General features: G+C 61.7%; 48 protein-coding genes, 2 tRNA genes, 1 pseudogene and 1 riboswitch (1 of these 52 running past the window's edge). Of the genes and pseudogenes, 29 read left to right on the top strand and 22 right to left on the bottom strand.

Annotated features, from left to right (window positions below; genetic code table 11):
• The 3 genes and pseudogenes from ABFC66_RS05745 to puuE all read left to right on the top strand — a co-directional run.
• Positions 1–152, top strand: the final stretch of a protein-coding gene (locus ABFC66_RS05745) for an allantoate amidohydrolase (protein WP_346740017.1). It extends 1,117 nt beyond the left edge of the window; only the last 152 of its 1,269 coding nucleotides appear in the window; its start codon lies beyond the left edge, outside the window; the stop codon is at positions 150–152.
• The gene (locus tag ABFC66_RS05740) at positions 149–1,393 is read left to right on the top strand and encodes an alanine--glyoxylate aminotransferase family protein (RefSeq protein ID WP_346740016.1); all 1,245 of its coding nucleotides are present in this window, start codon (positions 149–151) and stop codon (positions 1,391–1,393) included. Before ABFC66_RS05745 ends, ABFC66_RS05740 begins: the two co-directional genes overlap by 4 nt.
• 11 nt (positions 1,394–1,404) lie before the next feature.
• Positions 1,405–2,298, top strand: a pseudogene (puuE, locus tag ABFC66_RS05735) (allantoinase PuuE); the annotation flags it as partial.
• A 15-nt stretch (positions 2,299–2,313) separates the two neighbouring features.
• On the opposite strand, the gene ABFC66_RS05730 reads toward puuE, so the two are convergent.
• On the bottom strand, positions 2,314–3,906 hold the full coding sequence (locus ABFC66_RS05730) for a gamma-glutamyltransferase family protein (RefSeq protein ID WP_346740015.1): 1,593 nt from the start codon (positions 3,904–3,906) through the stop codon (positions 2,314–2,316).
• A gap of 415 nt (positions 3,907–4,321) precedes the next feature.
• Here ABFC66_RS05730 and ABFC66_RS05725 point away from each other — a divergent pair, with 415 nt between their 5' ends.
• Positions 4,322–5,791 (top strand): class I adenylate-forming enzyme family protein, encoded by a 1,470-nt coding sequence (locus ABFC66_RS05725; protein WP_346740014.1) that lies wholly within the window; start codon positions 4,322–4,324, stop codon positions 5,789–5,791.
• A gap of 164 nt (positions 5,792–5,955) precedes the next feature.
• Positions 5,956–6,900: a glyoxylate/hydroxypyruvate reductase A gene (locus ABFC66_RS05720; protein ID WP_346740013.1), complete on the top strand. Its 945-nt coding sequence runs from the start codon at positions 5,956–5,958 to the stop codon at positions 6,898–6,900.
• 9 nt (positions 6,901–6,909) lie between these two features.
• Here ABFC66_RS05720 and ABFC66_RS05715 read toward each other — a convergent pair whose 3' ends face one another.
• From ABFC66_RS05715 to ABFC66_RS05685, 7 genes are all read right to left on the bottom strand, one after another.
• Positions 6,910–7,725, bottom strand: a complete 816-nt coding sequence (locus tag ABFC66_RS05715) for an enoyl-CoA hydratase-related protein (protein WP_346740012.1) — start codon at positions 7,723–7,725, stop codon at positions 6,910–6,912.
• Between the two features lie 79 nt (positions 7,726–7,804).
• Complete coding sequence (locus tag ABFC66_RS05710) at positions 7,805–8,968, bottom strand: acyl-CoA dehydrogenase family protein (RefSeq protein WP_346740011.1); 1,164 nt, start codon at positions 8,966–8,968, stop codon at positions 7,805–7,807.
• A gap of 6 nt (positions 8,969–8,974) precedes the next feature.
• Positions 8,975–9,805, bottom strand: a complete 831-nt coding sequence (locus ABFC66_RS05705) for an SDR family NAD(P)-dependent oxidoreductase (RefSeq protein ID WP_346740010.1) — start codon at positions 9,803–9,805, stop codon at positions 8,975–8,977.
• Positions 9,806–9,815: 10 nt separating this feature from the next.
• A complete protein-coding gene (locus tag ABFC66_RS05700; protein ID WP_346740009.1) occupies positions 9,816–10,232 on the bottom strand; it encodes a MaoC family dehydratase in 417 nt (138 codons plus the stop codon).
• Between the two features lie 9 nt (positions 10,233–10,241).
• Positions 10,242–10,685 (bottom strand): MaoC family dehydratase N-terminal domain-containing protein, encoded by a 444-nt coding sequence (locus ABFC66_RS05695; protein WP_346740008.1) that lies wholly within the window; start codon positions 10,683–10,685, stop codon positions 10,242–10,244.
• Between the two features lie 5 nt (positions 10,686–10,690).
• Complete coding sequence (locus ABFC66_RS05690; RefSeq protein WP_346740007.1) at positions 10,691–11,878, bottom strand: lipid-transfer protein; 1,188 nt, start codon at positions 11,876–11,878, stop codon at positions 10,691–10,693.
• Between the two features lie 15 nt (positions 11,879–11,893).
• Positions 11,894–13,453, bottom strand: coding sequence for a long-chain-fatty-acid--CoA ligase (locus ABFC66_RS05685; RefSeq protein ID WP_346740006.1), 1,560 nt, complete (start codon positions 13,451–13,453; stop codon positions 11,894–11,896).
• Positions 13,454–13,585: 132 nt separating this feature from the next.
• Here ABFC66_RS05685 and ABFC66_RS05680 point away from each other — a divergent pair, with 132 nt between their 5' ends.
• On the top strand, positions 13,586–14,218 hold the full coding sequence (locus tag ABFC66_RS05680) for a TetR/AcrR family transcriptional regulator (RefSeq protein WP_346740005.1): 633 nt from the start codon (positions 13,586–13,588) through the stop codon (positions 14,216–14,218).
• A 22-nt stretch (positions 14,219–14,240) separates the two neighbouring features.
• On the opposite strand, the gene ABFC66_RS05675 is transcribed toward ABFC66_RS05680, so the two are convergent.
• On the bottom strand, positions 14,241–15,905 hold the full coding sequence (locus tag ABFC66_RS05675; protein ID WP_346740004.1) for an amidohydrolase family protein: 1,665 nt from the start codon (positions 15,903–15,905) through the stop codon (positions 14,241–14,243).
• Between the two features lie 248 nt (positions 15,906–16,153).
• Here ABFC66_RS05675 and ABFC66_RS05670 point away from each other — a divergent pair, with 248 nt between their 5' ends.
• The gene (locus ABFC66_RS05670) at positions 16,154–17,692 is read left to right on the top strand and encodes an acetyl-CoA acetyltransferase (protein WP_346740003.1); all 1,539 of its coding nucleotides are present in this window, start codon (positions 16,154–16,156) and stop codon (positions 17,690–17,692) included.
• A 126-nt stretch (positions 17,693–17,818) separates the two neighbouring features.
• On the opposite strand, the gene ABFC66_RS05665 is transcribed toward ABFC66_RS05670, so the two are convergent.
• Positions 17,819–17,893 (bottom strand) — tRNA-Gln (locus tag ABFC66_RS05665).
• A 166-nt stretch (positions 17,894–18,059) separates the two neighbouring features.
• Between ABFC66_RS05665 and ABFC66_RS05660 the strand changes: the two genes are divergently transcribed.
• Positions 18,060–18,136, top strand: a tRNA-Pro gene (locus ABFC66_RS05660).
• 186 nt (positions 18,137–18,322) lie between these two features.
• On the opposite strand, the gene ABFC66_RS05655 is transcribed toward ABFC66_RS05660, so the two are convergent.
• Positions 18,323–18,679, bottom strand: coding sequence for a hypothetical protein (locus ABFC66_RS05655; protein ID WP_346740002.1), 357 nt, complete (start codon positions 18,677–18,679; stop codon positions 18,323–18,325).
• A gap of 104 nt (positions 18,680–18,783) precedes the next feature.
• Positions 18,784–19,023: riboswitch (cobalamin riboswitch) on the top strand.
• A 185-nt stretch (positions 19,024–19,208) separates the two neighbouring features.
• On the opposite strand from ABFC66_RS05655, the gene ABFC66_RS05650 reads away from it, so the two are divergent.
• Positions 19,209–21,194 carry a TonB-dependent receptor gene (locus ABFC66_RS05650; protein ID WP_346740001.1) on the top strand — a complete coding sequence of 662 codons (1,986 nt, stop codon included), beginning with the start codon at positions 19,209–19,211 and terminating at the stop codon, positions 21,192–21,194.
• A gap of 55 nt (positions 21,195–21,249) precedes the next feature.
• On the opposite strand, the gene ABFC66_RS05645 is transcribed toward ABFC66_RS05650, so the two are convergent.
• On the bottom strand, positions 21,250–22,095 hold the full coding sequence (locus ABFC66_RS05645; RefSeq protein ID WP_346740000.1) for an enoyl-CoA hydratase: 846 nt from the start codon (positions 22,093–22,095) through the stop codon (positions 21,250–21,252).
• A gap of 142 nt (positions 22,096–22,237) precedes the next feature.
• Between ABFC66_RS05645 and ABFC66_RS05640 the strand changes: the two genes are divergently transcribed.
• From ABFC66_RS05640 to tolR, 6 genes are all read left to right on the top strand, one after another.
• Entirely contained in the window at positions 22,238–23,473 is a 1,236-nt protein-coding gene (locus tag ABFC66_RS05640; protein ID WP_346739999.1) for an aspartate aminotransferase family protein, read from the top strand.
• A gap of 146 nt (positions 23,474–23,619) precedes the next feature.
• The gene (locus ABFC66_RS05635) at positions 23,620–25,167 is read left to right on the top strand and encodes an acyl-CoA synthetase (protein WP_346739998.1); all 1,548 of its coding nucleotides are present in this window, start codon (positions 23,620–23,622) and stop codon (positions 25,165–25,167) included.
• Positions 25,168–25,417: 250 nt separating this feature from the next.
• Positions 25,418–25,627 carry a hypothetical protein gene (locus ABFC66_RS05630; protein WP_346739997.1) on the top strand — a complete coding sequence of 70 codons (210 nt, stop codon included), beginning with the start codon at positions 25,418–25,420 and terminating at the stop codon, positions 25,625–25,627.
• Positions 25,628–25,859: 232 nt separating this feature from the next.
• On the top strand, positions 25,860–26,675 hold the full coding sequence (locus ABFC66_RS05625; RefSeq protein ID WP_346739996.1) for a TonB family protein: 816 nt from the start codon (positions 25,860–25,862) through the stop codon (positions 26,673–26,675).
• A 23-nt stretch (positions 26,676–26,698) separates the two neighbouring features.
• On the top strand, positions 26,699–27,517 hold the full coding sequence (locus ABFC66_RS05620) for a MotA/TolQ/ExbB proton channel family protein (RefSeq protein ID WP_346739994.1): 819 nt from the start codon (positions 26,699–26,701) through the stop codon (positions 27,515–27,517).
• The gene (tolR, locus tag ABFC66_RS05615; protein WP_346739993.1) at positions 27,495–27,929 is read left to right on the top strand and encodes a protein TolR; all 435 of its coding nucleotides are present in this window, start codon (positions 27,495–27,497) and stop codon (positions 27,927–27,929) included. The genes ABFC66_RS05620 and tolR overlap by 23 nt, the downstream gene beginning before the upstream one ends.
• Before the next feature lie 150 nt (positions 27,930–28,079).
• Here the strand turns inward: tolR and ABFC66_RS05610 are convergent, their stop codons facing one another.
• Positions 28,080–29,132 carry an alpha/beta hydrolase gene (locus ABFC66_RS05610; RefSeq protein WP_346739992.1) on the bottom strand — a complete coding sequence of 351 codons (1,053 nt, stop codon included), beginning with the start codon at positions 29,130–29,132 and terminating at the stop codon, positions 28,080–28,082.
• Positions 29,133–29,692: 560 nt separating this feature from the next.
• Between ABFC66_RS05610 and ABFC66_RS05605 the strand changes: the two genes are divergently transcribed.
• The gene (locus ABFC66_RS05605) at positions 29,693–32,188 is read left to right on the top strand and encodes a TonB-dependent receptor (protein ID WP_346739991.1); all 2,496 of its coding nucleotides are present in this window, start codon (positions 29,693–29,695) and stop codon (positions 32,186–32,188) included.
• Positions 32,189–32,345: 157 nt separating this feature from the next.
• Here the strand turns inward: ABFC66_RS05605 and ABFC66_RS05600 are convergent, their stop codons facing one another.
• The 3 genes from ABFC66_RS05600 to ABFC66_RS05590 form a co-directional block, all read right to left on the bottom strand.
• A complete protein-coding gene (locus ABFC66_RS05600) occupies positions 32,346–33,383 on the bottom strand; it encodes an alcohol dehydrogenase catalytic domain-containing protein (RefSeq protein WP_346739990.1) in 1,038 nt (345 codons plus the stop codon).
• Between the two features lie 136 nt (positions 33,384–33,519).
• Entirely contained in the window at positions 33,520–35,331 is a 1,812-nt protein-coding gene (locus ABFC66_RS05595) for an NAD(P)/FAD-dependent oxidoreductase (protein WP_346739989.1), read from the bottom strand.
• 30 nt (positions 35,332–35,361) lie between these two features.
• A complete protein-coding gene (locus tag ABFC66_RS05590; protein ID WP_346739988.1) occupies positions 35,362–37,896 on the bottom strand; it encodes an AMP-binding protein in 2,535 nt (844 codons plus the stop codon).
• Positions 37,897–37,985: 89 nt separating this feature from the next.
• Here ABFC66_RS05590 and ABFC66_RS05585 point away from each other — a divergent pair, with 89 nt between their 5' ends.
• The 5 genes from ABFC66_RS05585 to ABFC66_RS05565 all read left to right on the top strand — a co-directional run bounded on the left by ABFC66_RS05585 (position 37,986) and on the right by ABFC66_RS05565 (position 43,375).
• Entirely contained in the window at positions 37,986–39,083 is a 1,098-nt protein-coding gene (locus ABFC66_RS05585; RefSeq protein WP_346739987.1) for an AraC family transcriptional regulator ligand-binding domain-containing protein, read from the top strand.
• A gap of 166 nt (positions 39,084–39,249) precedes the next feature.
• Positions 39,250–39,738 carry a MarR family winged helix-turn-helix transcriptional regulator gene (locus ABFC66_RS05580; RefSeq protein ID WP_346739986.1) on the top strand — a complete coding sequence of 163 codons (489 nt, stop codon included), beginning with the start codon at positions 39,250–39,252 and terminating at the stop codon, positions 39,736–39,738.
• 103 nt (positions 39,739–39,841) lie between these two features.
• Positions 39,842–40,882: an HlyD family secretion protein gene (locus ABFC66_RS05575; RefSeq protein WP_346739985.1), complete on the top strand. Its 1,041-nt coding sequence runs from the start codon at positions 39,842–39,844 to the stop codon at positions 40,880–40,882.
• Positions 40,879–42,411 (top strand): DHA2 family efflux MFS transporter permease subunit, encoded by a 1,533-nt coding sequence (locus ABFC66_RS05570; RefSeq protein WP_346739984.1) that lies wholly within the window; start codon positions 40,879–40,881, stop codon positions 42,409–42,411. The genes ABFC66_RS05575 and ABFC66_RS05570 overlap by 4 nt, the downstream gene beginning before the upstream one ends.
• Positions 42,412–42,490: 79 nt before the next feature.
• Positions 42,491–43,375 carry an MBL fold metallo-hydrolase gene (locus ABFC66_RS05565; RefSeq protein ID WP_346739983.1) on the top strand — a complete coding sequence of 295 codons (885 nt, stop codon included), beginning with the start codon at positions 42,491–42,493 and terminating at the stop codon, positions 43,373–43,375.
• Here ABFC66_RS05565 and ABFC66_RS05560 read toward each other — a convergent pair whose 3' ends face one another.
• Both ABFC66_RS05560 and ABFC66_RS05555 read right to left on the bottom strand, forming a co-directional pair.
• Positions 43,376–44,122, bottom strand: coding sequence for a DUF1499 domain-containing protein (locus tag ABFC66_RS05560; RefSeq protein ID WP_346739982.1), 747 nt, complete (start codon positions 44,120–44,122; stop codon positions 43,376–43,378).
• A 29-nt stretch (positions 44,123–44,151) separates the two neighbouring features.
• Entirely contained in the window at positions 44,152–45,792 is a 1,641-nt protein-coding gene (locus ABFC66_RS05555) for a 3-(methylthio)propionyl-CoA ligase (RefSeq protein WP_346739981.1), read from the bottom strand.
• Positions 45,793–46,005: 213 nt separating this feature from the next.
• Here ABFC66_RS05555 and ABFC66_RS05550 point away from each other — a divergent pair, with 213 nt between their 5' ends.
• The 3 genes from ABFC66_RS05550 to ABFC66_RS05540 all read left to right on the top strand — a co-directional run bounded on the left by ABFC66_RS05550 (position 46,006) and on the right by ABFC66_RS05540 (position 49,353).
• Positions 46,006–47,472 (top strand): amidase, encoded by a 1,467-nt coding sequence (locus ABFC66_RS05550; protein WP_346739980.1) that lies wholly within the window; start codon positions 46,006–46,008, stop codon positions 47,470–47,472.
• Positions 47,473–47,542: 70 nt separating this feature from the next.
• Entirely contained in the window at positions 47,543–48,934 is a 1,392-nt protein-coding gene (locus ABFC66_RS05545; protein WP_346739979.1) for an aminotransferase, read from the top strand.
• Positions 48,935–48,936: 2 nt separating this feature from the next.
• Entirely contained in the window at positions 48,937–49,353 is a 417-nt protein-coding gene (locus ABFC66_RS05540) for a hypothetical protein (protein ID WP_346739978.1), read from the top strand.
• Positions 49,354–49,364: 11 nt separating this feature from the next.
• On the opposite strand, the gene ABFC66_RS05535 is transcribed toward ABFC66_RS05540, so the two are convergent.
• From ABFC66_RS05535 to pdxH, 4 genes are read right to left on the bottom strand one after another with little or no spacing between them, the layout of a single operon-like run.
• Positions 49,365–50,120, bottom strand: coding sequence for an SDR family oxidoreductase (locus ABFC66_RS05535; protein ID WP_346739977.1), 756 nt, complete (start codon positions 50,118–50,120; stop codon positions 49,365–49,367).
• Between the two features lie 48 nt (positions 50,121–50,168).
• Positions 50,169–51,743 carry an AAA family ATPase gene (locus tag ABFC66_RS05530; RefSeq protein ID WP_346739976.1) on the bottom strand — a complete coding sequence of 525 codons (1,575 nt, stop codon included), beginning with the start codon at positions 51,741–51,743 and terminating at the stop codon, positions 50,169–50,171.
• 5 nt (positions 51,744–51,748) lie between these two features.
• Positions 51,749–52,624 carry a cation diffusion facilitator family transporter gene (locus ABFC66_RS05525; protein WP_346739975.1) on the bottom strand — a complete coding sequence of 292 codons (876 nt, stop codon included), beginning with the start codon at positions 52,622–52,624 and terminating at the stop codon, positions 51,749–51,751.
• A gap of 38 nt (positions 52,625–52,662) precedes the next feature.
• On the bottom strand, positions 52,663–53,298 hold the full coding sequence (gene pdxH, locus ABFC66_RS05520) for a pyridoxamine 5'-phosphate oxidase (RefSeq protein ID WP_346739974.1): 636 nt from the start codon (positions 53,296–53,298) through the stop codon (positions 52,663–52,665).
• A 162-nt stretch (positions 53,299–53,460) separates the two neighbouring features.
• Between pdxH and ABFC66_RS05515 the strand changes: the two genes are divergently transcribed.
• From ABFC66_RS05515 to aroC, 5 genes are all read left to right on the top strand, one after another.
• Complete coding sequence (locus tag ABFC66_RS05515) at positions 53,461–53,934, top strand: RT0821/Lpp0805 family surface protein (protein ID WP_346739973.1); 474 nt, start codon at positions 53,461–53,463, stop codon at positions 53,932–53,934.
• 21 nt (positions 53,935–53,955) lie between these two features.
• Positions 53,956–54,651, top strand: coding sequence for a tetratricopeptide repeat protein (locus ABFC66_RS05510; protein WP_346739972.1), 696 nt, complete (start codon positions 53,956–53,958; stop codon positions 54,649–54,651).
• Positions 54,652–54,739: 88 nt separating this feature from the next.
• Entirely contained in the window at positions 54,740–55,699 is a 960-nt protein-coding gene (locus tag ABFC66_RS05505; protein WP_346739971.1) for a DnaJ C-terminal domain-containing protein, read from the top strand.
• A 141-nt stretch (positions 55,700–55,840) separates the two neighbouring features.
• The gene (gene fabI / locus ABFC66_RS05500) at positions 55,841–56,680 is read left to right on the top strand and encodes an enoyl-ACP reductase FabI (protein ID WP_346739970.1); all 840 of its coding nucleotides are present in this window, start codon (positions 55,841–55,843) and stop codon (positions 56,678–56,680) included.
• Positions 56,681–56,685: 5 nt separating this feature from the next.
• The coding region (aroC, locus tag ABFC66_RS05495) for a chorismate synthase (RefSeq protein ID WP_346739969.1) at positions 56,686–57,671 on the top strand (986 nt) is incomplete at its 3' end.

The raw sequence follows: 57,671 nt of genomic DNA, 5'->3' as shown, positions 1-57,671 counted from the left end.
CGGCCATCACACCAATGGCCATGCTTTTCATTCGGTGTGCAGGCGGCATCAGCCACAATCCGGCGGAATCGGTCGATCCCGCCGATGCCGACCTCGCCGCCGAAGCCATGCTGAGATTTATCGATCGCCTTGAAGCGAGCTACAAAAAATGACCAACGAAATTTTCGACGAAATAGATCCGCCGCAGCGCCTGCTTATGGGCCCCGGCCCCGTCAACGCGCATCCGCGTGTGCTGCGGGCCATGTCGGCGCAGCTTCTCGGTCAGTTCGATCCGGAATTCACGGCCTATATGAACGAGACGATGGCGCTTTACCGCCGCGTCTTCGAAACCGAAAATCGCTGGACCTTCCTCATCGATGGCACGTCGCGGGCAGGCATTGAAGCGGCGCTGATCTCGGTGCTCGAACCTGGCGATCGTGTCGTCATCCCGAATTTCGGCCGCTTCGGCCTTCTCCTCACGGAAATCGCGCAGCGCTGCGGCGCGGAAGTCACGACGGTCGATGCCGAATGGGGCACCGTCGTTGAAGTGACCGCGATCGAGGAGGCAGTCGCCCGCGTCAAGCCGCGCCTCGTCGCCTGCGTCCATGGCGACACCTCCACCACCATGGCCCAGCCGCTCGAAGGCATTGGCGATATCTGCCGTCGCCACGGAGCGCTCCTTTACGTCGATGCGACGGCCACACTTGGCGGCATGTCGCTGCCGGTGGACGAGCTCGGCATCGATATCGTGACAGCCGGCCTGCAGAAGTGCCTCGGCGGCCCGTCGGGTAGCGCACCCATCACCATTTCGGATCGCGCGGCGGAGCGCATCTTCTCGCGCCGCCATGTCGAAAAGGGTATCGCGCCCGCAGGGCTTGCGGCAGGCAGTGCGTCGCGCATTGCCTCCAACTATTTCGACCTCGCCATGATCATGGACTACTGGTCCGAAAAGCGCCTCAACCACCACACCGAGGCGACGACAATGCTTTACGGCGCACGCGAATGCGCACGCATCGTTCTGCAGGAAGGGCTCGAAGCGCGCTATGCCCGCCATGCGCTTGCAAGCTGCGCCATGGTTGCAGGTCTCGAAGCGATGGGCCTTACGCTCTTTGGCAATCTCTCCAACAAGATGAGCAACGTCACCGGCATCGAGATTCCGGCCGGCATCGACGGCGAGCGTGTGCGCACACGCATGCGTCAGGATTTTGAAATCGAAATCGGCAGCTCCTTCGGTCCCTTGCAGGGCAGGATCTGGCGCATCGGCGCCATGGGCTACAACTGCCGCAAGCACAATGTCCTCATCACGCTGAATGCGCTCGAATGCGTGCTGCGTGGACAGGGCTTCAAGCTCCCCTCGGGCGCTGCCGCCGACGCAGCTCTCGCCATCTACTCCGCATCCGAAATTCCCGCCTGAAAAGTCGTACCATGACCTATCCCCGCGATCTCATCGGCTATGGCCAGACCCCACCCCAGGCGCAATGGCCCGGCGGCGCGCGCATCGCCGTGCAATTCGTCATCAACTACGAGGAGGGTGCGGAAAATTGCATCCTCCACGGCGACGATGCGTCGGAGGCGTTTCTATCGGAAATGGTCGGTACGCCGCCCATTCCCGCCATGCGTCACATGTCGATGGAGAGCCTTTACGAATACGGTTCCCGCGCAGGGTTCTGGCGGCTTCACCGGCTTTTCACCGAACGCGGCCTTCCGCTCACCGTCTATGGCGTCGCGATGGCGATGGAGCGCAACCCCGCTGCGGTCGAGGCCATGCTGAACGCTGGCTGGGAAATCGCGAGCCACGGGCTTCGCTGGATCAACTACCAGCACATTCCCGAAGAGATCGAGCGCGACCATATCGCCCGCGCGGTCGAACTTCACACCAAGGTCACAGGCTCACGCCCGCTCGGCTGGTATCAGGGGCGCACGAGCCCGAACACCGCGCGTCTCGTCGTCGAGGAAGGCGGCTTCGTCTATGATGCCGATTCCTATGCGGATGACCTGCCCTATTACGATACGACACATGGCAGGCCGCAATTGATCGTGCCTTACACGCTCGACACCAACGACATGCGCTTTGTCGCGCCGCAGGGCTTCAACTCGGGCGATCAGTTCTTCACCTATCTGAAGGACAATTTCGACATGCTCTATGCGGAAGGTGCAATGGCACCGAAGATGATGTCGGTCGGCCTTCACTGCCGCGTTGTCGGAAAGCCCGCGCGCGCTGCGGCTCTCGCCCGTTTCCTCGATTACGTCATGTCGCATGACAAGGTCTGGGTGGCGAAGCGCATCGACATTGCGCGGCACTGGCTCACCACCCATCCCTATCAAGGCTGAAAATCAGAAGCCGATGGCGTCGCCGTCGGAGCGCGGGTCCGACGCCCCTTCGAAGCGCCCGTCGGGCGACAGCGTAATCGCGCCCGCATGGCCCATCATGTCGTTCCTGGGCGCCACGAGTTCGACATCGTGCCCAGCCGCTTTCAACTGCGCGACGACGCCCGCATCGAGATCGCTTTCGATCTTGAGTGTGATCGACTGCGCGCCCCATGTGCGACCGAGCAGCCAGCGCGGCGCGGCCACCGCATCGCCGAGATCGCGGCCGAAAAGCACATGGCGCGAGAAGACCGCCGCCTGCGTCTGCGGCTGGCCTTCGCCGCCCATCGTGCCATAGACCATGAGCCGCCCATCATCGAGGCGCGCCATGGCAGGGTTGAGCGTGTGGAAGGGCTTCTTGCCGGGCTTCAACGCGTTGATATGCTTCTCATCGAGCGCAAAGCTGATGCCGCGGTTCTGAAACAACACACCCGTCGAGGGCGATACGACGCCCGCGCCGAATTCCCAATAGATCGACTGAATGTAGCTCGCCGAGCGGCCCTCCGCGTCGATCACGCCCATCCAGATCGTGTCGCCCTGCCTGGCGACATGTGGCCAAGGCGCCGCGCGGACCATATCCACCTCGCTCGCCATGCGCTCAAGTTCCGCATCGGTGATGAGCGACGCAGGTTCGCAAGCCATATAGGCCGGATCGCAGACATTCGCATCGCGCATGCGGAAGGCCTGCTTCGTCGACTCGATAAGGCCGTGAATATGATCGAAGCCCTCGCCTTGCCTGACGCCGAGCCGATCGAAAACACCGAGAATGGCGAGCGACGCAATGCCCTGCGTGGGTGGCGGCATATTGTAGATCGTGCCGCATGAGAGCCTGGTCGAAAGGGGCGCAACAATCCGCGCGTTGAAGCCTGCGAGATCGCTCGTCGATAGCGGCGATCCAGCCTTCTTCAGATCGTCCGCCAGAACGGTGCCAATTTCGCCTTCATAGAAATCGCGAAGCCCCACGCGGCCAAGCCTTTCCAGCGTATCGGCCATCGCGGACTGCCGAAGCCGCACGCCACGCTGCGGCACCTGCCCGTCGACGAGAAATGCGCCGACAAATCCCGGTACGTCTTTCAGCTCGTCGAACTTTTCCCGCGTCAGCCGTTCCTGACTTTCGCTCACGGCAACGCCGTCCCGCGCGAAAAATGCCGCTGGTTCAAGCAGCCGCGAGAGCGGCAGCTTGCCGCCCCATTCCGTCGCCATCCGATGCGCCTGATCCCACCCGGAAACGGCGCCGGGCACGGTGAGTGCCGCCAGGCCGCCGCGTGGCGGTATCGTCTGCGTAACGCCGCGCTCCCGATAGAAGTCGAGCGTTGCTGCTACCGCCGCAGGACCGCATGCCTCGATACCAACCGGCGTCTCCCCCGGACGCGACAGAATCCAGAATCCATCGCCGCCCAGATGATTCATATGCGGGTAGACCGCGGCGATGGCGGCAGCAGCGGCGATCATCGCTTCCGCTGCATTGCCGCCCTCGGCGAGGACGTCGCGCGCAGCACTCGCCGCAAGATGGTGAGGCGCGACCGCCATTCCGCGGTAGCTCATACGTGTTGCTGGCATTGGATTTTACGCTTTTGACAAACTGAAGGAGGAGGACTTGAAGGCGGCGTGCCTACGCGCGCCGTCCTGCATTCAATCTAGCAAGATACGGGCCTGTGCAACGACACCAACCCAACAAAGGCGGCAGAGCCTAGCAAGCCGTTCGCTTGTTTCGCAGCATCCAGCGCACAGCACCGCTTCATGCATAAAAACAAGGCTTCGTCTGAAGAAACATGCATAGCGAATGGGCGACGTATGAACTCCCGCCGTCCGGTTGAACAGAAGTCGAGATCATCTGGCACAATGACATTTTATCACTGACCGCTCAATAAGCGCCAAATCGCCCTTGTGACGACTATGCATCTTTGCCTGAGCTCGCTTCGGGATAGACTGAACGCATATTCTTGGTCATGAGCTCAATATTGGAGCACGCATCATGATTACAAATCGTATTTACGAGTTGGCGCATAAGCAACCAGACAAGGTCGCGCTCGTTTACAATGGCCTCTCGATCAACTACGCGGATTTTGCCCGAACCATCGAAGCCACTCGCCGCTTCCTCGCACAGCAGGAGTTGCCTGCCGGGCGCAATGCCGTCGTGCTGGCGTCTGGCCTGGCCGATGCGTGGGTCAATGTTCTCGCGCTTCGCGCACTCGGCCTCACAACCATATCGGTCCATTCAATAGCTCAATTAAATGATCTGCACTTCAAGGACGTCGCCTGCATCGTGACGGTCCAAGTGGAGGAAGCCGCGCACAATTTCAATCGCAACGCGCCAAGCGGCGCAAAGATGATCGTCGTGCCCTCATCTATATATGCGGGCATGCATGATGCGGACCTCCCTCGTCCACTTCCGCTGGCGTCACCTTATGGGGGGCACGTCATTTACACGTCGGGCACCACAGGCACCTATAAGAAGGTCCTTTGGGACGGCGCAAATGAAGACAGCAGAATTGAGCGGCTTAACAGATTTCGAAAAAATGATGCCGATACCGTGCATCACTCCCTTTGGTTTCCCCTCTGGACCGCAATTGGCCTCGATCGCTCCATTTGCGTTTGGCACGCCGGCGGAACGGCAATCATCGCGCAGCAGGTGGATGCCTTACGAGCCTCATTCAAGCAGAGGATCAGCAAGATATCCCTCACTCCAGGCATCCTGAAACAGCTGATCGCGGACGACATGCTGCCGAAGCGCCCGCAAAAAGACTGCGAGTTGATATGCTCTGGAGGCTTCCTGAGTTTCGCCATGGCCCAAAAGCTGGCGCGCGAGTCCTATCCCCGCATTTCGATTCATTATGGTTCAACAGAATGCCAATCCATCGCCCAATCACATTTCAAGTCGTCCGACGACCTTCTCTGGCTGACCGTCGCCAAAGACAGAACCGTCGAAATCGTCGATGACGATGGGCATCAATGCGAGCCCGGTGCCGAAGGAGAATTGCGCGTCAAGGTGCTTGAGTCGGATATGAAATCCTATCTGGACGATGAAGACGCGACTTCACGCTTTTTCCGGGGCGGCTATTTCTATCCCGGTGACATTGCCATCCGGCGAGAGGATGGCCGCATTCGCATTCTCGGCCGCATCGCCGACGTGCTGAACATTCAGGGCTTCAAGGTCGCCTCGGCGCCACTCGAGGAAAAAGTTCAGAAGTTGCTGGACGTCGACGCCGTATGTCTGTTCTCGGGCTTGAGCGCTTCCGGCAAGGACGAGCTTTTCGTGGCAATCGAAGCAGATCGAATGCCGCCTCAAGCGAAGCTGGACACCGTGGTTCAACATTTTCCGCAGTTTGAAGGCGTCCGATTCGAAGTCTTGTCGAAATTTCCTCGAACCATCGCTGGAACGCAGAAGATAAAGCGAACCGAACTCAGAAAATTACTTGCTGAAAATGCGATCACCACCGGATAGGTGGAATCCTGCGGCATCCCATTTGCCATTGCACCGGCCCTGCGTTTCGCGCGAGAACCGGGTGAACGAGACACAATGTTCTTCCGCGACCACGTCGCTAATCCGCTCGATGTAGAGGCGTTCAAGAGCGTCCCGCACACCGAACACAGAAAGATATCTACCGCATGCGCAAGCCCATTGCCCTCGTCACGCGCATCGACGAGGCCTCCGAACAGGAATGGCGAGCGCTTCTCGCCGATCAGTTGCCCGACGAAAACATTCTATGCTTCCGTGACATGAACGGGGGCCAGCGCAAATCCGCGGAGATCGCCATTGTTGCCGACCCCAACCCTGCTCAGGTCGCCGAACTTCCCGGCCTTGCATGGATACAGAGCCTCTGGGCGGGCGTCGAACGGCTGGTCGCGGAACTGGGTGCGGGCGCACCGCCAATCGTGCGATTGGTGGACCCTGAACTCTCACGCGTCATGGCTGAGGCGGTACTCGCCTGGACCCTCTACCTGCATCGCGACATGCCGATCTATCGGCGGCAGCAGCAGGATCGCGTCTGGGAACAACAGCCTTATCGCCACCCTTCCCGCTACACGGTCGGTATACTCGGTCTCGGCGCATTGGGCATGGCCTCGGCACACCGTCTCAAGCAGGCAGGCTTCGTCGTCAAGGGATGGAGCCGGTCGCCGAAGGAAACAAGCGGCGTCGAAAGTTTTACCGGCGATGATGGGCTCAACGCCGTACTCGGGGGAAGCGACCTCGTCGTTTGCCTCATGCCGCTGACCGACGAAACACGCGGCCTTCTCGACAGCAGGCGTTTCGCAGCGATGATGGAAGGAGCGGCACTCATCAACTTTGCGCGCGGCGCTATCGTCGTTGACGCCGACCTCATCGCGTCGCTCGACGCCGGGCATCTTTCACATGCCGTTCTTGATGTCTTTCACGAAGAGCCGTTGCCCGCCGCATCACCCTTCTGGCACCATCCGAAGGTGACGGTGCTACCGCATATTTCGGCTCCGACAGACCAGCATACGGCCGCTGCAATTGTCGCCGCCAACATCCGGGCCTACCGCACCACTGGCGAACTCCCGCAGACGGTCGACATCGAGCGAGGTTATTGAAAAACCTGCCTACTCTGATTGACGAGGGTCTGGTCGCAGCTTTTCGATCACGGCCGATACTTTCTCGAACGCATGATCGCCGGAGAAAAGCTGAGCCTGCAGCGCGCGCTCGCGGTCGAGAAAGGCGGGTAACGTATCTTCCTGCGCATGTGCGGACATCTGCTTGAGCGCCACGACCGCCGAAACGGGCAGCAGGGTGAGCCGCCTCACAAGCGTCGTGGCAACATCTGCGAGGCGATGGTCGTCCACGCACTGCCAGATCAGCCCCCAATTCGCGGCCGTCTCCGCATCCAGGCGCTCGCCGAGCAAGGCGCACCCCATTGCGCGCGCCAATCCTATCCGCTTCTGCATGAAGGCAAATCCGCCGAGGTCGGGGACGAGGCCGAGATTCGGCACGAAAGGAAAGCCGAAATAAGCAGATTTCGCCGCCACCACCATGTCTGCCGCCAAGGCGAGGCCAACCCCTCCGCCCACGGCAGGGCCGTTCACCACCGAGACGACCGGCCCGGGAAAGGCGCGCAATTCCCTGATGAGCGCGTGGCCCTCGAGCAGGACGTCATCCATGTCACGACGGCGCGCCTCCCGGTCGAGCGTGTCCCTGTGAAGAGCGCCATCCAGCCATTTCATATCGGCGCCTGCACAAAAGGCGCGCCCGGCGCCGGTCAGGACCACAACCCGGACATCGCCGCTGTCGCGAAATGCCTGAAGCGCCTCGCGGTATTGAACGAAGGTCTCGGTGCAGAGCGGGTTCAGAATCTCGGGCCGATTGAGAACGATCCGGCCGACGCCGTCGTCTCGCTCGACGAGAATATTCGAGTAGGTCATGCAAACACTTCTCTCAACCTCAAGCGCGCTAAAGCGGCGGCTAGGAATGCGGAAGGAACAAGAAAAGGAGCCGCCAGAACTAGAACGAACGCGAGATGAGCAGCTTCATGATTTCATTTGTCCCGCCATAGATCCGCTGTATCCGGGCATCCGTATACATGCGTGCAATCGGATATTCCGACATATAGCCATACCCTCCGAAGAACTGGAGGCATGTGTCGACGATCTCGCCCTGTTTTTGCGAACACCACCACTTGGCCATCGACGCGGTGGCCGGGTCGAGCTCGCCCGCGATATGACGTTCGACGCAGTTGTCGACGAAGACGCGGGCGATCGTCGCCTCTGTCTTGCATTCGGCCAGACGGAACTGCGTATTCTGGAAGTCCAGAATGGCGCGACCGAAGGCCTTGCGCTCCTTCACATAATCGGTCGTGAGGGCAATCGCCCTTTCCATCGCTGCGGCGGCGCTCACCGCCAGCAAGAGCCGCTCCTGGACGAGTTTCTCCATGAGCTGATAGAAGCCGCGCCCTTCGATGCCACCCAGCAGATTGTCGGCTGGCACATCGACGTCATCGTAGAAAAGTTCCGATGTGTCCGATGCATGAAGCCCGATCTTTTCGAGATTGCGACCGCGGCGAAACCCCTGCCGGTCCGTCTCGACGGCGAGCAGCGAAATGCCCTTCGCGCCCTGCGCAGGGTCCGTCTTGCACACGGTCAAGACAAGGTCGGCCAATTGACCGTTTGTGATGAAGACCTTCTGGCCGCTTACCCTATAGCCGCCCTCCGTCTTACGCGCCGTGGTACGCACGTTCTGGAGGTCGGAGCCCGTGCCCGGCTCCGTCATCGCGATTGCGCCGACATATTCGCCACTCGCGAGCTTCGGCAGCCAGCGGCGGCGCTGGTCCTCGGTGCCATAGGCCAGGTAATAGGGCGCGACAATCGCGTTATGCAGGCTAACGCTGAAAGCAATGCCAATACCCGAATATTCCAGTTCCTCGGCAATCACAGCCTCATGGGCGAAAGTTCCACCGCCGCCGCCATATTCCTCGGGCATCGACACACAAAGAAGCCCCGCATCGCCGGCGACGCGCCAAGCCTCTCTGTCAACAATGCCCTGTTCGATCCAGCGATCGTAATGCGGCGCGAACTCGCGCTCGATGATCTTCCGAACCGAAGAGCGAAAGATGTTGAGGTCTTCCGTCAACCAACGAGACGCAGGCCGATTGATCGCGGTCATGCCCATTCCTCCCTAGAGCGACACGCCGCCACCGACGACGATGACCTGACCGCTGATGTAGTTCGACTCGGGCGTGCAGAAGAGATAGACGCCATCCGCCGCTTCCTCCGGGGTTCCGGCGCGGCCGATCGGAATCATCTGCTTTTCCATGGCGTCGATGAAGGCAGGCTGCACGCCGACGGCGATCTTGCGGCCCTCGACATCGATGCTGGCGCCCGCTTCGGTCAGCGGTTGCGTGAGGCGCGTCTTGATGAAGCCGAAGGCGACGCAATTGACGTTCACCTTGTAGCGTCCCCACTCCTTCGAAAGCGTCTTCGTCATGCCGACGAGGCCCGCCTTGGCCGAGGAATAGCTCACCTGACCGGCATTGCCGCCAAGCCCCGCGACGGAAGAGATGTTCACCACCTTGCGGAAGACTTCCTTGCCCTGCTGCGCTTCGTTCTTCGCCATGATGCGGATGGGCTCGGCTGCGGCACGAAGGATGCGGAACGGCGCGGCGAGATGGACTTCGAGCATCGCCTGAAACTGCTCGTCGCTCATCTTCTGGATGACGCTGTCCCAGGTGTAGCCCGCATTGTTCACGATGATGTCGAGGCCGTTATAGGTATCGATGGCCGTCTTGACGAAGCGATCGCCGAAATCCGCTTCAGTAACGCTGCCGACGCAGGCAGTCGCTTCGCCGCCCCCGCGACGGATTTCCTCGACCGTCTCCTGCGCGGGCTCCGGGTCCATGTCGTTGATAACGACGCGTGCGCCTTCGCTCGCGAGCTTCAGCGCGAGCGCTCGTCCGATGCCACGGCCCGAGCCGGAAACAAGCGCAACCTTGCCTTCGAGTTTCTTCATTGTTCTGTCCTCAATTTGGGAGTGCGACGACGGCTTCGCCGAGCAGCTTCACGTCATTGTTCTGATCGACCGCCGTAAGTTCCAGTCTGGCGCGGTCTTCGCCGTCCTCGCTGAACCGTTCGGCGAGCTTCGCTGTGCAGGTGATCTCGGCACCGAGCTGTGTGATCGAGGTGAAGCGTGTCGTGAAGCTGCGCAGCGTCGTTTGCGGCGCCAGATCCGTGAGCAGGCGACCGAGATATGCCATCGACAACATGCCGTGAGCGAAGACATCGGTCATACCGGACGCCTTGGCAAAATCGATATCGACATGGATCGGGTTGAGATCTCCCGACGCGCCGCAATAGAGCGCGAGCGTGTGCCGGGTGATGGGGGCGACGGTCAGCGATCCGACGATGGACCCTTTTTCGGCGTTTCGAATATCGGTCATTTCCATCTCCTAGCCGTGACGCACGACGATCGAGCGGCGCATGTCTGCGACATGAACCCCATCCTGATTGCGGGCCTGCGTGTCCATTACAATGAACTCGAGCGCGCCACCCTTCTTGTCGTAGATATCGGCAATCCGCGACGTGAAGGTGATGCGATCGCCCGCGCAGACCGGCGCGTGATAGGTGAACATCTGCTCGCCGTGGAGGATTTTCCCGAGATCGACCTTGAGAAGGTCGAGAAAGTCGAACGGATTGTCCCGATCCATTTCAAGGCAGAAGAGAAATGTGGGCGGTATCGGCAGCGAGGGGTAACCGGCCTTTCGGGCCGCCTCTTCATCCGAATAGATCGGATCGTTATTTCCCGTCGCCTTGGCGAAAAAGCGCAGCCGCCCCTTCTCCACCTCAGCCGTAACCGGCGCGAATTCGTGGCCGATGAATTTCTTGTCGATCATCGTCTTCACTCCGCGCGCTCGTACATGGTGACGACGCAAGCGCCGCCCAATCCGAGATTGTGCTGAAGCGCCACCCGCGCGCCCTCGACCTGCCGTTTCCCCGCCGCTCCGCGAAGCTGCCACGTCAGTTCCGCGCATTGACCAAGGCCGGTTGCGCCCAGAGGATGGCCCTTCGACAGAAGGCCGCCGGAGGGGTTCGTCACCACCTTGCCGCCATAGGTATTGTCGCCGTCCCAGATGAATTTCTCGGCGCCGCCTTCCGGGCAAAGCCCAAGGCCCTCATAGGTGATGACCTCATTCGTGGTGAAGCAGTCGTGGAGTTCGACGACATCGACAGCATCCGGCCCGATGCCCGCCTGCTCGTAGACGCGGCGCGCGGCCTCCTTGGTCATGTCGGCGCCGACGACCTTGATGAGGCTGCGCTCGGAGAAGGTCGACGGATAATCCGTCGTCATCGCCTGGCCAGCGATCCTGATCCGTGCGTCGATGTTGTGCTTGCGCGCAAATTCCTCCGTACAGAGGATCGCCGCCGCCGCGCCGCAGCTCGGCGGGCAGCATTGAAGCCTTGTCAGGTTGAGGAACATCTTGGGCGACTGCAACACATCGTCGACAGTCACATGCGTTCTGAAAATCGCCCGCTCGTTATGGATCGCATGCAGGCTCGCCTTCTCGCGCACCTTGGCGAAAGTCTCGTTCTTCGCGCCGTATTTCTGCTGGTATTCGTAACCCGCGCCGCCAAAGAGCCGCAGCGCCATCGGCACCGTCTCGGCTCCCTGAAAGGATTCATCGGCAATCTTGAGGAATTCGTCCAGCGGACCGGGGCGGTCGTTGAAAACCGTCGCGAGCGCGCCTGGCGCCATCTGCTCAAAACCGAATGCGAGCGCGCAATCGACGACGCCGCTCTCGACAGCCTGACGCGCGAGGAAGAGCGCGGAAGAACCCGTCGAACAATTGTTGTTGACGTTGACGACCGGAATGCCGGTGAGGCCAACCTTGTAGAGAGCGGCCTGACCCGAGGTTGAATCGCCATAGACCCAACCGACATAGGCCTGCTTGACCGTCTCATAGGAGAGGCCGGCATCCGCCAGCGCGAGACGGACAGCCTCGGCGCCCATCTCGTCATAGGTGGCGCTTGCTCCCGGCTTGACGAACGGAAGCATTCCCACTCCCGCCACAACGACGCGATTGCTCATAACCTGGTCCCTTCGCTAGTTGACGTTTCGGCTCTTGTCGGCCCAATAAGGCTGCCGCAGATCGACCTTGAGGATTTTTCCAGCACCGGATTTCGGCAGCGCCTCGATGCGCAGGTCCACGCTGCGCGGACATTTGTATCCGGCGATCAAGACCTTGCAGTGGGCGATGATTTCGTCCGACGTGACGGCCTGCCCGTCCTTCGGCACGATGATCGCATGCACACGCTCGCCCCACTTCTCGTCGGGAACGCCGATCACGGCGCATTCGCTGACGGCGGGATGCTGCATCAGCGCATTCTCCACTTCCGCCGAGAACACGTTCTCGCCACCCGACACGATCATGTCCTTGATGCGATCGACGATATAGACGAAGCCATCCTCGTCGGCGTACCCGCCGTCGCCTGTGTGAACCCATCCATCGACCAGCGTCGTCGCCGTCTGCTCAGGCTTGTTCCAATAGCCGAGCATGGTATTCGGACCTCGGGCGCAGACTTCGCCGACCGATCCGCGCGGAACTTCTCTGCCAGCGGCATCGACGATCTTGATCTCGACGCAGAGACCGGGCCGCCCCGCCGAGCGCAGCTTGCCGGCTTTCGGACCTTCGAGGACATGCCATTCGGGCCCGAGGATCGTCGCAAGCGGCGAGAGCTCCGTCTGTCCGTAGGCCTGCACAAAGCCGGTATTCGGAAGCCGCTCCATCGCAGCGCGGAGTAGCGCCTCCGCCATCGGTGAAGCGCCGTAAATGAGACGCTCGAAAGAAGAGATGTCGCGGTGCGCAAGATCCGGGCAGTCGAGCAGCAGCCGGATCATCGTCGGCACGAGCAAGGCATGGGTCACCCGCTCGCCTTCCACGAGGCTGAGGAAGGCGGCAGCATCGAATGATGGCATGAAGACGTGCGAGCCACCGAACATCGTCGCCGCATATGTCATGCCGCCGTCGGCCAGATGGAACATCGGTGCGGCATGGAGATATCGTACCGACGAAGTGAGGCGGATGCCGGCGCCGATACAGAGCGAACTCGTCCAAAGGCTCTGATGCGACAGCATCACACCCTTGGGAAAGCCCGTCGTCCCGCCCGTATAGAAGATGCCGGCAAGATCGCTACCGGCGCGGCCCGCGTCCGGAACGGCAGCAACGGCCGCGACAAGCGCCTCATAGTCGAGAAGCCCGGCGGGCGTTTGCCCATCGCCCGCATAGATCACATGGCGAATGCCTTCGCATTCGTCTCTCACGGCCAGACCCGCGGCGAGAAAGGCGTCGTCGACGATGAGAATCGTCGCGCCCGAATCCTTGATCGAATAGACGTGCTCGGCGACCGACCAGCGAACATTCATCGGAACCACGACGGCGTCCGCCCAGGGCACCGCGAAGTAGACCTCGAAGTAGCGGTCCGAGTTCATCGACAGCATGGCGACGCGATCGCCCGTCTCGACGCCTAGCCCTTTCAGGGCGCCGGCCAGACGCGCAACGCGGTCCTTCACCTCCGCCCAGCGCCTTGTGCGGTTTCCGCAGATGGTCGCAACGGCGTTCGGCGTCGTCGCGGCGGCGCGATGAATGGCTTGCGTCAGATACAAGGAAGCCCCCCATGGCCCGGTCTGTGCCGGGCTTTTTATGTTACCGACAAGTAAAATAGTTTCTCTTAGGTATCTTGTCAAATCGGGAGCGGACTCTATGCTCGCAGGATCGAGAGAATCGGAGAGAGACCCATGCCAGGCCCGGCGATCGCGTCACCCTGGAAGAAGGCGCCCGAGCGCAGAAGCGAGCGTGACCTGAAACGGGAAGCCGTATTAACGGCTGCGGCGCGCGTCTTTTCCGAGCGCGGCTATCACCGCACCTCGCTGGACGAGGTTGCCCAGATCCTCAATGTGACGAAGCCGACGCTCTATTATTATTTCAAGAACAAGGAGGCGATGCTGTTTGCCTGCATCCAGCACGGCCTCGACATGCTCGAAGCCGTCGGTGACGCCGATCCGGCGCCGGGCGAACGCACGGGCATGGAACGGCTGGTCGCCTATCTCAAGCGCTATGCCAAGGTCAACGAAACGGATTTCGGCCGCTGCGCCGTGCGCATCAGCGATGCCGAACTCTCGGATGCAAGCCGCAAGAAGGTAAGGCGCATCAAGACTGAAATCGACCGCAAGATCCGCGAACTGGTTTCAAACGGCATTGAGGATGGATCGATCGCATCTTCGGACCCGAAGATCACGGCGTTTGCACTGGCGGGCGCGCTGAATTCCATCGGCCATTGGCACCAGCGGGACGCGGATATGGTCGGCCAGAAAATCGCCGACGAATATATCGCCCTGCTGGTGAAAGGCCTCGCGCCTCGCACCAGATAGCGCCGGGATCGGAAGACGATCCCTAGACGATCGTCCCCGCACGCGCGTCGGTGTATCGACCCTTGTCGAGCACGACCTCGCCATTGACGATCACCTTGTCGATGCCGGTGGCGTGCCGGATATAACGGTTCGCTCCGCCCGGAAAATCGCCGACGAAAATTTCCTCGCCACGGGAAATCGTCGCGGGATCGAAGATCACCACGTCGGCAGCCTGACCGGGTTCGAGAGTGCCTCGATCGCGCAAACCCCACGAGCTTGCCAATTCACCCGTCATGCGATGAACGGCGCGCTCCACCGTCATCTTGCCGTAACCGCGAACATAGCGTTCCAGCATGTCGCTCGTGTCGCCCGCGCCGCAGAATTGCGTGACGTGAGCGCCAGCATCCGACCCGCCGATCTGCACCAGCGGATGATCGAGAATGAACGACACGATTTCCGGATCGGCATGGATCGCTCCACGAATCTGGAACTCAGTGCGCAGTCCGTCGGCCACCGCGATATCGAGCATGACGTCGGCGACGGACTTCCCGACCTCCGCCGAAATCTCCGTCAGCTTGCGCCCAAGATATTTTTCGTTGGCAGACGAATAGACTCGCCCCACGGTCATGTTCCGCAAGAGCGGCATGATGCGTTTCTCGGCAGCCTCCACCAGCATGGGCCGCGCGTCCGGGTCCGCAAAGCCCGCAAGTCGCTCGGGCAGCGGCTTTTTCATGATCATGTCCCACTTGCGTACCGAGTAGAGCATGAATGAAGTTTCAGAGAGAATGATGTTGATGTCGAAGCTGCGGGGCATCGACTGGCCGTACACCTTTGCGCCGCGCTTTTGCTGCTCTTCCAGCTTGGCGATCGATCGCTTCCAATTGTCCGGCGACACGGGATTGTAGGTGATCGGCGCCACGGAACAGACAACGCCGCTGGCAAGGCTGAGATCGCCAAGCTCCTCGATATTCTCAAGCTGTTTCTCGATATCGATGAAGTAGGGAACGGTCTGAAGCACGCCTCGACCGCTCTTGGCCATCGCCTTGCAAAGCGCGATCTTCTCGCGCATGTCCGCCAGCCGGCTTGGCACCGGTCGGCCATCTTCATCGATGTCCACATATGACGTCGAAAGCCCGATGGCGCCGGCCGCCATGGCCTCTTCCATCAGCTCGCTCATCCGCTCGATCTCGGCGTCCGTCGCGACGCGTTCCTGACTGTCAGGGCCCATCACGTAATAGCGGATTGCCGAATGACCGACGAGAGCTCCGACATTGATGCCCAGGCCGGGACGGATGTGATCGAGATAATCGCCGAAGCTCTCCCACGTGAAGGGAACAGCGAGGTCGAAGGTCGCCTCTTTGATGTCCTCGATCTTCTCGAACATCCTGATCAGCTTGACCTTCTCGTTGGGTCGCACCGGCGCGAGGCTCAACGAGCAATTGCCCATCACGACGGTCGTTACTCCATGTTCGAGACTCGGCGTCGCCAATCGGTCCCAGCATATCTGGGGATCGTAATGCGTATGTATATCGATGAAGCCCGGGGCCACGACCATGCCCTTGGCATCGATCTCGCTGGCACCCTTACCCTCGTACCGGCCGACCGCAACGATCTTGCCGTCTTCAATTGCGAGGTCGCCCTGATATCCCTCTGCGCCAGTTCCATCGACGATCCGCCCGTTGCGGATGACCAAGCTCGCCTGCCCCATTTTCTCCGTCCCTAAACCAATTGTTTTGACGAAGGATAGGGAAGGCAGCGAGGTAATACCAACGCAAAACGCCAATGAGCCAGGAAGGAGAAGATCGAGACGCAAGCCTCTCCATCATCGCCCTTCAACCGGCAGCGCAGACTGTGTTTTCAGTTGGTCGCGATATAAGATTTATCCATGTGCGCCATGGCTGCAAAAAGCCTCCATGACGCTGCGTAAGCCCCTTTCTCCCAGTTGGAATCAGTTCCATGAGCATCAGCGACAACACCCCCATCCTCGTCGGCGTCGGTGAGGTTTCCGAACGGATCGAAGCTCCGGACTATGCCGAGCGTTCACCGGTCGAGCTGGCAGCCGCCGCCGCCCAGGTGGCTCTTGAAGACGCCCTGTCGGTCGCGAAGCTCGCACCCGAGATCGACGTCATCGCCTCGATCAGGCAGTTCGAAATTTCGCATGGCGCGGCCGTCGCGCCGTTCGGCCATTCGAACAACTTCCCGCGCTCGATCGCCAAGCGCATCGGGGCAAATCCCGCGCGCGCCGTGCTGGAAATCTCGGGCGGTCAGGGCCCGCAGCATCTGATCAACGAATTCTCGCAGGAGATTGCGAAGGGCGAGATCGGCATGGCGCTGATCGTCGGCTCCGAGGCGATCTCCACCATGCGCTATGTGCTCGGCAAGAAGGAAACGCGCGACTGGTCGGAAACCGTCAGCGGAACGCTGGAGGATCGCGGCTATGGCGTAGAGGGTCTGTTGACGCCCGATCTCATCCAGCATGGCGCGCGCACTCCGATCCAGATGTACGCATTGTTTGAAAATGCGCGCCGCGCGATGCTCGGTATCGACCGCGCCTCTTATGCGCTGGAAATGGGGCGGCTGTTTGCACCCTTTACCAAGGTCGCGGCGCAGAACCCGCACGCCATGTCTCAACAGGTTTTCACCGCCGAGGAACTCGCCACGGTGACGCCGAAGAACCGCCTGGTGGCTGATCCCTTCCCCCGTCGCATGGTTGCTCGCGATCAGGCCAATCAGGGCGCCGCTGTGCTTTTCACCTCTGTCGGCAAGGCCCGCGCGCTTGGCATTCCGGAAGAGAAATGGGTCTACCTTCATGGCGGCGCGGATACGAAGGAACGCATCGTCATGGAGCGGCAGGATCTGTCGAAGAGCAAGGCTTCCGTTCGCACTATCGAACGCGCGCTTGAGGTCGCAAATCTCGCCCTGTCCGATATCGACGTGATCGATCTCTACAGCTGCTTCCCGATTGCCGTTTTCAACATCACGGACGCCTTCGGCCTGAAGGCAGACGACCCCCGCGGCCTCACCGTTACCGGCGGCCTGCCCTTCTTCGGTGGCGCCGGAAATAATTATTCGATGCATGCCATCGCGACCATGGTTCAGCGGCTGCGGTCGGCGCCCGGCAAGTTCGGTCTCGTCGCTGCAAACGGCGGATTCCTGTCGAAATATTCCGTAGGCGTCTATTCGACCAGGCCTGCCGCATGGAAGGGCTTCGACAGCAAGGCGCTGCAAGCCGAAGTCGATGGTTGGGCCACTCCGAGCATCGATCCGCACCCGACGGGACGCGCTACCATCGAGACCTACACGGTCGATTATAGCGGCCCCGAACCGCGCGGACTGTTGATCGGACGCACTGCGGCGGACGCACGCTTTGTCGCTCTCGCCGATGATCCGGCCGTGGTGCAGACGCTCATCGCCGAAGACCCGACCGGCGCAACGATCGACGTCATCCAGAACGAGAAGGACCGCGCCGTCGTGACCGGCGTAACGCCCAAGTAAGTTCCGGCACGGCGGATGTCTATCGGGAGGCGGCGACCGAGCCCCGCTGCGGATAGATCGAGGTCAGAGTTGCCGGGCAGCCGATTTGGCTGCCCGGTGACGGCAACAGGAGAATTAGGTGAGGTTTGGCTGGGGCGGGAGGATTCGAACCTCCGTATGACGGAATCAAAATCCGTTGCCTTACCACTTGGCGACGCCCCAGCAGGAGCCGTGAGGTGCGTAGCCTCCCTGCGAAACGGGGCGGAAGATAGCCGCAACGAGTTGTGGGCGCAACCGGCGTGGATTTGCCGGATTCTCTCAATTTCGGAGTGCGGAGAGGCTTGCGGACCCATATCCGGGACGCTATAACGCCGCCTCAGATTGGATACGGAGTGTGGCGCAGTCTGGTAGCGCACCTCGTTCGGGACGAGGGGGTCGGAGGTTCGAATCCTCTCACTCCGACCAGTCTTTCCCTGTCTTTCAGGGAGCCCGGTACCAGATCGGGCAAAGTTCGGGATTGCCTCGCGCATGAACCCGGCACAAGCAATCATCCCATGTTACAGGCGAACCCAGGCTAAAGCGCTCGCGCGATCCTCGTGTCGCCTGATGTTTCGAGCAACGCCTTTTCGCCCCTGACAGACCGCTATACCGCTATGTGCCGATTGGATAAGGCGGGCGCGCGGGGAACGGGCCGGATTTCTTGCCGCTTATGATTGCGCGAAGCGCGACTCGATATGCCACCCAGGCCGCCGGCACCACGACGCCATTCTCATAGCAACGCAGGACGATCTGGTCGGAGGCGTCGAGGGCTGCCTTGGCCTTGACCGTAAGATCCTCAGAGAGGCCCGGGCGTGTGAACATGCCGAACCGGTACATATCGCCCGGCGCTGCCGCATCGGTTGGAACCAGCAGATAGCCTTCCGCGACTCGATCCGTTTCCGGGTCGGCGACGATCACATTCTCGACCAACCCGTCCGCCAACCGAACAAGAGCGCAGCGCTGAGCCATGGCATTTCCCTTACTCACCCATAATAACAGTGTCCCCGGCATCGGCACCACCGCAATCCCTTCCAGTCCGGCGCCCCGGATTTGACACGCCCCTCTCCGTTTCTATAGTGCCCCCGCTCGATGGTTCCCGAGGCGCGCGACTTGCGCGGCCGAAGGAGGCAAGAGGGAACGGGGTGCGGCGCCTTCAGCGCCAATTCCCCGGCTGCCCCCGCAACTGTAAGCGGCGAGGCCCGGCTCCACTAAGCCACTGGTCTTCCTGCCCCCCCTTGGGCATGAGGCTGGGAAGGCGGAACCAGGCCGATGACCCGCGAGCCAGGAAACCTGCCGTCAAGCGCGTCATCTGCCGGTGGCCGGGGTGTGTCAGCGGGGCGGAGAGCCGCATTGGTGACGCGTCAGGCTATGTGTCCGCGTTGCATGCCATGCCTCGGATAATCCTGCCGCGCCTGCCCTGCCCATCCCGTCTCGTTCGTCTGCCTCTCCGCCGGTCCTAGCGGCCGGGGTTGGCCGCGAAAGAGATTCGGGTACACAAATGAACCGTTCATTCCTCGGCCTGCATATTCTGGCCGCGTTGGGCCTGGCGGCAGTCGCCGCCACGCCTGCACTTGCCGACACGGCGACGCTCCCGCCGGAAATCCTCGTCACCAGCGGCCCGGAGCCGCTGCCGACGAAAGAGGTTGCAAGCTCCTACACGATCATCACCGCGCAAGAGATCGAGGCCCATCAATATCGCACGCTGCCTCAGGCTCTGGCCTCCGTGCCGGGTGTGACCATCATCCAGTCCGGCGGAACCGGCAGCGTGGCTTCGATCTTCATGCGAGGCACGAATTCCAACCAGACCCTCTTTCTCCTGAACGGCCAGCGTATTGGCGATCCCTCCGACCCGCGCGGCGCCTTCAACGCCGCAAACCTGACGCTCGATAATGTTGAGCGCATCGAAATCGTGCGGGGGCCGCAAAGCGCGCTGTATGGCAGCCAGGCTATGGGCGGCGTCATCAACATCATCACGAAGCAGGGCAAGTCCTCGCCGACCACAACAGCGCGCATCGAGGCGGGCACGCTCGGAACGCTCAACACGAGCCTCACTTCCGCCGGAAACGTTGAAGATACCAACTATTTTCTCTCGCTCTCCCGGCAAGCAACCGACGGCAACGACGTTACGCCTGCGCGTCTGCGCTTCGGCGCCGGAGAAGAAAAGGATGCGAGCGAGAACGTGGCCTTTTCGGGCCAGCTCGACCGCGCCTTCAACGAATATCTCAGTGGCTCCTTCTTCGTGCAGTACAATGACAATCGAATGGAGCTTGACGAAGGCGGATACAACTCCTCCTTCAATCCCGTGTTCGAGGATCTCGGAAATCGCTCCCGCGCGCAGCAGGCCTTCGTGACAGGCTCGCTCGCCGGCCGCCTCGCAGATGGCAAGTGGCGTCCGAAGTTCACCCTCGCCTACAGCCACTATGCGACGAACACCGTCGACTATCCCGATCGGCTCCTCGACGTCTATTCGGAGAACATCAATACGCGCGGAGAACGGGTCAACGCCGCATTCGACAACGTGGTCGATCTCAGCGCGACCAACACGCTGACACTGGGCACCGACTACTCGCACGAGTCCTTCTCATCGAATGGCCTGCAGGATTTCGACGGGTATCTCATCATGCCTGTGTCGAGCGCATCGACCGACGCCTATGGCATCTCGCTGTCCGACCATCAGACATGGGGCGACAACTGGTTCGCGACGGCGAGCCTGCGCTATGACATGCCGTCCAACTTCAAGAAGAAGATGACCTGGTCGATCGCGCCGGGATACTACATCCCGTCGACCGACACCCGCTTCACGGCAAGCTACGCGACCTCATTCAAGGTGCCTTCGCTCTATCAGCGCTTCGGCTACTCGATCTCGCAGAGCCCGCCTTATCCCGCATCCATCTACACCGGGAATCCGAACCTGAAGCCCGAGGAAAGCCGCGGCTGGGAATTCGGCGTCGAGCAAGGACTCGTTCCCGACATGCTGCGGACCGGAGTGACGTATTTCGACAACCGCATCGAGAATGCGGTGTCGATCGTCTATGACCTCGCCGGCAATTCGACCGCGCAGAACACGCCTGCCTTCAATACGCATGGTGTGGAAGCTTTCATAGAGGCAACGCCGCTCCCCTCGCTGACCACCCGGTTGAACTACACGCTCACGGTGCTCGAAGCCGACACGTTCAGCACAACATTGACGCGCCGTCCGCGCCATATGGCGAACTGGACGACGGAGTGGAAGATCGACGATGCCACGTCCGTCGGAACGGATATCAAGTGGATCGATCCCTATCTCGATATAACGCGCAACACCTTCGTCTATACGAAGCCGGGCAGCTATCTCGTGGTGAACCTCTCCGCGTCGCGCGTCATCACGAAGGGCATCGAACTGACCGCTCGCGTCAACAACCTGCTCGACCGCCAATATGAACCGGCCAACGGCTTTCAGGCGGCGGGCATCGAAGCGCTTGCGGGTATTGCCGTGACGTTCTGATCGAACGCAGCGACCGATTGGGCGCGTGGAGAAACAATCTCCACGCGCCTTTTTTCTATCGACCGGTGAAGTTCGCCTTTCGCTTCTCGACGAAGTGCGCGACGCCTTCCTTGAAATCCGCCGTCGAAAAGCTCTTCTGCATCTCGCTGTCGCCAACCGCCAGCGCTTCGTTGAAATCCTGGAAGAGTGCCTTCCAGACCTGCGCCTTCATCACACCCATCGAGCGCGGCGAGACCGTCTCGGCAAGTGCTCTAGCATAGTCCATCACGGCGCCCATGAAATTCGCCTGCTCGAAAACCTTGTTCACGAGGCCCATCCGCTCGGCTTCCGCCGCCGTAACCTTGCGCGCTGAAAGGAGCAGATCGAGCGCGTGGGCGGGACCGACGAGGCGTGGCAGAAGCCATGAAATGCCATGCTCGGCGATCAGCCCGCGCTGCGCGAAGGCCGTGGTGAATTTCGCGTCCGAACCGGCAAAACGCATATCCGCATAGAGCGCGAAGACAAGACCGAGCCCGGCCGCCGGCCCGTTGATCGCGGCAATGATCGGCTTCTTCACCTGCATGAGATAGCCGAAGCGTCCGCCATAATGGGGCGACACATCGGGGCCCAGTCCACTCGCGAAATCGAATTTTTCTTCCCGCGCCGCCTGCGCAAGCTCGCGCTCTTCCCAATTGTCGGGCTTGATACTTTGCAGAAGACCCATGTCGGCGCCCGCGCAGAAGCCACGCCCCGCGCCCGTCACCACGATGACGCGCACATTGTCGTCCGCGACGGCGGCGGCCAGCGCCTGCTTCAGGCTCCTCTCCATCGCCGCCGTCCAGGCATTGAGCTTGTCCGGGCGATTCAGCGTCAGAAGCGCAACCCGGTCCTTCACCTCATATAGAAGATCTTCCATCTGCATCGTCGTTCCCTCCTGTTGTTGTCGTTTTCCGTTCCGGCGGGCGCTCTTTTGCGGCGCCACCTTCCAAGCCGTCGGCATTTCGGAGAGTATAGGCACAAAGAGGCATGTGGCCGAAGCCCACCGCCGACGCGAGGAAAAGGAAATGACGATGCCGATGCCCGAAAAGGGAACCGATTGGGAGAGCCTGAAGCAGGAGATGCTGACGCGGGCCGCGCATGACGTGAAGTGGCGCGAGGGCAAGACCGCCGTCTACGTCTTCAATGCAGGCCCCGACGTGGAGCGAGTGCAGAAGGAAGCCTATACGCTCTTCATGTCCGAAAACGGCCTCGGGCCGATGGCTTTCCCAAGCCTGAAGAAGATGGAAGACGAAGTCATCGCCATGGGCCTTTCCCTGCTCCATGCGCCGGAAGGGGCTGCGGGCAACATCACCTCGGGCGGCACGGATTCGATCACCATGGCGATGAAGACCGCGCGTGATTATGCGCGGAAAGAGAAGGGCCTGACGGGGACGCTCAATATCGTGCTGCCCTGGTCCGCCCATCCCGCCTTTGACAAGGCGGCGAAGGTCATGGAGATCGAGGTGCGGCGCGTGCTCCTCGCCAATTATCTCGCGGATGTGGAGGCTATGGGCAAGGCGGCTGACGACAAGACGATCATGATCGTCGGTTCGGCCCCCTGCTTTCCCTATGGCTTGATCGACCCGATCGCGAAGCTTGGCGAGCTCGCCGAGGCGCGGGGGCTCTGGCTTCACGTGGACGCCTGCGTCGGCGGCTATATCGCACCCTTCGTGCGGATGAATGGCGGCGACGTCCCGCCCTTTGACTTCGAGGTGCCGGGCGTTTCCTCCATGTCTGCGGACCTCCACAAATATGGCTATTGCGCCAAGGGCGCCTCGACGGTTCTCTTCCGTTCGGAATCGCTCCGTGCACATATGATCTTCGATTGCGACGACTGGCCGGGCGGCCGCATGGTGACGCCGACACTCGCGGGCACCCGGCCCGGCGGCGCAATCGCCGCCGCATGGGCGGTGATGAATTTCCTCGGCGTCGAAGGCTACCGCGCGAAGCACAAGCAGGTGACCGATGCCCGCGAGAAAATCGCGGCAGGCGTCACGGCGCTCGGCTTCCGCGTGTTGGGAAATCCGCAACTCGGGATCATCTCGTTCACGCATGACGAGATCGACTGCATGGCCGTCTGGGGCAAGCTCTTCGAGCGCGGCTGGTTCACAAGCCTGACGACGGTGCCCGCAGGCCTTCACCTCATGCTCTCACCCTTCCACCTTCAGGTGGCCGACACCTATCTCACCGACATCGCCTGGGCCGTCGATCAGGTGAAAGCAGGCATGAAAGGCGCAGCGCGCGAGGCCCGCTACAGCTAGGAACATACGGGGAGCCAATGCCTGGGGCATGGGCTCCCGCCCCCTGCCGACAGGCTTGTAAGCGCGGCATCCCGGAAAATCGCCTGTACCCCCTCCCCTCGCCTGCTACACTTTCAGCAACAAGAAAAGCTGATGGGGAGGGACCAATGGCTTCTTATGTGCGTTCCGGCGCTCGCGCCGCGGACATAGCAACGCTTGGCGGAAATGCGGCGCGCGCCGCAACCGGCTTTGCCGAACTCGGAATCGGACGGGGCGATGTCGTCGCCGTCTATCTCCGCAACGATCTCGCCTTCTTCGAGGCTTCAATCGCCGCCGGTCTGGTCGGCGCCTATTCGACGCCCGCCAACTGGCACAATTCGCCTGACGAAGCCGCCTATATCTTCGAGAATTCCGGCGCCAAGGCCATCGTGATCCATGCGGATCTCTATCACCCGATCGCCAGGGCGATCCCGAAGGGCGTGCCCGTCTTCATCGTCGAGACGCCGCCGGAGATATTATCTGCTTACGGAATTTCAAAGGACGCGGCGCGCGCGCCCGCAGACATTCCACTCTGGTACGACTGGCTGGCGAAATTTCCGCCCAAGGCGCAAGGGCCTGACCAAGCCCCCGGCTCCATGATCTACACGTCCGGCACCACAGGCCACCCCAAGGGTGTGCGCCGCAATCCGCCGACGGCCGAAGAGACAGCGGCATGGACCACGATCATCGGCCACGTCATGGGCTTCAACCCGAAGTTCGGCACGCCGGAGAATACGGTCACCGTCATTACCGGCCCAATGTATCACTCGGCGCCCAATGCCTATGGGCTCTACGCCTTTCGCTATGGCGCGACGGTCATTCTCCAGCCGCGCTTCGATCCCGAAGAGCTTCTTGCCACCATCGAGCGCGACAAGGTCACGCATCTCCACATGGTGCCGACCATGTTCGTGCGCCTGCTGAAGCTGCCCGAAGAGGTGAAGCGCAAATACGACCTCTCCAGCCTGCGCTTCGTCGTCCACGCGGCCGCCCCCTGCCCCGTCCATGTGAAACAGGCAATGATCGAATGGTGGGGACCGGTGATCTACGAATATTACGGCGGCACGGAAACGGGCGCCGTCGTCTTCTGCGACTCGAAGGAATGGCTCGCCCATCCGGGCACGGTCGGCAAGGCCATCGACGGCGCCGAGGTGCTGGTGATCGGTGAGAATGGCGAGGAGCTTGCGAAGGGTGCAACCGGCGAAGTCGTTTGCCGCTCGCACCGCATTCCGGACTTCACCTATCATGGCGATGACGAGAAGCGACGCCGCGCCGAAAAGCGCGGCCTCATCACGCTTGGCGATGTCGGCTATCTCGATCAGGACGGCTTTCTCTATCTATGCGACCGCCAGAAGGACATGGTGATCTCCGGCGGCGTGAACATCTATCCGGCCGAAATCGAAGCCGAGCTCCACAAGATGCCCGGCGTCGCCGACTGCGCCGTCTTCGGCATTCCCGACGAGGAATTCGGCGAGCAGCTCTGTGCCGTCGTGCAGCGCCAGCCCGGCGCCGATCTCGGCGAGGCAGAGGTTCGCGCCTTCCTGCGCGAGCGCATCGCCGGCTACAAGGTGCCCAAGCGCGTCGAATTCCGCAGCGAGCTGCCGCGCGAGGATTCCGGCAAGATCTTCAAGCGCAAGTTGCGTGAGCCTTATTGGGAGGCTGCCGGGCGGCGCATCTAGCGCGTCGCGCAACCTTCGCATACTGACATATTGTCATTTCATGCGACGCGGCATAACATCCACTCACGGCACAAGTCTGGCTGATGCTTCGGTCCGGCTTGTGTCAATGCCGACCCGATGTTCGCGGCCATTATGCGCCGCAGTGCGTAGTCACTTCCATTCCGCAGAACGCTAGAAGCGCCGACAGGCGACGGCACAGGGAATGAAACGTCCTTGGAGGGTTTGCCCTCTGAATGCAAAGGACGACGTCATGACTGCAGCTCCCCGCATCGTCTTCGAAGCCCTCACTGGTGCTGAAACCCTCGCGGCCCGCGCCTCGGCGCGAGCCATCCGGTTCGTATGCGGCCTCTTTGAAGCGGCCTCGGGCTTCAACCCGGGCGATGCAACCGCCGCCGCGATTGCCGCCTTCATCGGGTTCTACGGCATCGCCTTCGTCGGCCATGCGGTCATCGCCTACTGACCATCTCTGAAGTCGACGGCCAACCGAAGGGCGGGGCACATCCAGTGCCCGTCGGCAGTCGCCATGCGTTGAGACAGGCCGCACATTTTCACACTGCAAAGCTGTCTATTTTCTTATCCCACCCCGCGCGCCTGGTGCCCGCGCCCGCCTTTTCGGCGTCGCCGCAAGAAAGGGAATTGACTGATTGTCAGTTACCCTATAGATTTAATGTTGTTTAAAAGGCGCCGATGCGATGAAATTTGTAGCAGTAAAGAAAGACTGGTCCGGCCCGGCATGGGCCGGGCGCCAAGGCGGCGATGTTCTGGCCGACATGCGGACAATCGCGCCCATCGCCCTGGTGGCCGGCGCCCGCGTCAATTTCTGGCACCCTCGAAGCGACGGCGCCATCAGACATGCCCGTCACGCGATTTCAATCGGCCTGCACGCCGCCCTCTTCGGCACAATCTATCTGGCTTCGCTGCACGCGCCCGTTCGGTTGCAGGAAGAGCGGCCACTGGAGCTGGTTCTGGAAACGCCCGTCCAGGAAGCGCCTGCGCCGCCTGCGAAATTGGACGAGCCGCCTCCGGCGCCGCCCGCTCCGGCGGAAGATGTTGTCGCCGCTGAGAAGCCGCGACCGAAACCTATACGTCCGAAGCCGCCGAAGATTGTGAAGTCCGAGGCCCGGCCCGCATCGCCCGCCCCCGCGCTGCCGTCCCCGAGCACGGCGTCGGCCGCGCCGGCACAAGCACCATCGGCACCGCCGCCGCCAAAGAGCCTGCCAAGCTCTTACGTGTCGCGCATCTATGATCGCGTCAGCAAGGCAGCTTCCGGCAACTATCCCCGAAGCGCTCTCATGCGTCAGCTCGAAGGTCGCGTCGCCTACACGCTCGTGATCGGCGCAGATGGACAGCTCCTGAGCTACACCGTCGAGCCTTCGGGCAAGGAAGTCTTCGACAAGGCCGCAGCAGCGGCAATCGAGCAGGCGGCACCCTATCCCGCCCCTCCGGAACTCGGCGCCAAGGCGTACCAGTTGCACGGCGTCATCGCCTACCAACTGAACGACGAATAGCGCCGTCAACATGTGAGTAGATTATGACCGACACCCCCCTTCAAGCCGCGACCGTCGGCGCCCAATTGCCCGTTCCGGATGCGGCCTCCCAGGCAGCATCGACGCTTGGGTCCGCGGCCGTGGACATCGCGCACACCGCGACTCTCTCGCCCGTCGCTCTGTTTCTTCAGGCCGACACCGTGGTCAAGACCGTGATCATCCTCCTGATCCTGGCTTCCCTCTGGGCATGGGGTGTCATAGCCGAAAAGAGCGTTCGGCTGGGCAGACTGAACCGGCGATCGTCATCGCTACTCGCATCGCTTCGCAAAGGCTTTTCCATACGGGAGCTGGGCGAGAAGCTGCAGTCCTTTTCGAAGGATCCGATCGCATCGATATACAATGCGATCGCTGACGAATATCGCCGGTCGCATGAGGAAGCGCCCGACTTCCGCGATATCGATCAGGACAGCTTCAAGGATCGCATTCACAGGATTTCTCAGCTGTCGACGAGCAGCGAACTCGAGCATTTGCAAAAGGGCCTGCAGGGCCTCGCGACAATCGGCTCGGTTGCTCCATTCGTAGGCCTCTTCGGTACCGTCTGGGGCATCATGAACAGCTTCCAGGGCATCGCGGCAACCAACAACACGAGCCTTGCCGTCGTCGCGCCGGGTATCGCCGAAGCGCTTTTCGCCACGGCACTCGGTCTCGTCGCGGCCATCCCGTCTGTTGTGGCCTACAACCGCCTCTCCGGCGAGATCGGCCGCTATGCAAAACGCCTGACGACGTTCACCGGTCTCGTCGAAGTGGAACTGTCGCGCGAACTGTCAAACAAGAAGGTGCATGATGGCCGTTTCGCTGCGTAATTCGACCGACATAGATGGGCTCGATGCGCCCGCGATGAGCGAGATCAACGTGACGCCGCTTGTCGACGTCATGCTCGTCCTGCTGATCGTCTTCATGGTGGCCGCTCCGCTCATGACGGTAGGTGTGCCGGTCAACCTGCCCAAGACTCAAGCCAATCCGTTGCAGGATCAAAAGCCCCCGCTCGCCGTCAGCGTCGACCGCGACGGAAAGGTCTTTGTCGAGAAGAACGAAGTCAGCCAGGATGCGCTCGCTCCGGCGCTGGTGGCCGCCACGGCTGGCGATGTAAACCGCCGCATTCATGTTCGCGGCGACAAGGCCGTTCCCTACGGCGACATTGTCGAAGTGATGGGCGTCATCAACCATTTAGGCTTCAACAAGGTCGCGCTGGTTTCCGATCCGGCCACGAAATGAGGCGGTGGTCCAGCGGCTTCCTGCCAGATCGTCTTGATTGAACGGCAGCCGGAAGCAGCCCAAACGGTCAGAAAATCAAAGGCGCGACGATTACGTCGCGCCTTTGATGCATTCAACAGCTCCCGGTCGGATCAGGCGACCTCTTCCGGCTCAAACTCTGCGTAGGCGCAGAGTGTCGAGATGACGGCGAACCATGCGCGACGTTTCCTCAATTGCAGTTTTCGCTTCCGGAACGATACCGCCCATTCCGACGAATCCGTGGATTTGCCCCGGGAAATAAATCGTATCGAACGCCACGTTCTCGCGATCCAGGCGCTTTGCGAATTGCACGGCTTCATCGCGCAGCGGATCGAACCCCGCATAGAGAAGAACCGTATAGGGAAGATCGGCGAGAGAAGCAGCGAAGAGTGGAGAGATACGCCAGTCCGAATGTTCGGTCAGGTGGCCGACATAATTGCGCCGATACCAGGCATATAGCTCCTTCGTCAGGAGATATCCTTTCGCAAACTCGTCATGCGAAGGCGCGCTCGCCGTCAGATCCAGGCATGGATAGATAAGCACCTGGAATGCGGGGTCGAACCTGACATAGCCATCCCGCGCGGCGATCGCCGTGACGGCTGCCAGATTGCCGCCTGCGCTGTCACCGGCGAGGCCGATTTTCCTTGGATCCACACCCAATCGCTCTGCATTGGCCTGCACCCATTCAGCCGCGGCCCAGGCATCTTCTATTGCCGCGGGAAATGGCGACTCGGGCGCCATCCGATATTCGACCCAGATGATCGCGGCGCCCGTCTGATTGGCCAGTTCGCGGCACACCGGCTCATAGGTATCGAGACCGCCAAGGCACCAGCCTCCGCCATGAAAAAAGATCATCGCGGGCAGGAGGCCCGTATGCTTCTCCGGCCTGAAAAGCGTCAGGCTGGGTACGCCGCCCCGCGATGGCGTAATCGTCTCCCGCGCACCGATCGCCGGCTTGGGAGCGATTACACGGCTGCGGCTTTGCGAATATCTGCGCCGCATCTCCGCTGCGGTCACTTCCGACAACGCTCCACGCCCTTTGTCCAGCAACGCGATAGCCGCAGCGGCGGAGGCGTCGATCCGCCTCTCACCGTGGGCTCTCACGGGAAAGGGCGACACGTTTGACGACGTGTAGCTCGTGACGACGTCATCATTGCCCGGACCGGTGGAAGCAAAATCCTTCATTTTACGCCTCTACGCTTTTGTCTATTAATACGATAGCCTTAAAAGCAAGTAGCGACAAGCATCGGCATCGATCCCTCCGGCGAGCGCATCATCGGCCCGGGAAGGCGAACCGGAACCGCGGAAATGTCTTTCGATGCGCTAAAACAAGGAACATTTGGAAAACTGCGACCTGTGACCGTTGCGCCATAGTGGCCCCAAAACCGCTCAAGGTTCCGCAGGGAGCGACAAATTAGGCTTCCTTATATTATATCTATTTGATAGACATAAAATACTTAATATGATGAATATCTCGGCCGCAACTGCAGCGCCGGGGAGCTTTGAAATCAGGGTCTCTTGCCATGACGAGATGCAGCAACCTTTCCATGATGCCCATGCCCGCTCTGCACCTCTGTTTGTGCTGAGCAGGAATTCCGCCGGCCAGCCCTGAGGCCTGCCGCCGACATCATCCGAGCATTCCCCAACTCCATTAGCCGCCTCCCCAGGCGGGAATGAGCGCCTGACACGCAGGCACCGCAAGGCTCGCCTTGCGGATTCTGAACGTCCTCAACCGGAGAAGTACCATGCGTGACAAACTCGCGGCCGCACCGCGATCGAGCCTTCTTATTTCGAAGACCATAGGCCTGCTGCTGGCGAGCACAGCACTTGCTTCCACATGCGCTTTCGCAGCCGAAACCGCAGAGCCGGCACAGCAGCAAAAGAAGACCAAGCCGGCCGAGATTGCCGTCGCCTCGCCTGCACAGATCGAAGAGATTGTCGTCACAGCGCGCAAGCGCAGCGAGAAGTCGCAGGACGTGCCGGTCGCGCTGACCGTGCTCGGCGGCAAACATCTCCAGGATGTCGGCGCGGTCAACATCCGCGAGATCTATCGGGAAGTGCCCACGCTTCAGGTCACGATCCCCAACGCCCGCAATACGACGCTGAACATTCGCGGCCTTGGCAGCGGCATCGCCAATGACGGCCTCGAAAATGCCGTCGGCGTCTTTGTGGACGGCATCTACTACGCGCGCCCCGGTTCGGCCACGTTCGACCTTCTCGATATCGAGCGCGTCGAGGTGCTGCGCGGCCCGCAAGGCACCGTCTTCGGCAAGAACACCACCGCCGGCGCCCTCAACATCGCCACCTCGAAGCCGAGCTTCAAACCGCAGACGACCGTCGACGTTTCCGCAGGCAACTATAATTACAAGCAGGTCCGCGCGACGACCACCGGTCCCGTGAACGACGTGCTCGCCTATCGCTTTTCCGTCAACAAGACGACGCGGGACGGCTTTGTCGACAATGTCCGCCTCGGTATCGACCAGAACGATTATAACGACATCGGCTTTCGCGGGCAGATTCTCTATGTCCCGAACGACAATTTCGATCTGCGCGTCACCGCCGACTATGACAAGCAGAGAAATCATTGCTGCATCGCCGTCCTGAAGGATCACCTCACGACCTATTCCAACGGCGCGCCATTCGCGAACGGCATTCTGTCCCGTTCAGCCGCGATCGGCTACACGCCGCTTTTCGTCGACCCCTTCGAGCGCAAGACGGATTCGGATGTCGCCATCCTGAACAAGACGAACCAGCACGGATTCTCCGCAGAGGCCAACTGGGGCGTCGGCGGCGGATATACTCTGACCTCGATCACCGCCTATCGCGAATGGGCCTTCGACCCGACCAACGACTGGGACTATCTCGGCGCATCGATTCTCGCCGCCAACAACACGGTGTCGCATCAGAGTCAGTTCAGCCAGGAACTTCGCATCGCTTCGCCGAAGGGTGAAAAATTCGAGTATGTGGGCGGCCTCTATTATTTCTGGCAACACATCAAAAGCGACAACCTCAACACCTTCGGCTCGGATGCGTTCAAATATATAAGCCCCGGCACGGGATTGTCGGCCATTCCGGCAGCGCTCGGAACGCCTGCGCTGACCGGTTTCACCACCGACGATCATGCCGAACCGAAGACAAACAGCTATGCCGCTTTCGGTCAGGGCACATATCACGTCGACGATCAGCTCAGCCTGACAGCCGGTCTGCGCTACACCTGGGAAAACAAGACAGCGAGCTTCATCCGCACCAATTCCGGCGGCGCGCCGCTTTCGGCATTCTCCAGCGTTCAGAATATTCCGATTGCCCCCGGGGTCTTCGTCTCGCAGCAAGATCTCGTAACGGCGGTACGCAACGGCGTCGCACCGACGGCTGCGGGTGCGACCGATTTCACCCAGGACCACAGCGAGGGTGCGCTCTCCGGTGGAACCTCACTCAACTACAAGTTCACCGACGACCTGCTCGGCTACGTCTCGTTCAACCGCGGCTATAAATCCGGCGGCATCAACGTCGCCTATATTTCCCCCTCCAATCCGAACGCAAAGCGCGTCCTCGATCCGGAGACGGCCAACAGCTACGAGATCGGCCTGAAGTCGGAATGGTTCAATAACCGGCTGCGGCTCAACACTGCTCTCTTCTGGGAAGATGTGAAGAACTACCAGTCGACGGCCATGTGGTACAACAGCGCGACGGGCACCACGACCAGCTACCTCGCCAATGTCGGCAAGGTCCGCTCGCGCGGCATCGAAATCGATGCGCAGGCTGTGCCGATCGAAGGCCTGACGATCACAACGGCAGGTGCCTTCACCGACACGAAATATCTTTCCTTCGAAAATGCTCCCTGCGCGCTGGAAGACAGCTACAAGACGAGCTGCAGCGCGACGGGTAAGCAGGTTCCGGGTGCGCCGCGATGGTCCGCCTATGTCGGCGCGGAATATGAGTGGCCGCTGGGCGACCTTCTGTCGAAAAACGTCCATGCCTATGTGAACGGCGACTACAACTACAAATCGCCAACGCAGTCGGGCACGTCCAGCTACACCTGGGTAGGCGCTTATGGCGTTGCGAATCTACGCATCGGCACGCGTTTCGTGGATCGCTCGCTCGACGTCTCGCTCTGGGCCAATAATCTGTTCGATGAAGAGTACTACACCGCCATCGGCACTCTTCCCTTCAACGAAGGCGCGACAGCTGCGTTCCTCGGCGATCCCCGCACCGTCGGGATCACCGTCCGCACAACTTTCTGATCCGGACATCGAAGACAAAGCAAGTCACCCGGCCCTCACGGGCCGGGTGACTACTCGTTTGCGAAGCTTGTCGCCAAGGCAGTGCCGGGATTTGAATGAAGGGTAAGACCGCTCGACTCACTCACCGGCAAGCTCGGACGGTGTTACCAAATTCCCATCAGGGCACGAGGACCGACTTCAGAGTCCCGGCCTCGCGCTGGTCGAAGGCCGCATAGGCTCGGGGGCCATCTGCCAGGGCCATACGGTTGGTAATGAATTGCTCTGGCCGCAATCTGCCTTGCTGTATGAGCGGAACGAGCTTCGGCCAATAACTTGGAACCGAGCAGGTGCCGATCGCGAGATTAATTCCATGCATGAAAAGCAGACCCACTGGAAAATCAAAACTGGGTGACAGGTTCACGCCGATCGCCCCGACGTTCTGCATCCGTCCAACCAACGAGAGCGCCAGGGAAAGGGCAGAAGATACGCCGGCTGCCTCCAGCACACTGTCGAGCATCCGGCCTTTGGTGGCTTCACGTATCACGTCCACTGCCGTGGAGGGATCCAGGGCAACCGCGCCCAGGGAGGAAGCGATCGCCCTTCGTTCAGGCACTGGATCAATCGCAAATACGCGCGCGGCGCCCATTACAAATGCGTCTTCGACGGCCATCAGTCCGATAGGCCCCAGGCCAATGACAGCGACTTGACCGCCCGGCGAAATGCGCGCGAGTTCGCAGCCGAACCATGCCGTGGCCGCTGCATCGGTCAGCATCAAAGCCTGTTCGTCGGTAAGACCTTCCGGAATCGGCGCCGCATTGAAGTCCCCTGCCGGAACTCGCACCGCCTCGGCTTGTGAACCCTGAAGCTGGTTTGAAAGTCCATAGCACTGTTGCAGGTTCCGCTCGCAGCGCAGCACCACGCCCGCAAGGCATGGTGGACAAGAACCGCAGCCAACGGCGGCGGAAATCATGACCCGTTCGCCGACCCGGCGTTCATGTACGCCCCGCCCGATCTCGACGACTTCACCAACTGCCTCATGCCCGACACAATAGCCAGTCTGGTCAAAAAACGTGTCACCGTTGTAGATGTGCAGATCGCTGCCACAGATACTGCAGGCTTTGACGGCAACAATGATGTCGCGGTCATCTAGAATCTTGGGCTCCGGCACGTCTGCAAGAACGATGTCCCGCTTGCCTTGATAGATAAGACCTTTCACAGCATTGCTTCCCGTCGTTGTCTGTTGAGGCTGAAAGAGCTGCAGCTTCGATAGCCGTTGCCGCAAATCAGACCGCATATTCAATGGACCAATCCGACCGCCCCACCGTCGATGGGGCGGTCGGATTGGCAGCTATTCAGGAGATATCCAGCCCCGGCTTGCCGTTCGCTCTCCAGTCCGTCAGAACCTTGGTGAAGGCGATCGGGCCCGGCGCGTAGGTTTCAACCAGAAGGCCCTTATCGATGTCGCCTTCGCCCGTGTAGTAGCCCGGAGTACAAGTCTCCAGATAGGCCCGCGCTCCCTGCGCAAGCGCGCGAACTTCCGCGACCCAGGCGTCTTCGGCGGCCGTCGTCACCTCTATCCTGCTTTTTCCCGCCGCCTTGGCGTCGGCAATGACTTTCACAATATGCTCAGCCTGCTCATCGAGCGTGTCTGTGATGTTCGGCTTGAAGCCGTTCTGGCCCAACGCCATGATGAAAAAGTTGGGGAAGCCGTGAGTGAACATGCCGTGGAGTGTGCGTGTTCCGTTTCTGAACTTCTCAGTCAGTGAAACGCCGTCCGAGCCGTAGATTTCAAAGGCCGCACGCCGGGAATAGGCGGTGCCGGTCTCAAATCCAGTGGCGAAGATGATGCAGTCCACGGGATATTCGACGCCGTCAAAGACGATGCCGGTTTCCGTAATTCGGTCAGGTCCACGCCCCTGGGTGTCGATCAGGGTGACGTTGGTGCGGTTGAAAGCGTCGAGGTATTCGTCATTGAAGGTGGGGCGCTTGCAGAACATGCCGTACCAGGCTTTGAGCCCGGCAGCGGTCTTTTCATCCTTCACCGTGCGATCAATGCGGCTTCGGATATCGTTTCCTTTCCGGAAGTCCGCAATTTCCATCAGCTGAGGAATGTCCTCCAGTGCAACCGGCGAGCCGTCTGCCTGTTGTACGCTGAATGTATCGTGGTAGAGATGGGTCCAGCCATCATCCACCATATCGACGCCGGGATTAACGCCGCTCAAGGTGGCGATGAAATTGTCCATCCGCTCGCGCTGCCAACCGGGTTTCAGGGTCTTGGCCCACTGCGGATCGGTGGGCTTGTTGCCACGAACGTCAACTGTGGAAGGGGTTCGCTGCACGACGTACAGATGCTTGGCGTCCCTTGCCACGTAAGGCACGCACTGGATCGCCGTGGCGCCCGTTCCGATCACCGCCACTCGCTTGTCGGCAAGTCCGGTCATCTGGCCACGGCTGTTGCCGCCCGTATAGTCATAGTCCCATCGGCTGGTGTGGAAGGTGTGCCCCTTGAAACTGTTGATGCCGGGGATGCCGGGCAGCCGCGGGCGGTTCAGCGGCCCACTGGCGCTCAGAACATAACGCGCCCGGATCGTGTCGCCGCGATCCGTGGTCACGGTCCAGCGATCGGCATCCTCATCCCAACGCAGCTCGGTGATCTGGGTCTGGAAAAGGGCAGCGGAATAGAGATCAAAGTGACGGCCAATCCGCTTGGCGTGCTCGAAGAGCTCTGCGGCATAAGCGTATTTTTCAGTGGGCAGATATCCGGTCTCTTCCAGAAGCGGCATGTAGATGTAGGATTCGATATCGCATTGGGCGCCGGGATAACGGTTCCAGTACCAGGTGCCGCCGAAGTCTCCGGCCTTTTCGATAATCCGGAAGTTGTTGATCCCCGCCTTGCGGAGTTTGGACGCAGCAAGCTGCCCACCAAACCCGCCGCCAATCACGACAGCGTCCACCTCTTCAGACACCGGGTCGCGCACAAGAGGCGTCTCGATATAGGGATCGTCGATATAGCGGCTGAAGTCGCCAGTCACCTCGATGAACTGCTCGTTCTTCCTCGGATTGAGGCGCTTCTGTCGCTCCTCGGCATACTTGGCGCGCAGTTGAACCAGATCGACGCCATAAGATGCCGCGAGATCGGTCGTGGATGTGTTGGGGGCGTTCATGACTTCTCCATTTTCTGGGCTTGGAGCCGATCAAACGGCTTTGGTGAGTTGTTGATCGATGAAATTTCTGATGCGGCTCAGCGTCTCGCTCGCGGCAGTCGTGCCGATTGCCAGGGTCAGATAGCCATGGAGAGCGCCGGGCTGATGATGCGTCCACACCTCCACGCCCGTTTTGGCCATGGCGCGAGCATAGTCCTGCGCTTCCGCCGCCAGCAGGTCGGCGCCAGCCGAGATGACCAGGGCTGGAGCAAGGTCGCCAAGGCGCCCTCTGGCCGGCGCAAATCTCGGATCGGTACGCTGCCGTATATCGGGGACATAGAGGTCATAGAAGGCACGGATGTCGGCCCGCTTCATGAAGGGCGGATCAAAGGCGTGCATTGCGGCGCTATCGGTGTCGCCAGCCACTGAAGGATAGATCAGGATCTGGCCGGCCAACGCGGGCGCCTCGTGATCACGGGCGATCTGGGCGAGTACCGCTGACAGATTGCCGCCCGCGCTGTCGCCAGCAACGAAGAGCGGTCCGGTCGGCTCAAGGCTCGATAGTGAGGCCCAGGCATCCTCCACCGCTGCGGGAAATGGATGTTCCGGCGCAAGGCGGTAATCCACTGAAACAACTCTACAACCCGTTTGCGCCGCCAGCGTTCTGGCAAACAGGTCATAGTCGCGGACGGATCCCACGACCCAGCCGCCGCCATGGAAGAACAGGATCGTGGCCTTCGGAGACGGAACCGGCCAATAGTCGCGTGCCGGAACACCCGACAGGTCGAATTCGACGACATTGTGCATGTCAGGTCCGCCGCCCGGCGACATCTGAGCCAACATCGCTCGCATGATCTCCGGCGAGCTGTTGGTGATGGAGGGCAATTCCGGATTGGCGAAGGCCTCTGCGAGAGGCGCCATTTCAGGGTCAATGACCAGTTCCGGCCGCGCAGAGCCCTCATCGGCCATGGCCTGACGCATGAGGTACTTCTGAACCTTCCCCGACGCTGTCATGGGCAATTGATCAACGAAGTGAACTTGCGCCGGAACCTTGAAGTGAGCCAACTGCCCGCGGCAAAAATCCATGACCTCCGCAGCTTCGAGGGTTGCGCCGGGCGTCCTGACAACCCAGGCGCAAACCCGTTCGCCAAATCGATCGTCGGGGACGCCGATTACGGCGACATCGACTATGGCGGGGTGTCGGTGCAGATATTCTTCAATCTCACGGGGAGAGATATTCTCGCCTCCGCGAATGATCATGTCCTTGGCGCGCCCGGTGATCTTCACAAAGCCGTGCTGGTCCATTGTGGCGAGATCGCCGGAGTGCATGAAACCGTCGGCGTCTACTGCCTTTGCCGTGGCCTCCGGGTCACGCCAATAGCCGGACATCACTGAATAGCCCCGGGTGCAGAGCTCTCCCTGGACGCCTCGACGAACGGTATCCCCCTGCTCGTCAACGATCTTGATCTCGATGTGCGGGAGAACTCGCCCGACCGTCTCCACCCGCATGTCCAGAGGATCATCGGCAAAGGTCTGTGTACTGACCGGACTGGTTTCGGTCATGCCGTAAGCGATGGTGACATCGCGCATATGCATCCGGTCGATCACCCGGCGCATCACCTCCACGGGACAGGTGGCGCCCGCCATTATCCCTCCGCGTAAGGAGGAGAGGTCCCGACTATCAAAGTCCGGTGCGGCGAGCATGGCGATGAACATGGTCGGCACGCCATAGGCATGGGTGCAGCGTTCAGTTTCGATGGCCGCCAAACTGGCCTGGGCGTCAAAACCTGCCGCCGGATAGACCATCGTGGCGCCGTGGGTCACGCAGGCCAGATTGCCCATCACCATGCCAAAGCAGTGATACAGGGGCACAGGAATACAAACCCTGTCGCCGGCCTCGATCCCCGCTCTTTGTCCGACAGCGGCGCCATTGTTCAGTATGTTGCGATGGGTCAGCGTGACGCCTTTGGGGCGCCCTGTCGTGCCGCTGGTGAACTGGATATTGACGGGATCGCGGGGCGTGGGGGTTGCGGCCGCTAGTGGCGAAACATCGATGTCGAACAAATCATCGAAGCCAATAAATCCATCAGGCGGGACCGCTCCCAGCCAGATGCGGAACTGGAGGTCCGGTGCGGGAATTCCAGCCAGCTCTTCAGCATAGTTGATGTCCCGGAAGCCCGGAGCCGTGACGATTGCGCGGGCGCCGGAGAGATTGAGCACATGTTCAAGCTCTACCCGACGGTAAGCAGTGTTGAACGTGACAAAGATCAATCCCGCACGGGCTGTCGCGAACTGGAGCAACGTCCAGTCAGCGCCGTTGGGCGCCCAGACGGCCACACGGTCTCCGGGTTTGAGACCCAGCCGAATGAGACCTGCCGCCAATTGGCTGACGCGTTCGTCCAGTTCTGCAAAGGTCCACCGGACGCCTTCGTGGAGGGACACCAATGCCGGGAGCTGGGGCCAGCGCCGAGCCGCCTCCGCGACGGCCTCACCAATCGTGATTTCAAGCAGAGGCGCGGCCACGTCGCCAGCATCCATGGCCAGACCGTCTTGGGACCCACGCATCGCGTCCACGATTTCCTCCACCCAATATTCCTATTTGTTGGACGGATCATGGAAGACATGGGTACAGTCGTCTTGACAAAACGCGACATTGTATTGGCGAACGGTGACACATGGGCAAGCCGCAGGCTATGGCGGACGCTGGAGCGGTCCGTCAATTTGTGAAGTTCGCCAAAGCCAGCGGCCTCTCGCTGACGTCCATTCTCGACGAGGAACTGTCCGCTATTGTGGCTGCATCCGCCGTTGCGGAGCGGGTGCCTGCTCACGGGATCGTCGATCTCCTCCAGGTCTGTTCTGTGGTGGCGGGCCGCCCGGATCTCGGCATCAGCTTCGCCGCATGGGGAAATCTTCGGGGCTACGGCCCTTTGAGTATCCTTTGGGACCACTGCCCGACCATGGGAGAGGCGATCCGCCTAACTCAACGGTTCCAGCACATGGAAAGCGGTGCGCTCACGACAACAGTGGAGGAGCAAGGTGACGAAGTCGTCCTGCGAACCGTCCTGCTCGTGCCGACACGCTACGGGGGCTCGCAGTTTCTGGAAGGGACCTTAGCCCTGTCGATTCTGATCGGCAGGTTGATACTCGGGCAGGATTGGGCGCCAGAGTTCGTCGAATTCCAGCACGCAGCGCCAGCCAGTCTGCGAAGTCATCACAACTTCTTCCGCTGCCCGGTGAGTTTCGGAGCAGATCGTTGCGCTATAATTGGAAAAAAGGCCGATATGTCCCGACTTACCGGGGTGGGGAACGCACATATGCTCGCCTATTTGGAGCGCCATCTTGAAGCCACGGAGAAATCCTGGCCCACCAGCGTGGTGCAGCAAGTGGAACAAATCATTTCCACCAATCTCGCGGGGGGGAGCGTCTCGCTTCATCAGGTAGCGGGCGCCCTTGGGACAAACTCTCGAACCCTTCAGCGCCGATTGACGGCACATGGGCAGACCTTCAATCAGGTGGTCGAACAAGTCCGCCGTCGGGAGGTGGAGACATACTTCCAGAGTGAAGTCAGGCCGAACCTTTCAGAACTCGCCTATCGACTGGGATTCGCCGACACCAGCGCCGTCAGCCGCTTTCTTCGCACCAAGCTGGGCGTGGGGCTCCGGCGCGAACTATCGACCGCGCCGGAGAGAATTCTGCCAACAGGCTCTCCCACGACGCCTGAACCACCTGACAGCCGCCCGGGAACATCGGATCAGACCGGCCCGTCCGACTAGGCATCCGAGATCAACCGGCCAAAAGTTGCGCCGTCTGGCACGCGGCCATCTGGTCGGTAATCCGAAGGCTGCCGCCTCTCATTGTCAGCGCGGCCCCCCTTGCGGGGCCCTTTGTTATCTTTGTATAATAAGCAAAGCTTATTAAGTGCAAGGCTATTAGACAGCAATGCTTCATAAACCGCTCCCTGTTCCCCGATCCCTCGATCTCGGGATCGGATTCCTGATCGGCGACTCGTCGCGGATGCTCCGCCGCATCTTCAACGACCGCATTGCGCCTCTCGGCCTGACGCAGGCCCAGTGGCGGGCGCTGGTGCATCTGTCGCGCAATGAGGGACTCAATCAGGTGAGCCTGGCCGACCTTCTCGACGTGCAGCCGATCACGGTCGCGCGCCTGATCGACAAGCTGGTTGCCGCCGGGTTGGTGGAGCGTCGCCCGGATCCGAAAGACCGGCGCGCGCAACGGCTCTTCCTCACCGAACAGGCCGCTCCCCTTCTCGAGCAGATATGGGACGTTGCGGAAGATATCTACGGCACCATTCTTGGCGGCTTCGCGCGCTCCGAAGTTGAGACGCTTGCAGGCCTTCTCGAACGATTGCGCGGCAATGTCGCCGCTGTGCCCCTCGGCGCTTCATCAGCGCCGGCGCGCGGCGAGTAGGCGGCCGCACGTCGATTCACATTCGCTATTCGTCATCCGAACCTGAAAGGCATCGAGCATGTCTGTGACATTCGCCCCCGTTTCGAGCGCGGCGAGGCGCCTGATGAGTGACCGGACGCAGCTTCGTCCGATCCTTCTGATCGGCATCCCCGCGCTCCTCATCGCGACCATCGCCTATCTCTATTTCACGGGCGACCGCTATGTGAGCACCGACAACGCCTATGCGAAGGCGGACATGGTTTCCGTGAGCCCCGATGTCGGCGGACGTATCGTCGAGGTCTTCGTGAAAGAGAACCAGTTCGTGAAGGCCGGCGATCCTCTCTTCCAGATCGACCCTGCCCCCTACCGGATCGCGCTTGCACAAGCCGACGCACAGCTCGCCACCGCAACGGCGAATGTGAAGGCGCTGCGTGCGAAATATCAGATGACGATGGCGCAGCTCGACCTGTCTGCCAGCAGCATCGCCTATTACAAGCGTGAGTTCGAACGCCAGTCGACGCTCGCCAAGCGAAGCTTCGCCAGCCAGTCCAGCCTCGACACCGCGCGGCACAATCTCGATACCGCCTCGCAGCTCGATGGCGTTCTCAGGCAGAGCCTAGAGCAGATCTCGGCGCAGCTCGACGGCGCACCCGACGCGCCCGTCGAGTCGCATGCCTCCTATCTCGCCGCGAAGGCGCAGCGTGACAATGCCGCGCTCAATCTTGAGCGTGCGACCGTGCGCGCGCCCTTCGATGGCGTGACGGGCAAGCAGCCGCAGGTCGGCGATCAGATTGCGCCCGGAATGGCCGTGGTGTCCCTCGTCTCCCACGACAATGTCTGGATCGAAGGCAACTTCAAGGAAACCGATCTCACCAATGTCCATCCCGGCCAGATCGCCGAGATCGACATCGACACCTATCCCGGCCGCAAGTGGAGCGGCCATGTCGCCAGCATTTCGCAGGCGACGGGTTCGGAATTCTCGGTCCTGCCGGCGCAGAACGCGACCGGCAACTGGGTCAAGGTCGTGCAGCGCGTTCCGGTGCGCATCGCAATCGACCGCAAGCCCGGCGATCCGGAAATTCGTGCCGGCATGAGCGCCAATGTCGAAATCGACACGAAATCCCAGGCAATCGCGTCGACCACAGCGGCGAGCACCGCCAAATGAACGAGACGATGCGTAAAGCAATCGTCACCGCCGGGGTCATGCTGGCAACGGTGATGCAGACGCTCGACTCGACGATCGCGAACGTGGCATTGCCCCATATGCAGGGCAGCGTCGCGGCGACGCAGGATCAGATCGCCTGGGTGCTGACCTCCTACATCATCGCCGCCGCCATCGCGACGCCGCTCACGGCCTTTCTCGCGATCCGCTTTGGACGCAAGCGTCTGCTCGCCCTTTCGGTCGTCGGCTTCACCGTCACGTCCATGCTTTGCGGCGCCGCGCAGACGCTCGACCAGATCGTCATATTCCGCCTCGCTCAGGGCGCGTTCGGCGCGGCCTTCGTTCCGCTCTCCCAGACCATCATGTTCGACATGTACACGTTGGAGCAGCGCGGCAAGATGATGGCCCTTTGGGGCGTCGGCGTCATGGTGGGTCCGATCGTCGGGCCCGCCCTCGGCGGTTGGCTCACCGACAATTACAGCTGGCGCTGGGTCTTCTACATCAACGTGCCTTTCGGCGTGCTGGCCTTCACCGCAATTGTCGGCGCACTGCGCGAGTCGATGCTCTCCAGGGAACGTCGCTTCGACTGGCTCGGCTTCGCGTTTCTGAGCCTCGGCATCGGCGCCACGCAGCTCATGCTCGACCGCGGCAACATCCAGGACTGGTTCGGTTCGAACGAGATCATCCTTGAAGCCCTGCTGGCGGCCTTCGGTATCTACCTGTTCATCGCCCATTCGGCGACGACGCGGCAGCCCTTCATCGACCTCGATCTCTTCAAGGATCGCAATCTGATGCTCGGCCTCTGCCTGTCCATGGCAGTCGGCTTCGTCCTCTATGCCACCATGGCGCTGATGCCCACCTTCCTTCAGAACCTGAAGGGCTATCCGGTCATCACCACCGGCATCGTGCTCGCGCCGCGCGGCTTCGGGACGATGATCGCCATGGTGATCGCCGGACGCATCATCAATTCCGTCGACATGCGTCTCATCATTTCGGGCGGCTTCGCACTCACCTCCTTCACACTGTGGGAGATGAGCAAGTTCGACCTCAATGTGAGCGAATTTGAAATCATACGTACCGGCGTCATGCAGGGTCTCGGCCTCGGCTTCATCTTCGCGCCGCTGACGACGCTTTCCTTCGTCACGCTCGAGGCGCATCTGCGCACCGAAGGAACGAGTTTCTTCAGCCTCATGCGAAATGTCGGGTCGAGCATCGGCATCGCGACCACGCAGGCGATGATCGCGACCATGACGCAGGTCAACCATGCGCAGCTCGCCGCGCATATCAGCCCGCTCAATCCCCTGCTGCGTGCCGGCTCGGCGCCCGCCGCTTTCTCGCTTGAGAACCCGAAAGGACTGAGCGTCATCAATGGGCTCGTGACGCAGCAGGCAGCGGCCATCGCCTATATTGACGGTTTCAAGCTGATGATGTGGCTGACGCTGATCTCCGTTCCTGCGGTCTATCTGATGCGCGCGCCGAAAATGACGAGCCCTATTCCGGCTGACCAGGCCGCCCATGCAGTCATGGACTGAGGGCTGTTGAATTGACTGGCCGTGCGGTCCATGCTGCGGCACGGCCGCAACGTGAAGCGGCGACAAGAGAGATATTCCGATGGCCGTCGAAATTCCCTATGTGCGCGAGATCGAGTTCACCTATGGCGAAAGCGATCAGGTGTCGCCGCTGATCCGCCGCGTCGTCGCGGAAAATCCCTCCGCCTTCACTTACAAGGGCACGGGTACCTATATCGTCGGCCGCGGCAAGATTGCCGTGATCGATCCCGGTCCGCTCGATGAGAAGCATGTGGAGGCGCTGATGCGCGCCATCGAAGGCGAAACGGTCACCCATATTCTCATCACGCACACCCATAGCGACCACTCGCCTGCGGCAGCTCCGCTCAAGGCGCGCACCGGCGCGAAAACCTATGGTTACGGCCCGCATGGCGCCGGCGCCGGCGAGGAAGACGGCGACATGAGCTTCGTGCCGGATGTCGAAATCCGCCATGGCGACGTCATTGAGGGCGAGGGCTGGACGATCGAATGCGTCCATACGCCCGGCCACACCTCCAATCACATCTGCTTCGCGCTACGCGAGGAAAAGGCGCTCTTTTCCGGCGATCATGTCATGGGCTGGTCCACCAGCATCGTCAGCCCGCCCGACGGGAACATGAGCGACTACATGAATTCGCTGGACCTGCTGCTGACGCGCGACGACGAAATCTTCTGGCCGACCCATGGGCCTGCGATCCGCGACCCGAAGCCCTTCGTCCGCGCCTTCATCGCTCACCGCGAGGAGCGCGAGAGGCAGATCATCGAACAGTTGAAGGCGGGGCACACGCGCATAGCGGACATGGTGCCCGTGATCTACGCCGCCGTGGACAAGCGCCTCTACCCGGCGGCCGCCCGCTCCGTGCTCGCTCATATTGGCCGGCTCGTTCACCAGGGCCGCGTCGTCACCGATGGCGAACCGACGCTCGGCGCGGAATATCGCCTGCCCTGATCAGGACCGCTGCGCCGCGACCCGTGCACTCAACGCACCGAGAAAGCCACGAATGCGTTTCGCATTGGCGCCGAGATCGCTCATGCCGACGCGCGAGACGGAACGAACATCGACCGCGGTGCCGCCATCCTTTTCCACGATGCGGATCGCCACATCGTCCTTGAAGCCGATGAGCTTCGTCACCGCCGTCGCTTCGATCAGCCCCTTTTCCGGCGTCGAACCGTCAAGCGTCCAGCCCATATCCTTCACGGTTTCCAGCGCGGCCACATAGACCTTGCCCGGCTGCTCGGCCACCGTGAGCGTTACGAGATCGGGATAGGCCTTCTTCTGCTGCTCCGCGAGGTCGGGCGGCGTCGAACGGTCGAGCGAATTGGGAGCGCCATTGCGCAAGGGAACCACGAGCACGAACTGAGGCGGATTGGCGAGATCGGTCGTGATGTCGTGAATGCGCGGCACGCCGCGTCCGAGCACCAATGTCGAGCCGACAGGCACCGCCGCAATCACACCGAGCGCGACACCGAGAATGGCCGCCACCCCACCGTGCTTTCCGCGCAGCACGGCGATGAGCCCGACGAGCGACACCACAAGGGCAATGACGCCCAGCAACGCGGCGAGTGCGATACCGGCCAGCGGCAGCTCATAGCCGAGGAGGCCGAGATGGTTAGCCGTGATTGATGCGATCAAGAGCAGGATCGCCAGAATGCCGATCCGACCGCCCCAACGCGCAGCGCGCGACTTTTCGTCCATCCCGTCCTCCCCTGTGGCCTTGCGGCCGGTTATTCCGCGGCTGTCGCGGAAGGCAGCTTGTACCCCTTGAACATCTCGCGCAGCGCGAGCTTCTGGATCTTGCCCGTCGCCGTATGCGGAATTTCATCGACGAAGGCCACGTCGTCGGGCATCCACCACTTGGCAATCTTGCCGTCCATATAGTGGAGGATCTCCTCCTTGGTCGCCGTCTCGCCTTCCTTCAGCACAACGATGAGCAGCGGCCGCTCGTCCCACTTTGGATGAACGACGCCGATCACCGCGGCTTCGGCGACCTTCGGATGACCGACCGCGAGGTTCTCAAGGTCGATCGAGGAAATCCACTCGCCGCCCGACTTGATGACGTCCTTGGCGCGATCGGTAATCTGCATGAAGCCCAGCGGATCGAGCGTCGCGACATCGCCCGTGTCGAACCAGCCGCCTTCATCGAGGATCTGGCCGCCCTCGCCCTTGAGATAGGCCCCGGCGATCGCCGGCCCGCGCACGAGCAGATGGCCGAACGCCTTGCCGTCCCAGGGAAGCTCATTGCCATTATCGTCGGTGATCTTCATCTCGACGCCGAAGGGCGGACGGCCTTGCTTCACCTTGATGTCGAGCTTCTCGTCATAGGACAGCGTCTCCATGCCGGACTTGAAGCTGCCGAGCGTGCCGAGCGGCGAAAGCTCGGTCATGCCCCAGGCATGGCGGACGTCGACGCCATAGTTGCGCTCGAACACGTCGATCATCGAACGCGGCGCGGCGGAACCGCCGATCACGACGCGCTTCAGATGCGGGATCGTCTTGCCCGTCTTTTCGAGATACTGGAGCAGCATCAGCCACACGGTCGGCACGGCGGCCGTGAAGGTTACGTCTTCCGTCGTCAGCAATTCGCAGATGCTGTCGCCATCCATCTTCTGGCCCGGCATGACGATCTTCGCGCCGACCATCGGCGCCGAGAAGGTGATGCCCCAGGCATTGGCATGGAACATCGGCACGACCGGCAGCACGCAATCGGTCGATCCGAGGCCCATTGCATCCGCCGTCGCCGAAATCAGCGCGTGCAGCACATTGGAGCGATGCGAGTAGAGGACGCCCTTCGGATGGCCCGTCGTGCCGGACGTGTAGCAGAGACCGCAGGCGGCATTCTCGTCCACCTCGACCCAATCGAACTTGCCGTCTTCGGCGTCGATCAGCGTCTCGTAGCAGAGCGCGTTCTTGAGCTTCGTCTGCGGCATGTGGGCCGCGTCGGTGAGAATGACGTAGCCCTTCACGTTGGGGCACTGCGCTTCGATCGCCTCGACGATCGGAACGAAGGTCAGATCGACGAGAATGTATTTATCCTCGGCGTGATTGATGATGTAGACGAGCTGCTCTGCGAACAGGCGCGGATTGAGCGTGTGGCAGACGGCGCCAAGGCCCATGATGCCGTACCAGGCCTCCATGTGGCGGCCAGTGTTCCAGGCCAGAGTGGCGACCACATCGCCCTCGTTCACGCCAAGCCGGCGCAAGGCCTGCGCGACCTTGCGCGCGCGGACCGCCATCTCTGCATAAGTGGTGCGGACGATCGGCCCCTCCACCGAGCGCGAGACGATCTCGCGGTCCCCGTGAAAACGCGCTGCATGATCGAGAATGCTCGACACGCGCAGCGGCCAATCCTGCATCAATCCCTTCATCGTTCCCTGTCCCTGACAATACATTGGGCGAAAACGGGGCCCGACCATGCCGGACGCAGCGTTTTACGCGGATTTTGGCGCAGTCTAGCGGCTTGCCCCCGCGCCGACAATGACGCCGGCCGGGCCGCTGGCCGGCAATTTTATTGCCCCTGCCGTCCCTCTGGCCGTTAATCTGGCCCGATCAGGGCACGAGCAGGGAAAGTCGAGGATCACATGGCCGCCGAAACCGAACTTCACTTCAAATCCGCCGCCGAACTCGCCCGCATGATCCGGGAGCGCGAAATCAGCTCGCGAGAATTGCTGGAGCACTTCATCGCCCGCACGGTGCTCCACAATCCGAAGATCAACGCCATTGTCGCCAGCGATTTCGAGGCCGCGCGCAGGAAGGCGCTGGAGGCCGACGAGGCGCTGGCTCGCGGCGAGGTGTGGGGTCCCCTCCACGGCCTCCCCATGACCGTCAAGGACGCCTATGAGGTGAAAGGCCTCGCGTCGACCGGCGGTTCGCCCGAATATGAAGACCATGTGCCGGAGAGGAGCGCGGCGCCGGTCGAGCGGATCGAGAAGGCGGGCGCGGTCATCTTCGGCAAGACCAACGTGCCCTTTCTGTCCGGCGACCTTCAGACCTTCAACGATGTCTATGGCACCACGAACAATCCGTGGAATCTGGCCTGCGGCCCCGGCGGTTCGTCGGGCGGATCTGCCGCGGCGCTGGCCGCCGGCCTCACAGGCCTCGAAATCGGCAGCGATATCGGCGGCTCGATCAGAACGCCCGCGCATTTCTGCGGCGTCTTCGGCCACAAATCGACCTTCGGCATCGTGCCGAAGCGAGGCCACATCTCGCCGCCGCCCGGCCATCTGGCGGAGGGCGATCTTTCCGTCGCCGGGCCGCTCGGGCGCAGCGCTGAAGACCTCGACCTGCTGCTCTCCGTCATCGCCGGGCCGGACGACATCAAGGCCGGAGGCTGGAACCTCGATCTCGCGCCACCTCGCGCAGCCACCGCAAAGGATTTGCGCGTCGCCGTCTGGATCGACGACCCGTTCTGCGAGATCGACGCGGAAAGCGCCGCGCTTCTGAAAAACGCCGCCAAGGCGCTTGAGGATGCTGGCGCCAGGGTCGATTGGACCGCGCGCCCCGGCTTCACCCTCGAATGGTCGAACGAGGTCTATCTGACGCTGCTTCACTCGATCACGGCATCGCGCTTTCCCGACAGCGTGAAGCAGCGTCTTGTGGAGATGAGCGCGAAGCTTCCGGCTGGCGACAGAAGCCACATCTCCCTGCAGGCGCGCGGCGCGAATATCTCCTATGCCGACCGCCTCGTCTGGGAGGAGCATCAGGCACGGCTGATGGCCGCCTGGGCAGACTTCTTTCGCGATTACGACGTCGTTCTGGCGCCGGTGCTGATGCGTCCCGCATTCCCGCACGACCAGCAATCGAACTGGCACAAGCGTCGCCTCATCGTGAACGGCAAGGAGCGCGAATATTTCGACGTGCTCACCTGGGCGGGCCCCGCCATGGTCGCGCATCTCCCGGCAAGCGTTGCGCCGGTCGGCGTCACCAGCGAAGGACTGCCCGTCGGCGCACAGATCATCGGACCGCATTTCGGCGACCGCACGACCATCGCCGTAGCCGGCATGCTCGAAGAACTGCTCGGAGGCTTCCGCGCGCCGCCCGGATTCTGAGGCCTTTTGACACCCCGCCTCAACACTCCCATATTACGCCCCGTTCGGCCGGAGCCCGAGGGAGCTAATGATGACGAGTTTGAGCAACGCCGCTGTCCGCGATATCGAGACGGTGATCCATCCTTACACCAATCTCGACGCCTTCCGCGGCGCAGGGCCGATGATCATCGAACGCGGCGAAGGCATTCACGTCTGGGACGCGGATGGCCGCAAATATATCGAGGGGCTTGCGGGTCTCTGGTGCACATCTCTCGGATATAACGAGCCGGAACTGATCGAGGCGGCAAACGAGCAGCTTCGCCGCCTGCCCTTCACGCATGTCTTCGGCGGCAAGAGCCATGAGCATGCGGCGGAACTCGCCGAAAAGCTCAAGGCCATCGCGCCGCACAAGGCCTCGAAGATTCTGTTCTGCGGCTCCGGCTCCGAAGCCAACGACCAGCAGGTGAAACTCGTCTGGTATTACAACAACGCCAGGGGACAAACGAAGCGCAAGAAGATCATCTCGCGCCTACGCGCCTATCACGGTGTCACCGTGGCGTCCGCAAGCCTCACCGGCCTCCTGCCCAATCACCGCGATTTCGATCTGCCGCTTTCTTTTGCCCGTCACACCGATTGCCCGCACTATTATCGCTATGCCGAACCGGGCGAGACGGAAGACGAGTTCACGACCCGTCTTGCCGCAAACCTCGAAAAGATGATCATCGAGGAAGATCCGGAGACGGTCGCCGCCTTCATCGCCGAGCCGATCATGGGCGCGGGCGGCGTCATCATTCCGCCCGAGGGCTACTTCCAGAAGATTCAGGCGGTGCTCGACAAATACGGCATCTACTTCATCGCCGATGAAGTCATCTGCGGTTTCGCCCGCACCGGCAATATGTTCGGCAGCCAGACCTTCGGCATCAAGCCGGACTCGATCTCCGTCGCCAAGGCGCTTTCCTCCGCCTATGTCCCCATCGCCGCCGTCACCGTCGGCGAGGACATGTATCAGGCGATGCTCGACGAGAGCAAAAAGATCGGAACCTTCGGCCACGGCTTCACCTATACCGCGCATCCGGTTGCCGCCGCCGTCGCTGCCAAGACTCTCGAAATCTACGAAAAACGCAATATCGTCGGCCATGTGCGCGACGTCGCGCCGAAATTCGAGGCCCGCGTGGCGCGTCTTGCCGAACATCCGCTGGTCGGCCATGCCCGCGCCAAGGGCCTCATCGGCGCGATCGAACTCGTCGCCGACAAGGCGTCGAAGCGCAGCTTCGATCCCGCAGCCGGCATCGGCGCCGCCGTGCAGAAAGCCGCAGAGAAGAACGGCCTCATCATCCGCGCGCTTGGCGGCGATATCGTCGCCTTCTGCCCGCCGCTCATCGTCAAGGAAGCCGATATCGACGACATCTTCGATCGCGCCGAACGCGCCCTCGACGAAGCCGAAGCAATGGTTGCGAAGGAAGGTCTGAGGGGGAGCGCCTGACCATGAAGGAAGTCCGCTACCAGCTTCTTTTTGAAGGCAAGGTCACGCCCGAAGACGATATGGGCATGCGAATGCGCATAGAGACCCGCGCGAGCTTCGGCGCAGGGCTCGATCCTGTCTTCACGACCGGCGCGCCTCAGGCGGTCCTTGAAGCTGTGGTGGAACCCGACCAGTATGGCCACTTCACCGAAGAAGGTCAGATCGTCTTCGGCGGCGGCACGGTGAGCTTCGTCAATGAAGGTGAGGGCCTCATCGGCGAGTGCCCCGACCCCTCGCTGCAATATGGCTATGTCGTTCGCCGCATCGTCAGCGGCACGGGCGCTTTCGAAGGCGCGACGGGCTACATGGTCTCCGCCTTCACGGTCGGCGAGAACGCAATGCTGCGCGACAGCCAGAGCGCGGTGATTTTTCTCGCGTGAGGCAGACCGCCTCAGACGTGCTGGCCGCCATTGATGTGGATTTCGGCGCCGTTGACGTAGCTCGACTGATCCGTGCACAGAAAATAGATCGTGCGGGCCACTTCCTCGGGCTTACCGAGGCGCTGCATCGGGATTTCGGCAACGATCTTTTCCGTGCCGGGCGAAAGGATCGCCGTGTCGATCTCGCCGGGGGCGATGGCGTTGACGCGAATGCCGAGCCGGCCGAAATCCGCGGCCATCTCCCGCGTGAGACCCGCAAGCGCCGACTTCGAGGTCGCATAGGCTGAACCCGCAAAGGGATGAACGCGCATGCCGGCGATCGACGTCACGTTGACCACCGAGCCCTGCGCCGCCTTCAGTTCCTCAACAAGGCCACGCGCCAGCATGACCGGCGCAAAGAAGTTCACCTGGAAGACCTTGTGCCACGTGTCCATGTCGGTGCTGAACACGTTGAGGCGTGCGCCGCCCGGCCCCTTGGGCGAAATCGCCGCATTGTTGACCAGTGCATGGAGGCGGCTGCCCTGATCCTTCAGCCGCTCGCGCATGACAGCGATGGCCTCTTCCGTATTCTTCGGGTCGGCGAGATCGACCTGAATGTGATCTTCAGGCCCCATCTCCCAGGGGCAATCCTCGGGAAAGGGGTGCCGCGAACAGGTGATGACCCGCCAGCCCGCGCTCGAAAAGCGCTTCACGGTGGCGTGACCGATGCCCCGGCTCGCGCCAGTAAGGATCAATGTCTTGCGTTCGGATTTGTCCTGGGTGCTCATGAGGGCAATCTAGTCCATGGCCGCGGCAGGCGCCAGCGGTGGAAACCGTCAGCCCTGCGGCTTTTCGAGCAGTCTCATGGCGGAGGCAAGGCTCTCCCCCGGCTTCGCCGACGCATCGACCTTCGCCCAGCGCATGGTGCCGAGATCATAGGCAAGCTGCTGGTGCAGCACGCGAACGTCGGCATCGGACGGATCGAGCGCTTCCGCCGCCCGCGAGGCAACCCGTGCTTCAAGGACCGACGCCGGGGCCTCCAGCCAGATTCCCTCGAAGGGAACACCCGCCTCGGCGGCAAGCCGCTCCGCCCGCCCGCGCTCGCCCTCACGCGAGAAAACGGCATCGACCACGACAGTCATGCCGGCGCCAAGGGCGGTCCCGGCGAGCGTCAGCATCTCGTCGTAAACGCGGCGCCCCACATTCTTCGCATAGGCCGCCTCCGGCAAACGCTCCAGCGGTGCAACATTGAAGAGACGTTTGCGAACGATGTCGGAACGCAAATGAACCGCGCCCAGGGGCAGCCCAAGCTTCGGCGCAAGCGCCATGGCGAGGGTCGACTTGCCGGTACCTGAAAGCCCACCCACCGCGACCATGCGCGGCGCCCTCGGCGCGAGGGCGGCGAGGGCGAAATCGAGATAGGCGCGCGAGCGATCCCGCTTTTCTTCCGTGTCGGCGATCACAGCCGTCACCTTGGCGCGCACCGCAGCCCGCGTCGCAACGAAGAGAGGCAGCAGCGCCAGTCCTTCGAGCGTCGGCCCTATGCCCCCTTCTCCGACATGATCGAGATAGACATTGAGCGCCCGGTTGGCAAAGCCCCTCATGCGCTCATCCGTCGTCGCCCGGAACTCGAGGTCCATCAGCAGGAATGCGAGATCGTAGAGAATGTCGATCGAGGCGATATCCTCGCTGAATTCGATGCAATCGAAGATGACTGGCCGGTTGTCGATCAGCGTCACATTGCCAAGGTGAAGGTCGCCATGGCATCGGCGCACGAAGCCCGCATCGCGCCGCCCGTCGAGCAGCGCCGCATGCGCCTCGATCATCCGGTCGCTTTCGACCTTGAGCCGCGCAACCTTCTCCGCGTCGAAGACCTTGCCGATCGAATCCTTCAGGTTGTCGTCATTGCCCGCAACGATGCGCGCGAAGAGCGAGGCGCCGCCTCGCTCGCGCATCACTTCGGCATGGTCGTGAAACGATGCGACGTCGGCGGCCAGTCTCTCGATCAGTCCGCGGGTCAGTCGTCCCTCGTCGGCGAGCCGCGCGAACAGGCCCTCAGCCGGAAACCGGCGCATCTCGACCAGCCAGTCGACGATCTCGCCCTCGCTTCCACCGAGCTGCAATTCGCCGTTCTTGCGGCGCACGGGCAAGGTACGGAGGTAGATGTCCGGCGCGGTGCGGCGGTTGAGCGCGATTTCATTTTCGGCGGCCGCGCGGCGTTTTTCGAGGGTCGTAAAATCGAGGAAGCCGAAATCGACGCGTTTCTTCAGCTTGTAGACGCGTTCTCCCGCAAGATAGACGCGCGAGGCATGCGTCTCTATGCACTCGATCCTGTCGCCAGCGGCCAGCCCATAGGTTTCAGGCCGCGAGAGAAAAGCGGCGACGTCCTCTCCTGTGCCTTCCTGCGACATGCCGATCAGACGCGCTGCAGGCGTGTCAGGTCCTCGATGCCGGCGGGATCCTGATGGATGATGACTTCAGCATCCGGGAACGCCTCCATGATCCGCGCTTCCACATCGTCGGAAATGCGATGCGCATTCATCAGCGAGATGGAGCTGTCCAGTTCGAGGTGAAACTGGATGAAGCTTCGCGTGCCGGAAGTGCGTGTCCTCAGATCGTGGATGTTGATCGCCTCCGGATGCGAAAGCGCAATCGCCTTGATGCGCTCGCGCTCGTCATCCGAAAGTTCGCGGTCCATGAGCTGATTATAGGCGCCATAGGCGATCTGAACGGCTGAAATGCCGATCAGCGTTGCAATCGCAATGCCGAAGAACGGGTCGGCCCAGTTGACACCAAAAAGACCTGAAAGAGCCAGCGCGGCGAGAACCGAGAGGTTCATGAAGAGATCGCCGCGGTAATGCGTCGAATCCGCTTCGATGGCGAGCGAATTGGTCTGTGCCACAACCCGGCGCTGAAATGCGACCAATGCGAGCGTGATGATGATGGCGGCAATGGTCACGGCAATGCCGATGCCGGAATTCTCGACCGGCTCCGGCGCGAAGAAGCGCGTCACGGCCTCGACAACGATGTAGCCAGCCGAAGCAAAAATGAAGATCGACTGCCCGAGCCCCGCCAGCGCCTCGGCCTTGCCATGCCCGAAGCGATGCTCGTCGTCGGCGGGCGTCAGCGAATGCCCGACGGCAACGAGGTTGAGCAGCGATGCCGCGCCGTCGAGCAGCGAGTCCATCAGCGTGCCGAGCATGGCGACCGAGCCGGTGAGATAGAAGGCGACACTCTTGATGGCAATGAGGGTGACAGCGGTGACGACGGCGGCATATGTCGCGCGCCGCATCAACCGCCCATTCTTTTCGCTACGCGAACCGTGGGCCGTCATGGAAAAAGCTTCATTGTTTGCCAGTCGCCTTCAGGCTCGGGGCGCACGAAGACGAGCCGGTCATGCAGGCGGAAGGGGCGATCGCGCCAGAACTCGATCCTCACCGGCGCGATGCGGAAGCCCGACCAATGCGCCGGGCGAGGCACCTTGCCAAGACCGAATTTTGCCGCATAGCGGGCAACTTCCTTTTCAAGCTCGAAGCGCGTCTCAAGCGGGCGCGACTGGCGCGAGGCCCAGGCGCCGATCTGGCTCTCGCGATGACGGGAGGCAAAATAGGCGTCCGCCTCTTCCGCCGTCACCGGGATCACATGGCCGCGAACGCGAACCTGACGGCGCAGGCTCTTCCAGTGAAAGCAAAGTGCGGCCCGCGGATTTGCCGCCAGCTCCTGCCCCTTGGCGCTGCCGAGATTCGTATAGAAGACGAAGCCCCGCTCGTCCGCGTCCTTGAGCAGAACCATGCGCACATCCGGAAAACCCGAGGCATCGGCCGTGGCCAGTGCCACGCCGTTCGGATCGTTGATCTCCGTTTCCTTCGCCTTGTTCAGCCATTCGTGAAACAGCCGGAAAGGATCGCCGACCGCAGCCCAATCGGCGGGATCGTCACTTTCTGTCTTGTCGGGCTGGTCGGTCACGGTCTTACTCCGGCGCACAAGGCTGCGTAAATCTGGCGGGTCTTCTATGGTCTTGCCATATTTCCTGCCACAATTGATGTCTTATATAGTCCCCCATAGGGGTTTGTCCCGCCCGGCCAAAGGGGGGGGCCGTTGCGGACGCAGAAACAGGACTGGAATGAAATGAAAGTTTTCAAAGGTTTGGCTATCGGCGCCCTCGCCTTGTCGCTCGTCGGCTGCCAGGAGGGCGCAGGCCCGAAGCAGAATATCGGCACCGTCGGCGGCGCTGTGCTCGGCGGCCTCGCCGGCTCGACGATCGGTGGCGGCACGGGCCGCCTCTGGGCGACCGGTGCAGGCGTGCTTCTCGGCGGCCTGATCGGCAGCGAAATCGGCAAGTCGCTCGACCGCGCCGACCGCCAGTACATGGCTGACCGCACCCAGTATGCGCTGGAAAGCGCGCCGTCCGGCCAGGCGGTCGAGTGGCGCAATCCCGATTCAGGTCATTACGGCTCCGTGACGCCGCAGAGGGCCTATCAGGACAACGGTTCCTACTGCCGCGAATACACCCAGACCGTGAATATCGGCGGCAAGACCGAACGCGCCTACGGCACGGCCTGCCGTCAGCCGGACGGCAGCTGGCAGATCGTGAACCAGTAAGCGGATCGTTGGGGAGAGGGCATGGCTTTGGTTTTCCGGGCTAGGCCCGCCGCGTATCTGCTTGGAATGATTGCGGCTGCGCTCCTCTGGGGCGCAGCCGTTGCTACAGCCGAGCCCGTCCAGACGCTCAAGCAACCGGCTCCACTGCCGCCGCCCAGCGAGCGATTCCTCAAGGGCGTTGAGGCTTACGATTCGGGCGATTTCAAACAGGCGTTCGATATCTGGCTGCCGCTCGCCCAGGGCGGCGATCTTGCGGCCATGCGCAATGTCGCGCTGCTGCTCCGCACCGGCAAGGGAACGGACCGCGATCCTGCCCGCGCGCTCTGGTTTTACGAAGAGGCGGGCAGCAAGGGCTTTGGCCTCGCCCAGCTCAATGCCGCCTTCATGCATCTGAAGGGCGACGGCGTACCGAAGAATCTCGAAGCGGCCGCCTTCTGGTTTCATGCCGCCGCACTATCCGGCAGCCCCATCGCCCAGTACAACCTCGCCGTCATGTATGAACGCGGACAGGGCGTGGAGAAGGACCTGCCCAAGGCGCTCGGCTGGTACGCGCTGGCCTCACGCTCCGGCAGCAGACCGGCGCTGGACCGCCTCGCCATTCTGGTGCCGAGCCTTGAAGGCCCGAAGGCACCGAAACCAGCCGATGCCGCGGCGCAGCAGGTCGCTCCCGCGCCGCCGGCGCCGGATTTCGAACTGCGCGGGACCGATAGCCAGTAGCAGCCCACGATCAGCAACGGCAGCACGGTTAACCGATTCGTATCGGCCAGGGCCCTATGCTCCGGTTTTCGGCCTCCCGGAGTGAGTTTTGCGCGACCCTTACGAAATCCTCGGCCTGACGCCAGATGCCGGTTCGGCGGAGATCAAGTCTGCCTACAGGCGGCTGGCGAAGCGCCTGCATCCCGACGCTCAGGCCGCCCCAGCCGAGGGCGAGCCGACAGCCGCAAATGCGGGCGCTCGCTTTCAGGAAGTGACGGCTGCCTACAATCTGCTGAAGGATGCCTCGGCACGTGCACGCTTTGACGCAGAGCGCCATCGCCAGGCGAGACCGCGTCCGCGTACCGCCTCTTCCGCCCATACGTCGCCCTTCGAAGATACCCCCTTTGCCGGATCTCCCCGCAGGACGGAGCATATTTTCGAAGCCTCCTTCGAGGCCGGCCCTGAAAAGCATGCACAGACGCCCTTTTCCGACCTGTTTCAGGGGCTGCGGGGCGCCGGCAAGCGCGTCTTCCGCGCCCGCGGTCAGGACCAGACCTATCGCCTGCCCGTCTCGTTCATCGACGCCGCCTGCGGCACCACGAAGCGTATATTGCTCGATAGCGGGAAGACGCTCGACGTCAGCATCCCGGCCGGAATCGAAAATGGACGGCAGATCCGTCTGCGCGGCCAGGGCGGCGAAGGCCATGGCGGCGCCGAGCCGGGCGACGCGCTGATCGAGGTATCGATAGAGCCGCACCCCTTCTTTCGCCGCGATGGGCTCGACATTCACATGACCCTGCCCGTGACCCTGCCCGAAGCGGTGCTTGGCGCAGCGGTCGATGTGCCGACCATATCCGGCCCCGTGAGCCTGATGATCCCCAAGGGATCCAACACGGGCACGCGCCTCCGCCTCAAGGGCCGGGGTATCGCGCGGATGGGTGGGCAGGCGCCTGGCGATCAATATGTGATTCTGGAGCTGGTCCTGCCCGAAAATCAGGATGACGAGCTTCGCGACTTCGCGGCGGGCTGGGCGGCGGGGTTTTCGCAGGACCCGCGGCGAAACTTCTGACAAGCAATCAGTGCAAGTGCTTGAAGCAACGGCAAAATCTGACGTGCCGTCACCCTCGCTCCCGGCTTTTTGGTGGACCGGATCGGGCTATTGTGTAGGATGCGCGCGAATTCTAAGGCGAGCGAAAGAGACGAGGACGCGATGAGCGAAGCCATCACAAGCACCCAATCCGGCGCCAAGGGCGGCCTGATGGCCGGCAAGCGCGGCCTCATCATGGGTGTCGCGAATAATCGCTCGATTGCCTGGGGCATCGCCAAGGCCTGCGCCGATCAGGGCGCCGAGATCGCCTTCACCTATCAGGGCGAAGCACTGCAAAAGCGCGTCGTGCCGCTGGCGGAATCGGTCGGCTCGAAGCACATCCTGCCTTGCGACGTGACCGACGCGGCCAGCATGGACTCGGTGTTTGAAACGCTGAAGAAGGATTGGGGCAAGATCGACTTCTTCGTTCACGCCATCGCCTATTCGAACAAGGACGAACTCGACGGCCGTTACGTCGACACCTCGCTCGACAACTTTACGGCCAGCATGGCCATCTCCTGCTACTCCTTCGTCGCGCTTTGCCAGCGCGCCGAGAAGCTGATGACGGATGGCGGCTCCATCGTGACGCTGACCTATTACGGCTCCGAGAAGGTGATCCCGCACTACAACATCATGGGCGTCGCCAAAGCCGCACTCGAAGCGAGCGTGCGCTATCTCGCAGTCGACCTCGGCCGCAACAACATCCGCGTCAATGCTGTCTCGGCTGGCCCGATCAAGACGCTTGCCGCCTCCGGTATTGGCGACTTCCGCTATATCCTCAAGTGGAACGAGCTGAACTCGCCGCTGAAGCGCACGGTCACGATCGAGGAAGTGGGCAATACCGCGCTCTATCTCCTCTCCGATCTCGGCTCGGGCGTCACCGGCGAGGTGCATCACGTCGATGCCGGCTACCATGTCGTCGGCATGAAGGCTGAAGACGCGCCCGACATCAGCATCGTCTGAAACTCATGTCCTACAACACCTTCGGCACACTCTTCCGCGTCACGACCTGGGGCGAAAGCCACGGGCCTGCGCTCGGCTGCGTGGTCGATGGAACGCCGCCGCGCATTCCGCTGAAGGCCGAGGACATTCAGGTCTATCTCGACAAGCGCAAGCCCGGCCAGTCGCGCTTCACCACGCAGCGCCGCGAGCCGGACGAGGTGAAGATCCTCTCCGGCACTTTCGTCTCCGACGATACGGGCGAGGAAGTGACGACGGGCACGCCGATCTCGCTGATGATCGAGAATGTCGATCAGCGCTCGAAGGACTATGGCGACATCGCGCAGAAGTTCCGTCCGGGCCATGCCGACTACACCTACATGGCGAAATATGGCATCCGCGACTATCGCGGCGGCGGGCGCTCCTCCGCGCGCGAGACTGCGGCGCGCGTTGCGGCCGGCGCCATCGCGCGGAAGATTCTTTCGGGCGTCACCATTCGCGGCGCCCTCGTGCAGATGGGCCCGCACAAGATCGATCGCGGAAACTGGAACTGGGACGAGACCGAGAAAAATCCCTTCTGGTGTCCGGACAGCAAGGCTGCCGCGCTCTGGGAAGATTATCTCGATGGCGTACGCAAGGCGGGCTCGTCCTGCGGCGCCGTGATCGAACTCGTCGCCTCCGGCGTTCCCTCCGGATGGGGCGCACCGATCTACGGCAAGCTCGATTCCGATATCGCGGCGGCGCTGATGAGCATCAACGCGGTCAAGGGTGTCGAGATCGGCGAGGGCTTCGGCTCCGCCGCGCTCACCGGCGAGGAAAACGCCGATGAAATCCGCATTGGCAATGAAGGCCCCTATTTCACGACGAACCACGCGGGCGGCATCCTCGGCGGCATCTCGTCGGGTCAGGACATCGTTGCGCGCTTCGCCGTGAAGCCGACGTCATCCATTCTCACGCCTCGCAAATCCATCACGGTCACGGGCGAGGAAACCGAGGTCATGACCAAGGGCCGTCA

The organism is Parvibaculum sp. (assembly GCF_039680535.1).
In the GTDB taxonomy this organism is placed as follows: domain Bacteria; phylum Pseudomonadota; class Alphaproteobacteria; order Parvibaculales; family Parvibaculaceae; genus Parvibaculum.
The sequence above is the reverse complement of the archived record's forward strand: the minus strand, read 5'-3'. Positions and strand labels throughout refer to the sequence as shown.

Bases quoted from the DNA above. Each gene is read 5' to 3' on its own strand.
- ABFC66_RS05525 (WP_346739975.1), bottom strand. From the start codon at position 52,624: ATGCGGCGCGCGACATATGCCGCCGTCGTCACCGCTGTCACCCTCATT.
- ABFC66_RS05585 (WP_346739987.1), top strand. From the start codon at position 37,986: ATGGGCAAGCCGCAGGCTATGGCGGACGCTGGAGCGGTCCGTCAATTT.
- ABFC66_RS05530 (WP_346739976.1), bottom strand. From the start codon at position 51,743: ATGTCGCAGGAAGGCACAGGAGAGGACGTCGCCGCTTTTCTCTCGCGG.
- ABFC66_RS05540 (WP_346739978.1), top strand. From the start codon at position 48,937: ATGAAGGAAGTCCGCTACCAGCTTCTTTTTGAAGGCAAGGTCACGCCC.
- ABFC66_RS05680 (WP_346740005.1), top strand. From the start codon at position 13,586: ATGCCAGGCCCGGCGATCGCGTCACCCTGGAAGAAGGCGCCCGAGCGC.
- ABFC66_RS05510 (WP_346739972.1), top strand. From the start codon at position 53,956: ATGGCTTTGGTTTTCCGGGCTAGGCCCGCCGCGTATCTGCTTGGAATG.
- ABFC66_RS05535 (WP_346739977.1), bottom strand. From the start codon at position 50,120: ATGAGCACCCAGGACAAATCCGAACGCAAGACATTGATCCTTACTGGC.
- ABFC66_RS05675 (WP_346740004.1), bottom strand. From the start codon at position 15,905: ATGGGGCAGGCGAGCTTGGTCATCCGCAACGGGCGGATCGTCGATGGA.
- ABFC66_RS05570 (WP_346739984.1), top strand. From the start codon at position 40,879: ATGAACGAGACGATGCGTAAAGCAATCGTCACCGCCGGGGTCATGCTG.
- ABFC66_RS05705 (WP_346740010.1), bottom strand. From the start codon at position 9,805: ATGAAGAAACTCGAAGGCAAGGTTGCGCTTGTTTCCGGCTCGGGCCGT.
- ABFC66_RS05635 (WP_346739998.1), top strand. From the start codon at position 23,620: ATGGCTTCTTATGTGCGTTCCGGCGCTCGCGCCGCGGACATAGCAACG.
- ABFC66_RS05715 (WP_346740012.1), bottom strand. From the start codon at position 7,725: ATGACCTACTCGAATATTCTCGTCGAGCGAGACGACGGCGTCGGCCGG.
- ABFC66_RS05620 (WP_346739994.1), top strand. From the start codon at position 26,699: ATGACCGACACCCCCCTTCAAGCCGCGACCGTCGGCGCCCAATTGCCC.
- ABFC66_RS05610 (WP_346739992.1), bottom strand. From the start codon at position 29,132: ATGAAGGATTTTGCTTCCACCGGTCCGGGCAATGATGACGTCGTCACG.
- ABFC66_RS05645 (WP_346740000.1), bottom strand. From the start codon at position 22,095: ATGCAGATGGAAGATCTTCTATATGAGGTGAAGGACCGGGTTGCGCTT.
- ABFC66_RS05595 (WP_346739989.1), bottom strand. From the start codon at position 35,331: ATGAACGCCCCCAACACATCCACGACCGATCTCGCGGCATCTTATGGC.
- ABFC66_RS05560 (WP_346739982.1), bottom strand. From the start codon at position 44,122: ATGGACGAAAAGTCGCGCGCTGCGCGTTGGGGCGGTCGGATCGGCATT.
- ABFC66_RS05640 (WP_346739999.1), top strand. From the start codon at position 22,238: ATGACGATGCCGATGCCCGAAAAGGGAACCGATTGGGAGAGCCTGAAG.
- ABFC66_RS05625 (WP_346739996.1), top strand. From the start codon at position 25,860: ATGAAATTTGTAGCAGTAAAGAAAGACTGGTCCGGCCCGGCATGGGCC.
- ABFC66_RS05725 (WP_346740014.1), top strand. From the start codon at position 4,322: ATGATTACAAATCGTATTTACGAGTTGGCGCATAAGCAACCAGACAAG.
- fabI (WP_346739970.1), top strand. From the start codon at position 55,841: ATGAGCGAAGCCATCACAAGCACCCAATCCGGCGCCAAGGGCGGCCTG.
- tolR (WP_346739993.1), top strand. From the start codon at position 27,495: ATGATGGCCGTTTCGCTGCGTAATTCGACCGACATAGATGGGCTCGAT.
- ABFC66_RS05690 (WP_346740007.1), bottom strand. From the start codon at position 11,878: ATGAGCAATCGCGTCGTTGTGGCGGGAGTGGGAATGCTTCCGTTCGTC.
- ABFC66_RS05550 (WP_346739980.1), top strand. From the start codon at position 46,006: ATGGCCGCCGAAACCGAACTTCACTTCAAATCCGCCGCCGAACTCGCC.
- ABFC66_RS05545 (WP_346739979.1), top strand. From the start codon at position 47,543: ATGACGAGTTTGAGCAACGCCGCTGTCCGCGATATCGAGACGGTGATC.
- ABFC66_RS05740 (WP_346740016.1), top strand. From the start codon at position 149: ATGACCAACGAAATTTTCGACGAAATAGATCCGCCGCAGCGCCTGCTT.
- ABFC66_RS05650 (WP_346740001.1), top strand. From the start codon at position 19,209: ATGAACCGTTCATTCCTCGGCCTGCATATTCTGGCCGCGTTGGGCCTG.
- ABFC66_RS05710 (WP_346740011.1), bottom strand. From the start codon at position 8,968: ATGGGCATGACCGCGATCAATCGGCCTGCGTCTCGTTGGTTGACGGAA.
- ABFC66_RS05630 (WP_346739997.1), top strand. From the start codon at position 25,418: ATGACTGCAGCTCCCCGCATCGTCTTCGAAGCCCTCACTGGTGCTGAA.
- ABFC66_RS05700 (WP_346740009.1), bottom strand. From the start codon at position 10,232: ATGACCGATATTCGAAACGCCGAAAAAGGGTCCATCGTCGGATCGCTG.
- ABFC66_RS05670 (WP_346740003.1), top strand. From the start codon at position 16,154: ATGAGCATCAGCGACAACACCCCCATCCTCGTCGGCGTCGGTGAGGTT.
- ABFC66_RS05730 (WP_346740015.1), bottom strand. From the start codon at position 3,906: ATGCCAGCAACACGTATGAGCTACCGCGGAATGGCGGTCGCGCCTCAC.
- ABFC66_RS05555 (WP_346739981.1), bottom strand. From the start codon at position 45,792: ATGAAGGGATTGATGCAGGATTGGCCGCTGCGCGTGTCGAGCATTCTC.
- ABFC66_RS05605 (WP_346739991.1), top strand. From the start codon at position 29,693: ATGCGTGACAAACTCGCGGCCGCACCGCGATCGAGCCTTCTTATTTCG.
- ABFC66_RS05720 (WP_346740013.1), top strand. From the start codon at position 5,956: ATGCGCAAGCCCATTGCCCTCGTCACGCGCATCGACGAGGCCTCCGAA.
- ABFC66_RS05515 (WP_346739973.1), top strand. From the start codon at position 53,461: ATGAAAGTTTTCAAAGGTTTGGCTATCGGCGCCCTCGCCTTGTCGCTC.
- ABFC66_RS05695 (WP_346740008.1), bottom strand. From the start codon at position 10,685: ATGATCGACAAGAAATTCATCGGCCACGAATTCGCGCCGGTTACGGCT.
- ABFC66_RS05575 (WP_346739985.1), top strand. From the start codon at position 39,842: ATGAGTGACCGGACGCAGCTTCGTCCGATCCTTCTGATCGGCATCCCC.
- ABFC66_RS05565 (WP_346739983.1), top strand. From the start codon at position 42,491: ATGGCCGTCGAAATTCCCTATGTGCGCGAGATCGAGTTCACCTATGGC.
- ABFC66_RS05655 (WP_346740002.1), bottom strand. From the start codon at position 18,679: ATGGCTCAGCGCTGCGCTCTTGTTCGGTTGGCGGACGGGTTGGTCGAG.
- ABFC66_RS05580 (WP_346739986.1), top strand. From the start codon at position 39,250: ATGCTTCATAAACCGCTCCCTGTTCCCCGATCCCTCGATCTCGGGATC.